The sequence below is a fragment of the Domibacillus sp. A3M-37 genome, assembly GCF_024213455.1.
In the GTDB taxonomy this organism is placed as follows: domain Bacteria; phylum Bacillota; class Bacilli; order Bacillales; family Domibacillaceae; genus Domibacillus; species Domibacillus tundrae.
Genome location: NZ_JANAVL010000005.1, coordinates 1 through 57,671, shown reverse-complemented (window position 1 = coordinate 57,671; position 57,671 = coordinate 1). Strand labels below are relative to the sequence as shown.

Sequence of the window (57,671 nt, the reverse complement as noted above, 5' to 3'; positions counted from 1 at the left end):
CCGCAATTTTATCTTCACACGACGCTTTTTTGCAGCTGCTTCAATCCAAACAACATTTACTCGATGAAGAACGCAACTTATCATTGGCCCATTGTACCGATGAAGAATTTTTGGAATATTTTTTTGCGATAGGGATTTTAAAAGAAAACCGGACCTTTTCCCCTCATACGATAAAAGCATATCGGAGTGATGCGAAAACATTGCTTTCGTATCTCGCTGCCCACTCTCTCACATTCCGAAATATCGGCTTTCCGGAAGTAAAAGCTTATAATCGCTTAATCATTGAATCATACAAGCCAAAAAGTGCACTTCGCAAACTGGAATTCTTTCGCCGTTTTCTCGAATTTGGCTTTAATACTCACTTTTATGGAACACGGCTGTCTGTCTGGATTCAAAAGCCACTTATCCAAAAAGGACACGTGTCACATTCAAGCGAAAACCGGACTGAAATGCGAGAGTTGTCTTCTAATGAAGCAAAACATATTATCGATTGCTTCGCAAAAACTGTCAAAACAGATAAAAATGACAAACAATTGAAAGCGCGCAATCGGCTGATCGGCTTTTTATTGTTAACACTCGGCATTCGAGCATCCGAGCTCATTCAATTAAACTGGGGAAGCTTTCGGCGCAATCGGCGGGGAGATTTGCTTGTAGACGTAGTCGGAAAAGGCGGCAAAGAGCGGACACTGCCGGTTATGAACGAAACAGAGTCTCTTTTATTTAACTATCGAAACATTTGCGGTGACTTCGAGGATCTTGACCCGCATTCAAGCGAGCCATTGTTTTATGCTATGTATAACAAAGTGGATCCACTTACAGATAAAAAAAGGTTATCATATGCAGCTCTTTATAAAATTGTGAAAGAAGCTGTTCAGCTTGCAGGCAGCAATTCCGCTGTGAGCCCACACTGGTTTCGACACACTTTTGTGACATCACTCCTTGAACAGGACGTGCCTCTTGCCGTTGTAAAAGATCTTGCTGGACATGCAGATATTTCCACCACTAATTTATACTTGGAGCGAATTCAGGAAGACCGGATGCATGATCATTTAAAAAATATTCGTTTTTAACCGTGCTTGAGATTCGCATTCTCGTGCATCGAGAATGCGAAAATCGGATCATAGTCCACTTCGATGCATGCATAATTTTCTTGTTTTCCTACATACAAAAGCCGGCGAAAATTCGCCGGCTTTTGTATGTAGTCTATTTATTAATTTCTCTTCGAACGGTCGGCGCAATTTCTACAGCCAATAATTCGATTATCTCCGAATGTGTAAAGACCAACTTCAAACTGGCGGCTCCCTTTGTCGATTACTTATTCAATTCTTTATAAAGAATAATCCCTTGAGAACAAATATGAAAATCCATGCGGAGAATGTCATGTACAGGATGATTATCATCTATGCCGTTTTGAAACAGATACTGCTGTGCTCTTGAATATAATAAGGCCGCAAGTTCGTCAGCATCTGTTATTCCTACTGCTGTTTCCATGAAAATATCCAGCCATTCTATCACCATGTCAATGGCTGTTTCCGGATCTTCCGTCATTCCGTAGTGGCCAAAGTAAATTCGTTCCGGGTTAAACGACATCATTTTTTGGATGGATTTTTTCATTTCATCCGGGTTAAATTGATTCGGTGATGTCGTTGGCAAATAAAACGAAAACCCTTCATCAGTGAGCTGCGCATATTGGATACCTGCCGTGTCACCAGTGAAAATTCCATTGGATTTTTTATCATAAATTGAAAAGTGATGATTGGCATGTCCAGGCGTGTGAACAAATGTCAGTTCCCGTCCGTCAAGGTCCAATTTCCCGCCATCCTCCATCTCGATAATTCGTTCTTTAGGAATCGGCACAATCGGATCAAACAAGTCTTCAAACTGATCGCCGTACACCATTTTTGCACTTGCAACAAGCCGGCTCGGATCTGCTAAGTGACGTGAGCCTTTTGGGTGGACAACTAGTTTTGCATTTGGACAAGACTGTAAAAACAAACCCGCACCGCCTGAATGATCAAGATGGATATGAGTAACAATGACATACTCAATTTCCTCCGGTGATATTCCAAGCTCTTTTAACCCGCGAAGTAAATAAGGGACAGATGGGCTTGCACTCGTTTCAATAATCGCTTTTTTCGATTCATGAAAAACATACGAACTAGTCCGTCTCGATAACCCCAAATCATGCAAATCAATCAATGACAAATCAAATCCTAGTGAAACCGCTGACATTTCAACACCTCTATTTTTAGAAAATAAACGAACTGCCCGAAAGCAGTTCGTTGGGTCCGCACGATGTGAATCACGAAGGCGTTGCGGCAGGACGCCACGCTTTTAGCCTTTGATTCTTTATGTTATTATTTTCCCGCAGAAACCGGTACTTCTGTTACCCAGCCAAACGGATCTTCAAGAGCACCTTTTTGAATGCCAGTAATTGTATCATAAATTCGTTTCGATAACTCTCCCGTTTTCCCACCGTTCAATACCATTTGTTCGTCACCCCAGAAAAACTCACCGATCGGCGAAATAACAGCAGCGGTGCCTGTACCAAATGCTTCTTCCAATTTTCCGTCACGGTGTGCCTGTGCAATTTCTTCCATTGAAATACGGCGCTCGGAAACGGGAACATTCCAGTGCTTCAATAATTGAATGACCGAGTCACGGGTAACACCATGTAAAATGCTTCCGTTCAGTGCAGGCGTAACAACTTCACCGTTGATTTTAAAGAAGACATTCATGCTGCCAACTTCTTCAATATATTTTTTCTCTACTCCATCGAGCCAAAGTACCTGGGAATATTCTTTTCCAGTCGCAAGCTCCTGCGCTTTTAAGCTGGATGCATAATTGCCGCCTGTTTTTGCTTCGCCGGTGCCGCCTTTTACCGCGCGGACAAATTCATTTTCCACTAAAATTTTAACCGGTGCAATGCCTTCTTTGTAGTAAAGCCCCACCGGTGACATAATAATCATAAACGTATAGTTTTTTGCAGGCGCTACACCAAGGAACGGTTCTGTCGCAATAATAAACGGACGAATGTATAATGATGTGCCTTCAGCAGTTGGAATCCATTCCTGGTCAACCTTGATCAGCTGCTTTAATCCTTCGATGACAAAGTCACCATCAATCTGCGGAATGCAGAGGCGGTCGTTTGAGCGGTTTAGACGTTCCATATTTTTTTCCGGACGGAATAAAAATACGCGGCCTTCTTCCGTTAAATAAGCTTTCATCCCTTCGAATACCGTCTGTCCGTAATGGAACACCATAGCCGACGGATCGAGGGTAATCGGCTGATACGGAGTGATGCGCGCATCATGCCATCCTTTGCCTTCCGTATAATCCATCATAAACATATGATCGGTAAAAACACGGCCAAACCCGAGATTTGCCTGATCGGGTTTTTCTCTTTTTTTGTCAGCTAATTGTACGGTCAATTCTTGTGTCATCTTCCAGGACTCCTCATTTGTAAAAATTAGTCAGCGCATCGCTGATGTATGTACTTCTTCTATCATACATTTTTTTTGAATATTTTCACACTGTAAAATCAAAATTTTTCACCATCTATTTTGGCTCCTCATTATGAATACGGATAAGACGCTGTCTTTAGAAGCAAAAGGAAGACATTCTTTTCCCATCTGCATTCTCCTGCAGTTCCTCATATTTCACTGGCATTTTATTGTAAAAAGAAAAATCGATATTTAAATCACAAAGAAGAAATTTCTTTTTTGAAATATTTTCAACAATCTTGTTACTATTTTTAGCATGATGATTCTACCGAAATTCTAGGAGGCAAGTTCTGTGTCTTTTGTTATTTACATAGCAATCAATTCAGCCAATTGTTGGCGTTATTCTTCTAAAGAAAATAGCTGAGCAAAAGAAAATTTTGGATGCTCATCAAGGAGACAATTTTCCGGATTCGTATGTTCATATTGGCAAAAAAATGGCGTCATTTAATGGTATTACTCACCTTGCAGCTGTCCTGTTGATTATTTTAATGGTGACAAAGTCTTTTTAATATCGTTTTTGTACATACATAATTCTTTTTTTATAGGCCATAGTTTTAACTATGGTTAGCGTGTAGACAAATTAAATTTTTTAAGTGAAAGAATACATAGAAATGTCCCGGACGATTGTGAAAGAATTGCCGTATATAAAGACCCGCTCTCCATCGCTGCTTTTCTAAACACCTGGTGAAGCCGTTCGGGCGAAGACTCCTGCGGGATGCACAGTGAGTCGGAAGACCCTGCAGGCGGACGCCGAGGAGGCTTCCGCACTGCCCTAAAGTGCGCGAAGTCCGGACAGCTTCACCTATCGTCTTCAAGTAAAAAAGCGGGACAGCTTCCCTAAAAGATGTCTGTTGCTTTTGTATATGGTTATTTTAATTTGAATTATGCACATTGTTAAAATAGTAAAATTGAATTTTGTGGTTTTTATTCTAATCGTTGAACCCACCCATCCCACTCCAATAAAATGGTGTTTTAAGGAATTAATTCGTGTCTATACCATGCACATTTGAAAAAACCTGCCAAGAAAAGAATCGAATAACTGCTGATCAAAAGCCCTGCAAAAGTGTGTGTGCATTATAAATTGTCACAAATACCTCTTCCTCACCCTGCCTGGCTTTTTTAAATCGTGTAAATCTACTATAATAAAAGAAAAAATCTGGAGCTGTTTGCATGAATATTGATGAATTAAAATCCGTTTTTTTACACAGAACCCCGGATATACTGGGCGGTGAAAATCTGTCTAAATTTTCATTGCTGCTTCCTCTCGTTCAAAAAGAAGATGGACTTCATGTTTTATTTGAAGTCCGTTCTCTGTTTATGCGGCGGCAGCCAGGTGAAATTTGTTTTCCCGGCGGTAAAATTGACCTTGACGATCCAGATCCTGAATTTGCGGCAATTCGGGAAGCACACGAGGAACTTGGGGTTCCAGCGGAGAATATTGATCTTCTCTTCCCTCTTGACTTTATGCTCTCCCCGTTCGGTACGATTATTTACACCTACGCAGGAATGATTAATTTGTCCGAAATGAATTTAAACAAGGCGGAAGTCGATGAAATATTTACAGTGCCACTTGATTTTTTATTAAAAGCAGTTCCGGACATTCATTACATTCAGCTGCGACCTGAGCCGGACGAAAATTTTCCATTTCATTTAATTAGCCAGGGAAAAGAGTACAACTGGCAAACAAAATCAATGGAAGAATATTTTTATTTTTATGAAAACCGAATCATTTGGGGATTAACCGCCCGGATTCTTAAGCATTTTCTTGATGTGATCCGGGAGCACCCACCTGTACTTGACAAATAGTCAGAATATACGATAATAAAGAAGAATATTGATAAAATGATGGGATCAGTAAATGACATGTATCCGGATCAGAGAAGGGGTTCATCGGCTGAAAAACTCCTGCGGAAAACATCATTGAACCTGCCCTAGTAAACATTGCTTATGAAAACATAAGCCGGTTTTTCCCCGTTACGGATGTAAAGTGGGCGCAGTTTCGCGTCAAAAAAGGTGGTACCACGGAAAGCATACCCGTCCTTTATGGACGATTCGGTGTGCTTTTTTTTATTGAAAAGGAATGAAGACTCATGAAAAAACAACGTATTGTCGTGAAAATCGGCAGCAGTTCGTTAACAGATCACAGCGGAAATATTGTTGAAGAAAAAATTGCTGACCACACGTCGGCTATTTCGGCGATGAAACAAGCGGGACATGAAGTCATTGTTGTCTCATCGGGTGCAGTGGCTGCCGGCTTTCGGGCACTCGGTTATCCATCCCGCCCGAAAGTGATGGCTGCCCGCCAGGCATCTGCCGCCGTTGGGCAAAGCTTATTAATTCAGCGATACATTTCGCACCTGTCACCAAAGGGCATTACAGCTGCTCAAATACTTTTGACGAAAGGCGACTTTTACTCAAAAGGACGGTTTCAAAATTTTTATACATCGATGACCGAACTTTTAAATCGCGGTGCCGTGCCGATTATTAATGAAAATGACTCTATTTCAATTGAAGAATTGACGTATGGAGACAACGATATGCTGTCAGCACTCGTCAGCGGCTTTTTGCAGGCGGATGGACTGGTCATTTTAACTGATATTAATGGGCTTTATGACAACAACCCGAAAACAAATCCGGATGCGAAGCGGTTTAATTTCGTCCCTGCTATTTCAAGCGAGATGCTCCAAGCAGCCGGTGGAAGCGGGTCGTCAGTCGGAACCGGCGGCATGAAATCCAAACTATTAGCAGCGGATAAAGCACAATCTCTTGGTGTTTCTGTTTTTATCGGCAATGGCACTGGTGAACGCAAGCTGCTGGACATCGTCGAAGGAAAAGGCGATGGAACGTACATCGGATCACCGATGCAACAGCATATGCAGCGAAAAAAGCAATGGCTTGCCCACCATGCTAAACCATCTGGAACCATTACGATTGATACTGGGGCGGAAACCGCCGTCCTAAAGGGTCGGAAAAGCCTCCTTCCTGTTGGAATTATAGCTATCGACGGTTTATTCGATGCACTAGATGTAGTGGATGTGCGCAATAAAAACGGCAATCTCCTTGGCCGCGGCCAAGTATTTTATTCATCTATCGACCTTGAAAAAGTGAAAGGACTGCCAGGCCCTGAAGCAAAAGCGTATTCAATTAACGAACGGGCTGAAGTGATTCATCGTGACAACTGGGTCACATTAAAAAATGAAGGCTAGGAGTGGGGAAAATGAGTGAACTTTTACAAAAAGCCACGCTTTTAAAACAAGCATCTTTTGACATGGCGATGAAATCAACGAAAGAGAAAAATGACGCACTTCTGCTTATTGCAGATGCTTTAATCGATCAGACAACTGCTATTTTAGCTGCTAATGAGCAAGATATGGATGCGGGGCGCGAAGCCGGTTTCACCGATTCACTGCTCGATCGGCTGCAACTGACTGAAGACCGCATTGCAGCGATTGCAGACTCAGTCCGTCAGCTGACGAAATTAGACGATCCGATTGGGGAAGTCGTGGAATCATGGACAACGGAACACGGCCTGAATATTGAAACGATTCGTGTTCCGCTTGGCGTTGTCGGCATGGTCTATGAAGCACGCCCAAATGTAACTGTTGATGCTGCGACACTTTGTTTGAAAGCAGGCAATGCAGTATTGTTGCGTGGAAGCACATCTGCCCTCCATTCCAATAAAGCGCTGACTGCTGTTATGAAGCAGGCACTTGATCAATCACCAATTCCAACTGACGCGCTCCAGCTTTTGGAGGATACAAGCCGAGCGACCGCATCAGAAATGTTTAAGCTAAATGATTATTTAGACGTGCTCATTCCACGCGGGGGCGCCGGATTAATTCAATCTGTTATCGAGCAGTCTACAGTTCCTGTTCTTGAAACAGGCGTTGGCAATTGCCATATTTTCATCGATGAATCGGCCGAAAAAGAGATGGCTATAAACATTGCATTAAATGCAAAAACACACCGTCCATCTGTGTGCAATGCAGCAGAAAGCCTTTTGATCCACCGTGATTGGCCCTACCAGCAGGAATTAATGTCCGTCCTTCAGACTGCGGGTGTAGAAGTGCGTGGAGATGAAGAATTAACCCGTGAGTATAATAATGTCATTCCTGCTTCTGAAGAAGACTGGGGACAGGAATACTTAGCAATGACACTTTCTGCTAAGCTCGTTGGAGATACGCGGGAAGCCGTTTCTCATATTAACCGCTACGGTACAAAGCATTCCGAAGCGATCGTAACAGAAAACGATGAGCATGCGGATTTATTTTTCCGTGGGATTGATGCCGCCGTTTTATACCGAAACGCCTCCACACGATTTACAGATGGAGAACAATTTGGTTACGGCGCTGAAATTGGTATTAGTACACAAAAGCTCCATGCGCGTGGTCCAATGGGATTAAAAGCGATTACAACCGTGAAATCACTCGTCCGCGGTTCCGGGCAAATACGGCATTAAAAAAGCGCGCGGGAATTATTTCCCGCGCGCTTTTTTACATAAATGCTTTGTGAATGTAGCTGCTTTCTTTTAAGATAAAACCATCCTGGATAAGCGATTCCCAAAGCTCACGATCAACCGCGTAAGGCGACTGTGCCTGCAGCTGTCTTAATGTTTGTTTATTTAAAACAAAAGAGTAAGAAAAACCATCGATAATAAAAAAACCAAATACATCCTCTGATTGCTTTTCCCAGTTGAATAAAAGCATGGTGTTAACGCCCCAATCAACCAGCTGTTTCTCCATGCAGTTAATAACATGAAAAAAGAAGCTTTCCTGATCCATTACTTTGGCCAAATAACCGCGCAGCATTCCAGATGTATTCATATATCGCATCCCCCTATTGCCCATTAAATCGCATAGTTTTTTCTTCCCTTTTCTTACTCTTTTAAACGAAAAAAAGCGCATCAGAACACGATACGCTTTCTGATTTGTTATTTTACATCATTAATAACGAGTTGTTCCCCGTTTTCTACATAAACGAATGTTACACTATCGCCTGTTTCCATCGCTTCAAGTTTGGCCATCGTCTCACTGCCGGCTTCTACCTGATACGCGTTTGGTACGCCGTCTACTTCAATTTCAACTGTATGGGGATCAGCCAGACCATTGAATGTACCAGTTGCTTCTGTTCCTTCAACCGATGATTCTTCTGTTTCATTTTCAATGCTCTCTTGTACATCATCCGTGCCTTCTTCAACTGTTTCACCAATGTCGGCCGCCTCTTCTTCGACTGCATCTGCCGCTTCTCCAAGGCTGTCCTGTGCATCTTGTGTGGCTTCATCTACTTCTTCAGCAGCATTTTCTGTTGATTCAGATGCACTGCCTGCTGCATCTTCAGCCGCTTGTTCTGCTTTTTGTGTTTCCTCTGTTTCTGCCGGTACTGTTGTTTCCTCTACTGTATCTTCTTCAGGTGCCGCATTTTCAGAATCTGCTGAACAGCCGGCAAGCAATCCTCCAGCAAGTAGTGCAGCACCCATCAAGCCTATTATCTTCTTCATTATGTACTTCCTCCTTACATGTTGTTACCACACATCATACTTGTTTTTTCTTTTGAAGAAAAGCAATATGGTAATAAAGGGGAAGAAATGAACGCTTTTCGCTATTTCGATGGTCCTGCCAGTCAAGGTGGATCCGGTCGATATGTTTTTTTAAATGGCACAAAGATGGAATCAATCTGTCTTTGAATTCCGAACGGGTTTAGGCTCATCAGTATACGTGGTTTATCATTATACAGCCACATGCTTTTGCGTTCAGTTCGGCGAATCAAGACACTTCCTCTTCTTCTTTTGCCCATTCAAGCACCTCTTTCGCATAATAAAATTATAATTTTACTTCTTTTTATATCATACGAATTGAATATGAATAATATGTGAATATTTTCTAAAGAATTGTAAATTCATCTTTCTTTTTTCATTTCCTTGAAAAAGCGGTATAATTACTTGTTGAAAGATAAAGAGGTGTTTCAAATGAAAAATATGATTTCGCCTGCGTTTGATCCGTGGGAAAGCTACATAGATATCGATCAGTCCGGTTCTGCCCGGCTGTCCAATATTGAATTTACGACGACGACACTCTGTAATATGCGATGCGAACATTGCGCGGTCGGTTATACGCTGCAAACGAGAGATCCCGACGCACTTCCCCTATCGCTGTTATTATCGCGCCTGGATGAAATTCCTTTTCTGCGTTCATTGAGCATTACAGGCGGCGAACCAATGCTGTCAAAAAAATCGGTTCAACAATATGTACGGCCGCTTTTACAGTATGCACACGATCGAGGTATCTACACGCAAATGAATTCTAATTTAACGATTGACGCCGGGCGTTATGAAGACATCGCTCCTTATCTTGATGTACTTCATATTTCTCACAATTGGGGTACCATTGATGATTTTGTTGAAGCAGGATTTGCCAATATGGAACGAAAGCCGTCCTACAGTCAGAGAGAAAAATTATTTGACCGGATGATTGAAAACAGCCGGATCTTATCTGAGACGGATGTTTTAGTGTCGGCAGAGACTATGTTAAATAAGCGGACACTTCCCCACCTTGCGCATATTCATCAGCAAATTGTCAATGAAATGAAATGCGGCCGCCACGAAGTTCATCCGATGTATCCAAGTGATTTCGCCAGTGCACTTGAATCGTTAACTCTGGATGAAACACGCAGTGCGATCCATCATTTGCTTGACGTACGCAATCCGAATGTGTGGATGCTCTTTGGGACGCTGCCGTTTTTTGCCTGCAGCCCGGATGAACGGGATCGTGAGCTTGTCTTCCGCCTGCAAAATGAACCGCTCGTAACTGTCCGCAATGATCCTGATGGCCGTTCACGTTTAAATGTGAATATTTTTTCCGGTGATGTGATTGTGACGGATTTTGCCGATGCCCCGTCTCTTGGCAATATTCAAACCAATACCCTTCAGGAATCCTTTGATGTCTGGACTAATTCCGTGCTGGCGAAGGAAATTGACTGTCATTGTTCTTCCGTTCGGTGCCTTGGTCCGAATTTGCTCGTTAAAAAGGCGTATTATCCCGATGTGGACTTTACAAAACGAAAAGCTTTTACAGAAAGAAAGGAATTTCAGCGATGAAAAAAGAAACAGCAATTTTCGCCGGCGGCTGCTTTTGGTGTATGGTCAAGCCGTTTGATCAGTGGGAAGGCATTGAATTGGTCGTCTCCGGTTATACAGGTGGTCATGTCGAAAATCCAACGTACGAACAAGTAAAAACCGGCAGCACCGGCCATAAAGAAGCGGTCGAAATCACGTATGACGCAGATGTTTTTTCATACGATCAAATCCTTGAAATTTATTGGCAGCAAATTGACCCGACGGATGATGAAGGGCAATTTCAGGATCGCGGTGATTCATACCGAGCTGTTATTTTTTATCTAACAGCTGAGCAGAAAGAAGCGGCAGAGCGTTCAAAAAAGAAGCTTGCGGACAGTGGGTTATTTAAGAAAATGATCGTTACCCCGATTTTGCCGGCAGGCCGCTTTTATCCGGCAGAAGATTATCATCAGAATTTTTATCAAACTCATAAGGAAGAATATGAATCAGACCGTCACCAGTCGGGGCGTGATCAATTTTTCCATGAGCATTGGACAGCTCATGAAGCGAAGCATTAAATCAGATGGAGTCGCCAGCTGGATTAAAGACCAAATTGCCCTCGGCAAATGGTCGCTCGGCATGAAAATCCCAAGCCAGCGCGTTTTAGCCGAAGATTTATCCGTTAACCGTAGTACGGTTATTGCCGCACTTGAACAACTAAAAGCGGACGGCATCATTGAAGGCGTCATGGGAAAAGGAACGATTGTCGCTAATAACACATGGTCTCTTCTCGCTTCACTGCCTCCTGACAATAAGCCGGCATCTCAAACAGCACATACTGGCATTATCGATTTAAGCAAAGGTGAGCTTGCGGAAGATGTGTTTCCAGAAAACTATTTAAATGATATACTCAGCCGGGTGTCAGGAAAAATCAACTCTCTCGGCTATGAAGATCGAGGTGGATATGAACCGCTTCGTGAAGCGATTGCCGGCTATATGACTCGTCAAGGAACGCCCGTTACTCCATCGTCCATATTAATTGTTTCTGGCGCAATGCAAGGGTTTCAATTAATCGCATCCGGCCTGCTCGAACACCATTCATCGATTTTACTTGAGGAGCCTTCTTATTTGTATTCTATCCATACATTTCAGTCGCTTGGCATGTCTCTAAAAGGCATTCAAATGGATCATGAAGGACTGCGGCCGGAATTACTGCAATCTGCTTGGACATCCGGTCAAAAAGGGGCGCTTTATACGATTCCATGTTTCCACAATCCGACCGGTATTTTAATGAGCGAAGCGAGAAGGAAAGAAATTCTGTCTTATTGCAGCTCAAATAGGCTGCCAATTATTGAGGATGACATATATCGTGATTTATGGCTTGACGCGCCGCCGCCGCCTTCTCTTAAATCGATGGACAGCTCGGGAAATGTCCTTTATATTGGCAGTTTGTCGAAAACGTTAAGCCCTGGTCTTCGTATTGGCTGGATTGCCGGAACTGATTCAGTCATTGAGCGATTATCCAATGTAAAAATGCAGGCGGATTATGGAACAAGTTCTCTCTCGCAGCGTGTGGCTGCTGAATGGCTTGGCGAAGGACTTTACGAACATCATCTTGAATACGTCCGAAAAGAATTGCTGAAACGACGTCAGGCAGCCTCCGCTTCATTACAACGACACTTGTCAGATTTGGCAGAATGGACGATACCAAGCGGTGGATTTTTCATTTGGCTTCGCCTGAATCAAAACATTTCATTAAAAGAATTATATACAGAAGCATTAAATGAAGGTATTTTATTTCATCCGGGCAGTATTTATACAGAAGGAACGTCACGCGCGATCCGATTATCTTTTGGGTATGCCCCCCCTGATCAATTTGAAGAAGGCATTAAACGGATGAAGAAATGGATTATTGCATTATCTAAATGAAAATAGGAGGAAACAAAACATGATAATTACAGACCATACACTTGAGAAAACGGATGACCCGTTTGGCATTTTAGAAGGAAGTCGGTATGAGTACCATCTTTTTGCAGCGGTTGAAGAGGAAGATGAATTATATTCACCGGAAGGTTTTTACATCCGTGTACTATATGTAGTAACGGAATCGGAACATAAAATAGCCAGCTTGTTTTTGCATAACCGCGCAGATGATACGGTTCTGGATTTTGAACTTGAAGATGATGAAGTAAAACTTGTTCGTGAATATTGCGCGGCCCATTTAAAATAAGCATGTGTAAACCCCGTCTGCATTGTTTTGCTGACGGGGTTTTTAAACTGCATCCTCACTGGCTGTTTCCGTAACAATCAGTCCTTTCTCTTCTATATTTAAATGGCTTTTTGGATATACAATTGAATTTGATCTTCTGTTAAGTTGTGCATAAAGCGATAAAACGGAATACTCTTCATTCCAAAGCCCTCACACATTTGCTTATAATATTCATAAGCTTCCCGATACATTTCCATTTTGCTCACCCTTTCTGTTATATAACAATTTTTATTTTGTGTTATTAATATATAACACAGTAAATGAGTTGTCAAATGTTTTCAAATAAAAAGCAGAAAAAATTCTTTTTTTACTGAACGATAATTTGGTCCTCATCTTCCGGATCAACCGCTTGATCGATAAATACTTTCGTCCGGATATACCATTTATGTGTATCATCTGTTTTGGGTCCTTTTTCAGGAAGTTTTAGTGAAAATGGGATGGAGTCCGCCTCTCCTGCTTTTATGTTTCTGTTTAATTCAATATTCACTTCTTCAATGTGTTTATCATGCCAGGTAAAATCACTGTCTTCTTTTACCTTTTCATATTGTAAATAAAGCAGCACTTGAATTTTTTCGATCGGTTCATCTGCCAGGCCGCCTTCAATAAGAATTCGCCCATTTACTGTTTCACCTAGTGCGGCTGTTTGATTTTCTAAAACCGTATCTACTTTTACACTATCGATTCCAATACTTGAAAAAATTTCTTTCCACATGAATAAATCTCCCCCATTCTTTTTATTTTTATTCCCTTATTTTTATTATTTTAATACGGTTTTTAAAAATTATTATTTGAATTTAACACATAATGTATTAATAAAAAAATGCCGTAAAAACGGCATTAAAATTCTTTTTTCCAGACAGGGTAAAAAAACTTAGTTCCTTTTTTATTGGCCGGAAGCAATTTCATGTCAGCTAATAAATGGGAAATGTAACTCAAAAGAAGAACGGCAAGAAGCCCGTCGAGTGGGTAAGCCCGTGTAATTTCAGCAGCGACAAAATAAAAAAGCGCGATGCCAACGATCGAATGCGTCCACGTCCGGTGTGAAACGAGTGAAGCAAATAAAATGAAAAATCCTATGTACATGATCCAGGCTTCATTTATGTACCAGCCTGCGTATACAACCAGCGCTCCTGTTAAGAAAAGCATCATTCTTTGTTTAATGAATAATCTCGGCAAAAGCAGCAATCCGACGCTGACGATAAATCCGGCCGCCTGCTTTACACCGAAAAGCATAAAATAGCTGTAAAGAGCAAGCAGCAAACCTGCTGCAGCAAAAAATAAAATAAGCCATTTTTTTTCAACGGTAATCTTATTAGCGAGTTTCCCATTTACATCAAGGTCTGGCACTAAAGCAGCAACTGCCCCTGTACAAGCAAAAAGTGCTGTGTCAATCAGCGGCGACTGCATCCAGACCGCCACACCGACACCTGTGGCTGCGCCAATAACCATGTGTGAAGATCCTTTCAATGTTCTCTCATCCTTTCTCATGCAAAAAGCCGCCCGATGTGAGGCGGCTGTATATCTTTATGAATGTTCAATTACATGCAGGACCCAATCTTGTACTGCTTCAATGTGTTCCGCTGAAATCTCCATTTCGCATAAAACAGCGCCTTTACCGATAATTTTCAACACGGGTACAATTGCCGGTTTTTTTGGGTTATATGAGTATACAACAGTATCCACATGTTTGAGTGGTATACGCGTATGCGTCACCATTCCTGTACTTTTTAAATACCCATCTTCAATTTTAACACTATTTTTCTTCCAGCAATATGATGAATCCGTCACAACTGCTTCTGCTTGACCCTCTGTAAAGATTGCCACCATGATTGATAACCCCTTTTTTGTTCACCGTAACTACTATAAAATAACAGCTTCTCTTTCATTTGTAAACAGCAATTTTAAGTTTACATAATTAAATTATTGTTTACTTTAAAATTCAAAAAAAAAAAAACGGAGCTTTGTCCGTTTTAAATGACTTTTGCTTTAATGTATACATTTGGGTTTTGCGCTTTCACGGATTTAACGAGGCGATCCGGATCACGCAATATAAAAAAGTAAGATACATTGGAGCGTGTATAAACCGCTATCCGTTCTTTTTTTACATACGGACGGACAATATATTTTTCAAAAAAGGACGCATTCTCTGATATTTCATCCATTTCAAATACTTCAACGATTTCGTTCATTGGAATAAATGTCTCCAGGTTGCCTGTTTTTATAACGAGTACTCCATCTTCCACTTTATGACCGGATAATAACCGGCTCACCAGTACTGTTCCGACAATAACAATAATCGCTGCTGCAATATAGATCATAATCATCCTCCTGAGCGCTCTTTATTCATTTCTTTGCCATCACTTATTTTACTCATTTTTTTTGAAAAAACACCTATTTCCAGCTTGGAAATGTAGTGTTTTTGTAGCCAAATGCCCGCATATGTATTAATAACGTTTTCAAAGTATACGTTTTCAAAATAAGAGCTTCAAAAATGAAAAACAGGTGAAGCATTAGCTTCACCTGTTATGGTTTCAGTCAGAATTAGTTTTTTTCTACGTTAGCAGCTTGTGGGCCACGTGGTCCTTCAACCACTTCAAATTTCACGGTTTGGCCTTCTTCAAGTGATTTGTAGCCTTCACCTTGAATAGCTGAGAAATGAACGAATACATCGTCCTGTCCTTCAACTTCGATAAAACCGAAGCCTTTTTCTGCATTAAACCATTTTACTTTACCTTCTAGCATGTTATGTCCTCCTCGCGCTTGATGCGCAAATCTTTTCTTGCTGTTTGCTGTTATTTCAAGATGAAACACTGGACGTGATTCCTTTTGAAACGAGCGAACAACTATCTTTACTATAGCATCTTTTTTTTTTGCGTGCAACCGCAACCTTTCAATTTTTCTCAATTCCCAATGTTCTTACAATGTGCACAAGGTGTGCCGGAATGTCCCATTTTATTGTACGATCCGGATAGATCCACACCCTAATAATATCCAATTTATCAAGACCGGTCTCGAGTTTTGAGACCACCCATTTCATACGGTCAAGGCCTGGATTCGCCATAATAAACAGGCTTGGGTTTGCGGCTTCTCCCTGTACACGAATCAATTTTTCAATTTGATCCCCCGTGTTTCCGCGAAGCTGGTTATTATCATATACCATACCTTCCTGCTGTCGTTTCCCACGTGACCCTTTGCATTTTATATAAGCGTTCCATTCCTGTTTGGCTGCGACAAGGTCATGCCCGCCGGCTGCTGCTTCCAATTGCACAGTCCAGCCGTGTGTGATTAAATAATCTATCACTGCTTTTATTACTTCTTCTTGTGTTAAGACAAATTCATCCGGTACTTTTAGTCGGTCAAGGCTGATCGGCACGTATTTTCCCTCCCGTTCTTCTTTCTATAATACATTCCACTCTAAAGACTTGTTTCCCTGCCTAGCGCAAGACTTTCCGGACAGTATTCACACGGTCTTTATATGGAGGATAAAGCAAATTTGACTGAGGCGATGATTTTTTACGCAAAATGCTTTTTTTATGTGAAAAAAGATCAAAACTTGCTTTTCCATGGTACGCATTCATCCCAGAAGCCCCAACACCGCCAAATGGCAAATATGGACTTGATACATGAATAAGTGTGTCATTAATGCATGCTCCGCCAAACTGGATAGACGAGATAACTTTTTCTTCCATTGATTTTTCTTTTGTGAAAACGTAGAGAGCAAGCGGTTTCGGAAACTTTTTCACCCGCTTAATTGCCTGATCCAGTTCCGTATAAGAGAGAACGGGCAAAATCGGACCAAAAATTTCCTCTTCCATTAATGCGTCATCCCATTCCGCTTCAACGATCGTTGGCGCAATAAATAAATCTTCCCGATCCATTTCGCTGCCTTTTAAAACGGTGCCTGCTGTTTTAGAAAGCATTGTTTGCAGCCGGTCAAATTGCCGTTCATTCACAATACGCCCAAAATCCGGGCTGTTCTGTGGATCTTTTCCATAAAAATCAAATACAGCGAGTCTTAATTCTTTTAAAAAGGATTCTTTCACATTTTGATGGATAAGAACGTAATCTGGAGCAATACATGTCTGGCCAGCATTGGAAAATTTACCCCAGGCAATGCGCCGGGCTGCATTTCTCAAATCGGCGGAATAATCGATAAACGCGGGGCTTTTGCCGCCAAGTTCTAATGTTACGGGAATAAGCTGCTTTGCGGCGGCGCCCATGACTACTTTCGCCGTTGCCGCACTTCCGGTAAAAAAGATATAATCGAATGGTGCATTGAGCAAGGCTGTTACGGTTTCTTTACCGCCTTCCTGCACCCCGATAAATGCTGAATCAAACGTTTCTTCAAGGAGCGCTTTTAAGACAGCTGATGTATGTGGAGTGCTTTCTGACGGCTTAACAATCGCTGTGTTTCCTGCCGCAATGGCACCGATGAGCGGTTCTGCGACAAGCTGGAATGGGTAATTAAATGGACCAATAATGAGGATACTGCCATACGGTTCTGGCACAATATAGCTTTCAGCCGGCTGTTGATGAATAGGCGTTTTCACTTTCTCAGCAGCAGCCCATTCCCGCAAATGTCGAATCATGAAACGAATGCTTTCATACAAAAATCCAATTTCGGTTGTATACGCTTCAAATTTATTTTTTCGTAAATCGAGGTGTAATGCTTCCATTATCTCATCTTCACGTTTTTTAATTGCTTGTTTTAATTCCTTCAGACGATTTATTCGCCAGTCAACGCTGCGGGTGGCTCCCGAATCAAAAAAAGCCTGCTGTGCCTGTATCATTTCAGCAACGTTCATGCCCATCATCTCCGCTATGTATTTTCTTTATTTTAACAGCCTCTCTTTAGAGCGTCAAAAATGGCTTTCCTATTCATCGCTAAATGCGTTATGATGACAAGCAGAGGTGACGTTCGTGAAAGTAGTGTTTTGGACAGCTGGTGCTTGTCTTCAGGCAGCGGCTATGTCGATTTTTTTATTTCCGCATGCAATTTCATCCGGTGGGGCGGCCGGCATTAGTATTATGATGAATCATCTATTCCATACGCCTTATGCCGCATCGATTTGGGGTGTTAACGTTGTGATGATCGTGCTGGCGTTTAAATGGCTCGGTCTGAAAACAGCCGCTGGCACCATGTATTGTGTGACGATTGCAGCGATGGTTATTAACTGTTTAACGCCTTTTTTTCCGGTTCCCCTAGGAACAATCTGGACAGACCTTCCTGCCGGTGCCCTTCTTTTCGGCATTGGGCTTGGCATGTTGTTCAAATCGGGCGCTTCTTCCGGCGGTATGGACATCGCCGCTCTTATTCTGTCAAAATGGCGCAATTGGCCGCCGGGCCGGTCTCTTTTTTATATAAATACAACGATCTTAATTGCGACTGGCCTCGTTGTCGATGTAAAAACAATTCTTTATGCAATTGTTTGTCAATGGATCGCGTCGCGTGTCATTGATTTTATTCAGTTATTTTCCATTGAGTCAATACGCAAAAAGCCGCTTCCGAAGCAATAACTTCTAGAAGCGGCTTTTCTTATTTGTTCATCGCAGTTTTGAGCGTCTCGATATTTTGTTCCATAATCGACATATAATCTTCCCCAGCTTCTATATCCTCTTCTGTTAACGTAGCTAAGTTGTGAAGGCGAAGGGATTCAGCTCCGATTTCCTTTTGGATCACTTCTGCAATTTTCGGTGTAATGTTCTGCTCAAAAATCACGTAGCGGATGCCATGTTCCGTCGCAGTATCTGCCAGTTCTTTTAACTCTTTTTGTGACGGTTCATCCGTCGGTGATAGACCGGCTACACTAAGCTGTTCAATACCGTATGACTCTTCCCAATAGCCGTAGGCCGCATGAGAAACGAGAATTTCTTTCTGCACTGCTCCATCCGCCATTGTGTGAAAATCTTCATCCAGCTGTTCAAGTTCCTTGGCAAGCGCCTCGTAATTTTCATTGTAAAGCGCTTCTTCATCAGAATTAAGCGCCACCAGCTCTTCCTTTACCACTTCGGCCATTTGCTCAGCCAGTGTCGGATCAATCCAAATATGAGGGTCTACTCCGCCGTGATCATGGCCGTCATCCTCTGCTTCATGATCATGTTCGTCCTCTGTATGCTCTTCTTCCCCAGCACTATGTTCATGGCCCGCTTCAATATCTACGTGCTCACCGACGTTAACAATTACGACATCTTCAGCTGAAAGGGTTTCTTCTACTTTTTCTGCAAATGGCTCCAGGTTAAGACCGTTGTACAAAAACAAGTCGGCAGCCGCAATATCAAGCATAGTTTTGGATGTAGGCTCATATGTATGCTCATCTGCACCTGCCGGCAGCATGCTTTCTACTTCTACCGTGCCTCCGCCGATTCGTTCTGTAAAGTATTGGAGCGGATAAATAGTTGTATAAACTGTCAATACTTCATCAGTTGATTCATTTGTTTCATTGGATGTTTCACTGTTTTCATTTCCGCACGCAGCAAGCGCCAATAAAAGGCTCGCAGCTGCCAATGTCCACTTTTTCACGTATATTCCCTCCAAAAGTAAGTGTGTCTTTTATAATATAGTAATCATTCCGATTTGTAAACAGTAACTGTTCCGATTTAAACAAGCATTCACCATTTGGTGAATGCTTGTTGATTATTTCGTTAAAATAATTGGTTCTTCCCTTGTGACTACTACTGTATGCTCAATTTGTGCCACACGGCTGCCATCTGGTGTTTTAAACGTCCAACCGTCACCTGATTCTTTAATCATATCTGCTTTTTCTGAAACAAACGGTTCAAATGCGATCACCATTCCTTCTTTCAAAAGAGCATTGTCCCACGGGTCAAAATAATTTAAAATATGGTCTGGCGCTTCATGAAGCGATTTACCGATGCCATGTCCCGTCAAGTTTTTAATCACTGCAAATCCGTTACGGCGTGCTTCATTAGCCACTGCTTTGCCAATTTGATTTTGCTTCGCTCCTGCTTTAATTTTCAGCAAACCACGTTCAAAAGCCTGTTCAGCCGCTTCACACAGCTTCGTTAAAACAACGTCTCCTTCGCCGACAACAAACGAAATGCCGGTATCCGCAAAGTAGCCATCCAATGAGCCCGAAACGTCAATATTGACAATGTCTCCTTCTTGAATGACGCGGCTGCCAGGAATGCCATGAGCGACTTCATCATTGACGCTGATACACGTAAAACCTGGGAAATCATATTCCCCTTTTGGGCCGGATACCGCTCCATGTTCCGCAAACAAGCGGCCGCCAAGCTCATCAATTTCTTTTGTCGTAATGCCGGGCTTCGTAAAGCTGCGCATTTCATCCCGAATAACCGCGACAATTTTTCCGATCTTTCTTAACGCTTGAAGTTCTTCATCTGTTTTTACAATCATTATGTCCATTCCTTCACTTTTAATTTTCCATTACTCATTATAGCAGAATGTTAAGATTGTGTTGAAATTATGTGTTTTCTATGTTTGATCCGGCCCTGGGGTGTTAAACTAAATAGTATACGCGGACAACGCTGTCCCGATCGAAGGAGTGATTCCGATGACAAAATGTGTCATATTTGATTTTGATGGCACCATCTCTGATTCTATTCAAGTGTTTATAAAGGCATACAACGATTTCGCCGAAAAAGAAGGCTACAATCAAGTTGCCCATGAGGAACTTGATGATTTAAAGAAAATGAGCATTCCTGAGCGCTGCCGCCATTTAAATTTCCCAATGCGCAGCATCCCATTTGCTGCTCCGAAGCTGTACCGTTCCGTGCGCGAATCAAAAGCCTCTCTTCCGCTCTTCCCCGGCATTAAACAAATGCTTGATGAATTAAGCAGCCGTGGTATTCACATTGCGATTATTTCATCTAATGCAATAGATATCATCGATCACTGCTTAAAATCGAATGGGATTGATTATATTCACGACATTTTATCGTCCAAATATATTTTCAGCAAAGACAAAATGATCAAAAAGCTGTTAAAACAATACGATTATTCACATGAAGAGGTTTTTTATGTCGGCGACGAGCAGCGCGACATTGATGCTTGCATGAAAACAGGGCTTCGTGCTGTCTGGGCCTCATGGGGGTACGATCACGAATCTCTTATCTCAGGTGAAACCTCGAAAGCAGCTGTACCGGATGACGTTGTCGATTTTGCCTTAAGAGCATAGATGAATCCCCCGCTTGCGCCTTCACCTGCAAACGGGAGATTTTCACTTTAAAAGACAAAAAAGTGCGGATGTAGAATCCGCACTTTTTTAGTGCACTGAACTGGGGACATCCTGATGCTTTTTTCCTCTCGCCCAGCGAATACAAATCATAAGCGTGACGACAATAATAATCGCCCCAAAAATATATGGAAGCCCCATGTTGATATCAAATAACATGCCTGCAAGCGCGGGACCGATCATATTTCCAATACTCATGTATGCATTATTCATGCCGGCAGCAAAGCCCTGCTCATTGCCGGCCATTTTCGAAATAGTCGTGTTGATGGACGGACGCAGTAAGGAAGCCGCGGTAAAGAATACTGCCGAAATAAGCAATACTGATATAAAACCAGTCGCAAACAAAATACTAATCATCGATAGAGCCGCAACAACAAGCATTGTATTCATAATCCGTACTTCCCCAAAACGCTCTAACACTCGATCGAGCACAAAGGCCTGCACGATGACACCAACTAAACCGCCCACAACCATCAAAATGGAAATATCCGATGGGCTGAAGCCGAATTTTTGATCTGTAAACAAACTAATTGTTGATTGGTAGTTCGCAAGCCCGAATGACAAGGTGAACATCATAACGAGCAAAATAAAATAAGGCTTTTTCGTGGAAAGAGCCAGCTGCTTTACAAGCGATTCCCTTTGTTTTGATAATGCTTTTGCTCCTTCTTTTACCGGTTCTTTCAAAAAGAAAACGGAAAGGACCGCTGCCATTGCCGCAACTGTTCCAGCAATGACAAAAGGAGACCGCAGGCCGAATGCAGCTAAAAACCCGCCAACGCCTGGTCCAACAACGAAGCCGAAAGACATTGCTGCCCCAAGGCGGCCCATTCCTTTTGCGCGCGTTTCCACTGTCGTAATATCCGCCACAAACGCCATCATCGATGGAATCATAAATGCCCCACCAATACCACTGATCATACGTGATACATATAAAAGCGCTAAATGGTTAGAAAATGCGAATAAAAATTGAGCAAGTGAAAATAAAACAAGACCGAAAATGATCGATTTTTTCCGGCCATACCGGTCTGATAAATCACCAGCAAGCGGTGAAAATAAAAACTGGGCAAACGCAAACGTCGCAATAAGAAATCCGAATGTTTTTCCGCCTGCCCCAAACTGATGAATGATCGTCGGCATAATCGGGATAACAAGCCCAATTCCGGTCATGACGATAAACATGTTCATCATTAAAATTAACAGCGGAAATTGCTGTATCTGTTGTCTCGACATGTAAAGCCTTCTTTCTTTTATAAATGAATCGTTTCAGGCATTTTTTGCACAGCCTGTTCTAGCTCTTCTGCGAGTGGTTTCATGGATGGTATGCTTTTCAAGTTAAACAGCATCCCATTTAAAATCGCTGTCCGTGGTTTTACATCAAGTAATTCTTTTTCCAAAATCGTAATCGAATCCAGCACAAAAGCCGATGCTTTTTCCTGAACAGCCATTTCCTTGAGCTTCTTAATAAAGTGAAGAGGATGAATACCCGGCGCACATTGCGGCTCTTCTCTTTTATCTAAATGAGAACTGAAAATCGGCTCCGGTTTTTCATCGAGCATCCACTTGGAAGAAGCATCCAGGTGCTTAAATAAATAATGGGCCAGCTGGTCAAAATCTTGCCGTGATTCTCTTTCGATAATTTCTCTTAGGTATGAAATCATTAATCCCTTTAAAGAAACAGTCAAATCAGCCGCATAAGGAGCAATCTCCTCTCCATACATGGTTATAATCCGCTTTTCAGTCTGCTTTATTAAATGAAAATTTTCCCTGCGGACGAATTCATTTAAAGACGGATCTTCAAGTCCGCGAATTTCTTTCAGCTGCATCATAAAAAATTCCTGAAACGCACAATAGTGCCGCGTACGAATCGCGATCTCTCGGATAAAGTCTTCTTGAAGGCTGTCCGATTCGTCTTTAGCGGCTGCGATTTGATCATGAAGCATCTGGTAATAATACGTAAAAATATCGGAAAGCAATTCTTCCTTTGACTTAAAATACGTATATAAACTGCCTTTTGACAAGCCGCATACATCGGCAATTTGCTGCATCGATGTTTGGTGGAAGCTCGTTTTTGAAAACAACTTCATAGCCGTCAGCAAAATTTTTCTCTTTTTCTCTTTCATTTCCGACACCAACCGAACAGTTTTTTATTTGACCATGCAGTCAATCATAGCATATGGCTGTTTAGAACGCACGAAAAATGTTTCGTCTGTCGAAATAACGATAAAAAAATACGCCCGGACATTTGTCTGGACGCAAGTTTATAGCTTGTTGGATTTTAGCAAGTCACGAATTTCAGTTAACAACTCTTCTTCTTTTGTTAATGAAGGAGGAGTTTCTTCCTCTTTTTTCTCTCGCGTATATATTTTATTAAGCAGTTTAATAAATAGAAAAATAGAAACATAAGCTATTTTTCATGAGGGGAGTCTTTTTTTCCATTTACTCGACGGTTCCACTTTTGTTCGGATTTAAACAGCTTGATAAACAACGTGATGAAAAAAACAGGAACTGCGTAAATAAACATATACAGCAATCCGGCTATCCATTGCATGCTCTCGCCTCCTCAGCTTGATGTTACCTTCGTCTTTCTCATTATATAAGTTGTTTTGTTTTTTTTATACTAATTTGAATTTTGCACATAATGTATTAAAAAAAGCTTCACGTCATTTCGATCGTGAAGCTTTTTTCCTATTCTGCTTCTTTTTCAGTAATAAGAAGCATTTGAACCGCTCCTTGTTCTTTTTCGTCGACAATAAAAGAACCATTCGAGTAGCGGTCTACTTTCTTTAATGAATTCACATTTACTTTTACATCAGCGCCTTTTTTCATGCGCACGTAATAATCACGGCTCTCATCCAGACGCGCTGCACCAACGATGCGATGCGGATTTGCTTTTAATTCCCGTAATAATACGACACCCCGCTTAGCACGTGACGCTTGTTCAAACTGGCCAAATCCGCCACGTTTCGCAGATCCGCGATTTGTCACCGCAATGAACTGAGCATCTTCAGCATCGTTTGATACAATGACCGCGACTGTGTAATCATCTTCTTTTAAACTGTTGCCTTTTACCCCAGCGGCACGTGGTCCGACAACCGGCACTTCTTCTTCCGCAAACCGCAGCCCATAGCCATAATGCGTAATCATAAGAACGTGGCCGCTGCCGTCTGTCATAGCCGCTGCACACACCTCATCGTTCCCTTTTACGTTCATAGCGGTTAACGGACGTGAATAACGCTGCACGTTAAATTGTGCAAGCTCGGTTCGTTTGATCATTCCGCTTTTCGTCGCCAGCAAAATAAATTGCTTTGTTGAAAAGTCACGGACTGAAAACGCTGCGATAATCGATTCATCTTTAAATCCGCTGACAATGCCTGATGCGTGCTGTCCAGCGTCTTTCCAGCGAATGTCCGGCAATTCATGCACGGGCAAATATAAATAGCTGCCTTTATTCGTAAACACGAGCAGTACATCTGTCGTGTTCATTTCCTGCTTAAAAGTGAGCCCGTCAGACTCTTTCATCGCGGGCAGGCCGCCGGATGCCGAATACGAGCGCAAACCGGTCCGCTTAATATATCCTTCACGCGTTACCGAAACGAGAACATCTTCACTTGGTATCATTGCTTTTTGGTCAATTTTAATTTCCTGAATCTCTGCTTCGATGACTGTTCGACGCTCCGTCGCATACGTTTTTTTCATGTCTTTCAACTCATGTTTGATGACAGATTCAAGTTTTTTCGCACTTTCTAAAATCGCCTGCAGCTGCCCAATCGTTTTTTCAAGCTCGGCAGATTCTTTTTCAAGCGCCGTTATATCCGTATTCGTCAAACGGTAAAGCTGTAACGTGACGATCGCTTCTGCTTGTTCTTCAGTAAATTCAAACTGCTCTACCAGCCGATTTTTCGCGTCCTGTTTGTCTTTTGATGAACGAATACAGGCAATAACTTCGTCTAAAATCGATAAAGCTTTCATAAGCCCTGCCACAATGTGGTGCCGGGCTTTTGCTTTTTCAAGGTCATAAGCAGATCGGTTTGTCACTACTTCCTTCCGATGTTCAATGTATGCATCAAGCAAACGGTGCAGCCCCATTAAAACCGGCCGCTTATTGTAAATAGCGACCATATTAAAATTGTAGGCTACCTGTAAGTCTGTCGCTTTATATAAATAATTTAAAATAAGTCCAGCATCCGCTTCTTTTTTCAAATCAATGACCACACGAAGACCGGTCCGGTCTGTTTCATCGCGTACCTCAGCAATGCTGTCCAGTTTTCGGTCGACACGTAAATCATCCATTTTCTTTACGAGCGATGCTTTATTAATTTCATATGGAATTTCTGTAATAACAATACGCTGGCGTCCGCCACGCACTTCTTCGATCTCTGCCTTGCCGCGAATGACAATTTTCCCTTTTCCTGTCTTATACGCTTTTTCAATACCGTCAATTCCTTGAATAATACCACCCGTCGGAAAGTCAGGACCAGACAGAACCGTCATTAAGTCTTCAACCGTACATTCCGGCTTTTCCATTCGCATGATTACGGCGTCAATGACTTCATCGAGCCGATGAGGTGGAATTTCAGTCGCATAACCCGCTGAGATTCCTGTTGACCCATTCACAAGTAAATTCGGGAACCTGGCCGGCAAGACGACCGGCTCGTTTGTCGTTTCATCAAAGTTCGGAATAAAATCGACCGTTCTTTTTTCAATATCCGTTAATAATTCGCCGGCAATGGCGGACAGTCTTGTTTCTGTATACCGCATGGCTGCTGGCGGATCGCCGTCGACCGATCCGTTATTGCCATGCATTTCAATAAGCGGTGTCCGCAATTTCCAGTTCTGGCTTAACCGGACCATCGCATCATAAACAGATGAATCACCGTGAGGATGGTAATTACCGATGACGTTCCCGACGGTTTTTGCCGCTTTTCGAAACGGCTTTTGATGCGTATTGCCTTCTGTATGCATTGAAAATAAAATACGGCGCTGCACCGGCTTTAATCCATCTCGTGCATCCGGAAGCGCCCGTTCTTGAATAATGTATTTACTATACCGGCCAAATCGGTCGCCCATGACGTCCTCAAGCGGCAATTCTTGAATATGTTCCTTTTCCACTGCTTATTCCTCCCTGCTGCCGGACAACTGCTCGTTTTCTAAGAGCACTGCTTCTTCTTCTAATCCGAACGCAACGTTCGATTCAATCCACTTTCTGCGCGGTTCAACTTTATCCCCCATTAGAACAGTTACCCGCCGCTCTGCGCGCGCTGCATCGTCAATCGTGACACGGATCAGTGTTCTCATTTCCGGGTCCATCGTTGTTTCCCATAATTGTTCTGCGTTCATTTCACCTAATCCTTTATAGCGCTGAATTGTCGTGCCTTTGCCCATTTTTTTCAGCAAAGCATCCAGCTCACGCTCTGTCCAAACATACTCGGCCACTTCTTTTTTTCCTGTTCCTTTTGATACTTTGAAAAGCGGCGGCATAGCAATATATACTTTACCGCTGTCAATAAGCGGCTTCATATAGCGATAGAAAAAGGTAAGAAGCAAAACTTGAATATGGGCTCCATCCGTATCAGCATCAGTCATAATAATGACTTTGTCATAATTAGCGTCACCCACAACACAATCCGGCCCTACACCCGCGCCGATCGCATGAATAATTGTATTGATTTCTTCATTTTTAAAAATATCGGCAAGCTTGGCTTTTTCTGTATTGATCACTTTTCCACGAAGTGGTAAAATTGCCTGGAATTTCCGGTCGCGTCCCTGCTTTGCCGAGCCGCCGGCTGAATCACCTTCGACAAGATACAGTTCATTTCGTTCCGGGTTGCGTGACTGGGCTGGTGTCAATTTTCCCGACAAAATGGATTCTCCTTTTTTGCGCTTTTTGCCGTTACGGGCGTCTTCCCGCGCTTTACGGGCCGCTTCACGAGCCTGTGCAGCCTTTACCGCTTTTTTTATGAGCAGCGCGCTTACATCCGGGTTTTCCTCCAGAAGATAAAGCAATTTTTCTGAGATGACTTGGTCTACAGCTGATCGGGCTTCTGCTGTTCCAAGTTTTCCTTTTGTCTGTCCCTCAAACTGCAAAAGGTTTTCTGGCACACGAACAGAGACAATGGCCGTTAATCCTTCCCGAATATCGGTTCCTTCCAAGTTTTTATCTTTCTCTTTTAACAAACTGCTTTTACGCGCATATTCATTGAATGTGCGCGTCATTGCTGCTCGCGCGCCGGCTTCATGTGTACCGCCATCTTTTGTGCGGACGTTATTGACAAACGATAGTATGTTTTCGGAAAAACCATCGTTAAACTGAAACGCAAATTCCGCTTCAATTTCATTTTGAATGCCTTCAAACGAAGCAACCGGATGAAGCGTATCTTTTTCTTCATTTAAATATTTAACGAATTCTTCTATGCCGTTTTCAAAAAAGAATTCTTCTTTTTGTTCGCGGTCTTTTCGTTTATCTTCAAGTGTAATTTTTAACCCTTTTAATAAAAAAGCCGATTCTCTCAGCCGCTCACTGAGCGTATCGAACTGAAAAACAGTCGTCGAGAAAATCGTTTCATCCGGCTTAAAATAGATTTGCGTACCGGTCGATTTTGCTTTTCCTTTTTTCTCAAGCGTCGTGACCGGCTTGCCGCCATGTTCAAAATGCTGCTCGTACTGAAAGCCATCGCGCCAAATCGTCACTGTTAACGATTGGGACAGGGCATTCACAACAGAAGCCCCAACCCCGTGCAAGCCACCGCTCGTTTTATAGCCGCCCTGTCCGAACTTTCCGCCGGCGTGAAGAACCGTCATAATTACTTCTGCTGTTGGTTTGCCTGTTCGATGTATTCCGGTAGGCATGCCCCGTCCGTAGTCACGAACACTAATTGAATTATCCTTATGAATCGTGACATTGATCTCGGTTCCGTGTCCGCCGAGCGCTTCATCAACCGAGTTGTCAACGATTTCATACACTAAATGGTGAAGCCCACGACCGTCTGTTGATCCTATATACATCCCCGGACGTTTTCGAACAGCTTCAAGCCCTTCGAGAACCTGGATGGAGTCATCATTATACACTGATTTTTTTGTTTCATCCGCCATGAACTAAGTCCCCTCTCTTTCCAACACCCGCACATAAAACGTATGTTCCTAACTATCATATCATAAAAGTCGAGTGTTCTCCAATACGTTTGTCGATTCCGTTTTAAAGCGTACGTTACTTTCCCGTGAGAATCAACCGAAATAATTTTCCCGCCATTCTTATCCCCGTGGTAAAATGAATGAGAACGTCATGCACATGATTATACAATACAAAAAGGGAGAATGAGAAATTGATTCCAGCACTTATTTTAATCATCGCGTACCTTTTAGGTTCGATTCCATCCGGCCTGATTGCAGGAAAAGCATTTTTCGGCATTGATATCCGCGAGCATGGAAGCGGTAACTTAGGTGCGACTAATTCGTTTCGTGTACTCGGCAAAAAAGCCGGTTCGTTCGTGACAGCAGCTGATATTTTAAAAGGAACCGCCGCTACTTTAATCCCAATTTTACTTCATTGGCAAGGGTTCGTTACGGGTGTCCACCCGCTTTTAGCAGGTCTTTTTGCGGTCATCGGTCACATATTTCCATTATTTGCCGGATTTAGAGGAGGAAAAGCGGTCGCCACTTCTGCAGGTGTATTACTTGCCTACAGTCCTTTATTTTTCCTGCTTTTAGCTGCGATTTTTGTGAGCGTTCTTTTGATTACAAAGTACGTCTCCGTAGCGTCTGTTTCCGCAGCCGTCGCGGCGTTTATTTACGCTGTTATTCATACGATTTATACAAAGGATTTCCCTTTTTTGGCTGTCGTTGTCGCATTATCCTTTTTTGTGATTTACCGTCATCGTGCTAATATTATCCGTTTGCGTAATGGGACGGAACCAAAAGTGTCTTCCGGCAAAAACAAATAGAAAAGCCGGTTTAACGGTCACCCGTTAAACCGGCTTTTTTAATGAGGCCGTCTTCTCCAACAAATAAGCACACCGGTCCTTCTTCATGATAAAAGGTGAGCTGCTTCATACCAAATTGAACGTTTACTTCAGGATGTACTTTCAAAAATTCAATTCTCCCGATTGCCTGGATGTCAAACTTTGTTTTAACCCCACTTTCGGACCCGGCTTCTTTTACTTTAATAAACGTGCCAGCATAAACAGAACCGCCTTTTACATAAGGCGGAAGTGTAAAAAAGAGTTTATACAAATGCATGGATAATCCGCTCCATTCCTCATCAATCAAATTATGGCAGCGGGCTGTTTTTTGAATAAATTGTTTAATTCCACTCATCATTGGTGCATTTTTTTTGCCGGTTATGAGCCGAAATACATCCCACGTCTGTGACACTTCAAGCTTCCTGATTTTTGCTTCGTTAAGTAAAAGTCGTCAAAATACATATTGCCGCTCTTTAAATTCACATCTCCATCATGCTCATATTGTTTTAACAAGTCTATCTTTACCCGATTGCCGCGTTTCTGGACATGTGGCCGGCCAGACATTAAGGAAATAACTTCTCCTTGACCAAGCATTCGCACTCCTTTTCCCGCGCGAATGACGATTCCTTTTACGGGTTTCGGGAGACGTTGTTCTCCTTTAACAGTGATGCCAGGTGTTCCAGGAACCGCTTGTGTTATTTTTGCAATGGGTACTCCTTCTCCGACAGTTGGAATAAAACTGGACTCCCGATAATCTACTGAGCCGTCCGCTAATTCTTTCGGTTCAGCTTCACATGAATGCTTGCTCTTTTCGGCTCACTTACCGTTTTCTCTTCTGCCGTCAATAATTGATTATTTAAAACAGACAGGTCCGGCCTATCTTTTTTTGTCACTTGTACAACAGCTTCTTTTTTTGCAAGCCCCAGAAAATGGTTCCGCCATTTTCAAGAATCATAATGTTCACATCCGTTACAGAAGTATTCATCATGTTGAGTGCTTTATGAATCGCTTCTTGTCCGGTATTCCCTTTTACAACAATTGTTTGATCCATGGGAAGACCTTCTTTCCTCACATTGTTGTGAACTATTTTGAGTAAGCCCGTTTCCATGCTACACTATGAAAAAAAGAATGGAGTGATCCGGTGTGAAAATCGATATCACCAGCCAAGCAAAAAAATGGTTCAAAGAAGAAATGCAGGTGGAAAAAGGTGATTCCGTCCGCTTTTACGTACGGTACGGCGGGTCAAGTCCGCTTCATGAAGGTTTTTCGCTTGGTGTGGCAAAAGACGAGCCGGTTGAACCGGCTGTCACCGCCGTGCATGACGGCATCACGTACTTCGTGGAAGAAAAAGATGTCTGGTATTTTGACAACCACCACCTAAAGGTAGGATTTAATGCTGCGCTGCAAGAACCTGATTATGACTACATAAAAGAAACAGGGGCTACTCAAGATTAAATCGCTCAATATGATGAAAAAGCTTTTCATGCTTTAAAATGAAAAGCTGCTTCTCACCAAGCAAATCAAAATGAGGCCGGGATGGATTGCGCATATCAATCCATTCCGGCTTTAAATCATATTGCCGGCCCCAGCTTATTAATTTTTCCACATCAAGGCAACCCGCTTTTGTGACCGTCCGGCAATGCGGAAAACGGTCGTCCTGCCAATAATGCGTTAAAAAAGAAATCTCGCCCATGGCCACTTCTTTCTTCCACTTTTCAACGTCCGCCCGCTTTAGTCCAAATGCCATTATTGATCCTGTTTTTCTTTCTCATATACAGCGTGCCATTCCGGAAATTCTTTTTTAAATTTCACCAGCCGGAATGTTTCTTTATTGACCACTGTATGTACGCTTGAACCGATTACACATACGTCGCCTTTTTCATTAACAATTTCATACGCATATGTCGTACGAATGCCGCTGTGTGATTGAATCCATGTGCGGATGGTTGCCGTTTCCCCATACCGAAACGGGCGTTTATAGGACAGCTGAATATCCGTTACCGGCGAAACAAATCCCGCTTTTTCCATATCCGCGTAATGAAAACCTAAATCTTTAATCAACCCAGTCCTGCCGATTTCAAACCAGACAACATACTGGCCGTGATACACAACCTGCATCGCATCTGTTTCTGCATAGCGGACTTCTACTTGTGTTTCAGAAATAAACAAAACAAAAACTCCTTTAATTGAGCGAATTCTACTTCTATTTTACCATGATTGTTCCTTACGTTTATGTATTTTGTAATTTAGGGTACATATAAAAGATGACCACAAGGAGGAATAGTCGTTGATTACCTATTTAAAGCAGGAAAAAGAAAACATGATTGAACTTTTGGAGAAGCTGGTCAATATAGACAGTAACTCTTACGATAAACAAGGCGTCGATAATATTGGCGTGGCTCTACAAAGGGAATTTGAAGAGATCGGGATGTCCGTTGCTGTTCACCGCGAAACAGAATATGGAAACCATTTAAGCATCACTTCCCCACATGCCAAACACCCCAGCATTTTAATTATCGCCCATATAGATACTGTTTTTCCGGACGGAGAAGCAGAAAACCGGCCATTTGAAATCATTAGCGGCAAAGCTTACGGTCCTGGTGTGAATGATGAAAAAGCAAGTCATGTTCAAGTTCTTTACGCAATGAAAGCACTTAAAGAAATTGATTCATTTGCTTTTCATAATGTGCATATTCTTTTTAACAGCGATGAAGAAATTGGCTCTCCTTCTTCTAAAGCATTAATTAAAGAAGCTGCAGTTGGGAAGAAATACAGCTTGGTCGTTGAATGCGGGCGTCCAAACGAGGGGGTGGTCACCTCCCGCAAAGGGGTTGGCCGGTTCACGATGCGGGTGTCTGGCAAAAGTGCCCATGCGGGTGTAGAGCCGGAAATTGGACGAAGTGCCATTGAAGAAATCGCGCATAAAATTATTAAATTGCAGCAGTTAAATGATCATGAAAATGGCCTTTCTGTTAATGTTGGGTTAATTAAAGGCGGGACGTCCGCCAATACCGTGTCACCAGAAGCGGAAGCGGTTATTGATGTCCGTGTGAATAATAAGCAGCAGGCAGACGAAGTGGTGAAGGATATATACGCCATTGCCGAAGAAGACACAGTTCATGGGACCGATACGGAAGTGGAAGGAAGAATTGCCCGCCCGCCAATGGAAGAAACGGAAGAATCCAAACAGCTCCTTAAAGAAGTAAAAGATATAGGCAAACAAGCAGGGTTAATGATCCATGGAGAATCTACCGGTGGTGCATCTGATGCCTCATTTACGGCAGCAGAAGGCATTCCAACTATTGATGGAATGGGACCAGTTGGAGAATTTTCACACAGCGAAACAAACGAATATACCGTTGTTGATTCGCTCATTGAACGGACCGCTTTACTCGCAAAAACAATTGAAAGGCTATCTCAGCTTAAAACGGAGGACAACTAGATGACAATGGATCATATTTGGAAAAACCAGAAAAACGATTTACACGAACAGCGTGCCCGTGGAAAAAAGGGCATGACCGCAAGTGCGACAGAAGAATCGTCAGCCATTGGCGCTGATATTTTATCAAAAGGCGGAAATGCGATGGACGCACTTGCGGCCATGCAATTTGCGCTTGCTGTAGCAGAGCCTTTCAATACCGGGCTCGCAGCCAGTGGTTTTATTATGTACTATGACGCAAAGAAAAAGAAAACATTCGTCGTAAATGGGCATTCGAAAGCACCGAAAAAAGCCCATAAAAATGTTTTTGTCGATGAGCATCAAGATGTCATTCCTTTTTTGGAGCGCTCAACCCCGGGTACAGCTGTTGCGGTACCTGGGATTTTAAAAGGAGTAGAAAAAGCATTGGCTGAGTTTGGCACGATGTCTTGGTCTGATGTAATGGAGCCTGCTGTACAGCTTTCTGAAAAAGGCGTGCGTGTGAATTTAACATGGAATACAGGCTTAGAGCGGTTTAGCGACCGGCTGGGCAAGGAAGCAAAAACATTCTTTTTTCCGGATAGTGTTCCTCTTACAGAAGGAGAAATTGTCGTTAATAAAGAGCTGACAAAAACACTTAAACTTTTGCAGGAAAAAGGAGCGGACGTATTTTATCGTGGAGAAATTGCTGATAAAATAGTCGAAATCGTTCAATCATTTGATGGATTTATGGAAAAAGAAGATTTGTTTTCATATGAAGCAACGGTATCAGAAGCAATTAGCGGAACTTATAAAGATTATACAGTGGCTGTTCCTGCACCTCCAAATGGCGGCGGCTTTGCTCTTCTTTATATGCTGAAGCTGCTTGAAAAAGTGGATATTGCTCAATATGACATTCATTCATGGGAAAAATATTATCTTTTTGCAGAAGTGATGCGGATTATGACGGCCGATAAACTTGCTTTTATGGGTGATCCCGCATTTTATGACATCCCATTAAATGGGCTTTTAACGAAAAAATATTTAGATGACAGAGTAAAACTCATAAATTTTGAATTTAGAAATGCTGACATTACAGAAGGCAACCCGTGGGAATATGATGACAAACAGCCTCATCATAAAAATGCCGGCACGACCGATCCGGGTCCGGATACGACCCACTTTATTGCGGTTGACGAAGAAGGCAATATCGCTGCCTGCACGTCTTCGTTAGAGCACTTTTTCGGCTCTGGTATTATGGTGCCAGGCTGCGGGTTTTTATTAAACAATGATATGACCGATTTTGACCCGGATCCGGCCGGGATTAATTCAGTTGAATCAGGTAAATACCCTGTGAGCATGAAAACACCGACCATTGTTTTTAAAGACGGTGCACCTGTTTTAACACTCGGATCACCAGGCGGACCGACCATCCCCACCTCTGTTTTGCAAACAATGATTCATATTTTAGATTATGGAATGGATGTTAAAGACGCTATCGAAGAGCCTCGGATTTATAATGGCACCGGGCCGCTTATTTGGCCGGAAGCTGGCATTCCGGAATCAGCTAAACAGAGACTTGAGAAAATGAATTTTCAATTTGACTCCATTGCTCTCTCAATTGGCAACGTGCAGGCTGTTTTAATCCATCCGGATACTGGAGAACTGTTTGGCGGCAGTGATTCTTCCCGTCCCGGTATTCCTATTGCACCGGATACTAAATAATAAATAAAAAAAGATTTCCGGCAAAAAGCCGGAAATCTTTTTTTATGATTCTCCCCACTTATTATAATAAATTAACTGGTCCAGTTCCTTTCTTTTTCTCCATTTTGCCGTTTCTAAAATAGGCTCTTTCGGATATAGATCTGTGTATCCTATTGAGATTAATGCAACTGGATCAACATGATGAGGGATTCCTAATATGTCCCTTATATCTGCTTTCTTATAAAAGCTGACCCACCCCATCGCTAATCCTTCTGCACAGGAAGCAAGCCACATATTTTGAATGGCGCATGCGGTCGACATCATATCTGTTTCCGGTATCGAATTTCGCCCTAATACATGTGATCCGCCTCTTGACGGATCGGACGTAACGCAAATCGATAATGGCGCTTCTTTTAATCCTTCAATTTTTAATTTCAAAAATGCGGATGACCGCTCATCATCTTCATAATGGATCGCCAGTGCTCTCCGTTCTTTATCTGCTGCCCAGGCCAGCTTTTGTTTTATGTTATCTTCATTGATCAAAATAAAATTCCACGGCTGCATAAATCCAACAGATGGCGCATGGTGAGCTGCTTCCAGTATTCTTTTTACAGCTGACTCACCCACTGGATTGGGCATAAAAGTCCGTACATCCCTTCTTGAAAATATAACTTTATAAATTGCCTGCTTCTCTTCATTTGTAAACATATAAGCCTCCTCTACTCCCGTCCCGATATTTGAGCTGAATCAAATGTAGCCATCTCCTTCAGCATTAAAACAGCAGATTGGAGAATCGGAAAAGCAACAGCAGCTCCCGATCCTTCCCCTAACCTCATTTGGAGATCGAGAAGTGGTTTTTTCTCTAATAATTCCATTATTATCTTATGACCGGGCTCAACTGAACAATGTCCCATAATCATATAATCTGTCACGTTACTGGAAATCTTTTTGGCTGCTAATGCAGCAGTCGCAGCAATAAAGCCATCTATAAGAATAGGGGTCCTATTTGCTGCAGAAGCGAGCATTGCACCCGCCATCGCGGCTATCTCCAAACCGCCCACTTTAGATAAAATATCAATAGGATCATCTGCTTTCGGCTTTCTTTTTTCAAGAGCTTGTTTAATGATCATTTGTTTATACTTGATTTTTTCCTTTTCAATGCCGGTCCCCATACCAACAAGTTTTTCTACACTAATGCCGCTGATTGCCGCTGTTACTGCACTGCTTGCTGCTGTATTGCCAATACCCATTTCTCCAGGGATAAGACATTTAACACCATCGCTGATCATTTTTGATGCTTGTTCATATCCAGCTTCTAGTGCTTTCATTGCTTCATCACGGCTCATTGCGTTTTCATTATAAAAATTAGCTGTTCCATACCGAACTTTTTTCATCTTTAGCTGTTCATGCTCTATATCACTGGCTACTCCAATATCTACCACACACATCTCTGCACGAATAGACCTGCTGAAAACATTGATCGCGGCTCCGCCATTCAAAAAATTCCGTACCATTTGTACAGTAACCTCTTGTGGATAAGCAGAAATTCCTTCACATGTAATCCCGTGATCCGCAGCAAATATAATCACCCCTGGAGGTGAAATAACAGGAAATGCTTCTCCAGTCATTTTTGATAGTTCAACAGCTAGTTCTTCCAGCCTGCCAAGACTGCCTTGAGGTTTTGTAAGTGAATTTATGTATTTTTGAACTTCTTCACCGATTTTTTCATCTCTTTTCGGTATATGTACAGCCAGCAAACTCTCTTCTGTCAATGTAAAAACATCCCTTCCCCTATATACATAAATATAAAAAAACCTTAACTCGTGAAGTTAAGGTTTGCAAATAAGCCCTTTATCAATAAAAGAGAAAAAGCGTTTTTCAATCCTTTTCTTCCCACCGAAGAATTTAGAAGTATCTATTTATAAGCAGGTTTCCTGGCTTAAGCATGTTTAAACAAAATGCTTTTACAGTAGCGGGGGCTGCTCCGGATTTCTACCGGATTCCCTATTATCTCTCAACAATTTTGTTTCGAGCACTCATAAATAATTATTCATTTATATGTATCATTAAACTACAATCATATTTGAATAGCAACTGCATCACGAAAAAAAGCCGGTTCCCTTTATCAGGAACCGGCTTCATTCACTTTATTAGTTATTTGCGTTTACACTTTGCAATTTGCCGCGAAGGACCATTTGCAAAATACCACCGTGGCGGTAGTAGTCAACGTCAACTTCAGAATCGAAACGAACGAGCGCATCAAATTCTGTTTTCTTGCCATCTTTAGCTGTTGCTGTTACTTTTACAATTTCACGTGGTTTTACGTTATCAGTAATGGCTACTTCAAATGTTTCTTCACCTGTTAAACCAAGTGTTGTTGCATTATCACCTAACTTGAATTGAAGCGGGAGCACGCCCATCATAACAAGATTTGAACGGTGAATACGCTCATAGCTCTCCGCGATGACTGTTTTAACGCCAAGGAGATTTGTTCCTTTGGCCGCCCAGTCACGTGAAGAACCCATTCCGTAGTCTTTACCTGCAAGCACAACAAGGCCAGTACCCTGCTCTTGATACTTCATGCATGCATCATAAATCGGCATTACTTCGCCTGTAGGCCAAAATGTTGTCAATCCGCCTTCTGTACCTGGTGCGATTTGGTTACGGATCCGGATGTTGGCGAACGTACCACGCATCATTACTTCATGATTCCCACGGCGGGAGCCATACGAGTTAAAATTACGAGGCTCAACGCCTTTTTCACGCAAGTATTTTCCTGCCGGTGTATCTTTGCCGATTGCACCTGCTGGTGAAATATGGTCCGTTGTGACGGAATCACCGAATTTACCCATTACGCGAAGTCCCGCAAGTGCCTGGATCGGTTCCGGGTTTGTAGAAAGATTTTCAAAGAATGTCGGATTTGCAATGTAAGTAGAATCCGCATCCCAGCTATAAAGCGCTTCGTTGCTCGTTTGAATTTGATTCCATTTTTCATTGCTGTTAAATACTTGACCATATTCTTTGCGGAACAATTCAGGCGTTACTGTGCGTTTAACCGCTTCTTTTACTTCTTTTGTTCCTGGCCAGATATCTTTAAAGAAAACATCCTGTCCATCTTTTCCTTTGCCGATTGGATCGTTTTGAAGATCTACGTTTACGTTCCCTGCAAGTGCGTATGCGACAACAAGCGGCGGTGACGCAAGGTAGTTTCCTTTGACAAGCGGATGAATACGGCCTTCAAAGTTACGGTTACCTGAAAGAACAGATGTAACAAGAAGATCAGAATCAATAATCGCTTTTTCAATTTCTTCTTTCATTGGGCCTGAGTTCCCAATACATGTTGTACAGCCATAGCCAACAACATTGAAACCGATTTTTTCCATATAAGGAAGAAGACCTGAATCGCGAAGGTAGCCTGTGACAACTTTTGAGCCTGGTGCTAATGATGTTTTCACGAACTTCGGCACTTCAAGACCAAGTTCAACCGCTTTTTTGGCAACAAGGCCAGCTGCAAGAAGAACATATGGATTCGATGTATTTGTACAAGATGTGATCGCCGCAATGCCGATTGCACCTGTTTTCATTTCAGCTGTTGCACCATCATTAAATTTAACAGTTGTTGTTCTGTCAAGCTCATCTGCTGTTAATCCGAAGCCATGATTGCCTTGAGGCGCACTGACCGCTGTTTGAAATGACTTTTGCATTTGAGAGAGTGGAATCAAGTCTTGTGGACGTTTCGGCCCGGACAAGTTCGGCTCAATTTCAGCAAGGTTCAGTTCAACCACTTCTGTGTAAATAGGATCTTCATTTGCCGGCGTGAAGAACATATCGTTTTCTTTCAAGTATTGTTCAACAACTTGAATATGACCTTCATCACGGCCTGTTAAGCGCATGTAATCAAGTGCTTCCGAATCAACCGGGAAGAATCCGCAAGTTGCGCCATATTCAGGTGCCATATTCGCAATTGTTGCACGGTCTGCAAGCGGAAGTGATGCAACCCCTGCACCAAAGAACTCAACGAATTTACCAACTACGCCTGTCTGACGAAGGACTTGTGTTACTTTTAGAGCAAGATCAGTCGCTGTGGCGCCGTCTGGAAGTTCGCCTATTAGTTTAACACCGACCACTTCAGGAATTGGGAAGTATGAAGGCTGTCCAAGCATACCTGCTTCCGCTTCAATACCGCCAACGCCCCAGCCAAGTACACCGATGCCGTTAATCATTGTTGTATGGGAATCTGTTCCGACAAGTGTATCCGGATATGCATCAAATTCGCCATTTTCTGTTTCAATCGCGTGGACAACATTTGCCAGATACTCCAGGTTTACTTGGTGAACAATCCCCGTTGCCGGCGGAACCGCCCGATAATTGTCAAATGCTTTTTGTGCCCAGCTTAAAAATTCGTAACGCTCTGCATTGCGTTCAAATTCAAGCTCCATGTTACGCTCCAGCGCTTCCGGTGTGCCGTAAGCATCTACTTGAACAGAGTGGTCAATAACGAGGTCAACCGGGATTTCAGGGTTAATGACTTGTGGATCGCCGCCGATATCAGCCATCGCTTTACGAAGAGAAGCTAAGTCAACGACAACTGGAACTCCTGTAAAGTCTTGCAAAATAACGCGTGAAGGCTTGAATGGAACTTCTGCTTCCGCATCAGCATCCGCGCCCCATTTCGCCAAGTTTTCAACATGCTCTTTTTTAATCACATAACCGTCAAATTGACGGAGTACAGATTCAAGTAATACTTTAATCGAATATGGCAGGCGTGAAACATTCGCCGTACCCGCTTCTTCGAGTGCCGCCAGACGGTAGTAATTGTAGCGCTTACCATTCAGGTCAAAACTTGCGCGGGCGTTAAAGACATCATTAGTCGCCATTTCGGTTCCCCCTCTTAAGTTGAATATGTAGTGTAAGGCAGTCGGAAAATTAGTTTTTTTATTTGTTCTAATTTTTCACACCTTTTATCTTATTACATTCATAGATATAAGTAAATAACAAGAACTTTATCACTGTCCATAAGAAAAACGAATCACTTAAAAAAAGATTTTTTGCTGCGGACAGCCAGAATATCACCCATCCAGCCTTTTTGCTTTAGAAAAACATAAAGAGCAAATGTACATGCTCCGATCAACGCGCCTGAAAATAAATAGCCGTATTTCCATTCCAGTTCCGGCATATGCTTGAAATTCATTCCCCAGATCGCACCGAGAGCCATAACTGGTGTGAATAAAGTCGTGATGACCGTGAGTGTTTTCATAATTTCGTTCCCACGGTGTGTCGACACAACATTTTCAAGATCTAAAAGCGCATCTATTTCTTCTTCATATTCACGTATAAGCGTCCTTGAACGCTCTATTCGCCTCTTAGTCCGTTTATATTGTTTTCCTTCCATCACTTCGTCGCCAAATGCTTCTTCCACTGCCATCCGAATTTCCATCATTGGAATGATGAGGTTTTTCCAAATCAGCAGTTCGTGATCTGTATTAGCCGCCCGATCTAAAATACTCGTGTTGTTTCTTTCTTTTATCTCCCACAATAAATCCCGTAGCTTCACTTCAAATTTATCGATTTCTATTAAAAAATGCGTCATGATCTCCCCAATTAACACAAGGAATCCTTCTACCGATGTTTCAGAATGATGCATTTTTTCTTTCATCACTTTCACGTTTGCAAAATCAAGCCTCGATAAGTCTAAATTGGCTGTGACCATTTCATTTCGTGTCAAATAAAAATGGAAAACATGCCGATTATTTTTTTCGTCTGCATTCTGTAAATAAACAAGTGAGCCCCAAAGCACTTCTTCACCGGGCGTCCCTGTATACATTTCGAGAGAATTGGTTTTATCCGTCTTCACATCTTCAATCCATTTTTTGCATGTATGATGCTTTTTCGCGAGCTCTTTCGCCTGTTCATCATTTTTTATATCGAACTCTTTCCATGTCCATTGTGAAGAGTGGAATGAATGTTCCATCGTGCCCACTTCCTCTCTTAATCAGTTTATCCTTAACATATCATTATTACCCTCACTTATCGTCTTTAAACCACTTTCTTTTTTCATCCAGCTATGTTTTGAATAGGAAAACCACGGGTAAACTATTCTCAAGCAAGCGCCCTTTGTGGCAGCTATGAAGGAGGATTTTTTCATGTATAACAACAATGTAAATAAAAAACAAAAAAACGGCGGACTTGGCTACCTTCTCGTTGGCGCCAGCGCGGCTGCATGGTGGCTGTCTAAAGAAGAAAATCGGACAAAATTTGACGGCTGGATGACGCAGGCAAAGAAAAAGCTGAATGGAGAGTCTCAGCCATCGGCCGAAAATTTCCCCGTTCATAAAGCCGGCAATCCTCATCCAGATGATATTGCTGATAACAAGATGGTCGAAGAAGGCGCCCAGTTCGCTGTCGACTATTACAATAAAAAAGAACAGTGATCTGTAGATTGAAATAAACCTACTTTTAAAACTTTGATATATTAGAGTTCTCGAAGTTTAAAACTATTTTCTGCTTTGTAGTTTCCTGTATTCTCCCCATTATTTTGGGAGACCATATGGGAGACACTTAATTTCAGGATAGACGCTCTACAAAAAGAGTCCTTACACGGACTCTTTTGCTTTTTCCTCTCTTATATACAGCGTTCTTGGTTTCCCCCTTTTCCCATTCAACATATCCTAATTCTTTTAACCGATCCAAGTGCTCTTTTACAGTCAATCTAATATATAAGTTTAAAATATTACATTAAATTTTCGCAGCTAGACAATAATAGGCGTTCTTCTTTTTATTTAAAGCGATGACGCCCATTTCATTGCTCCTTTCCATTCTATCTTCTGAAATCGCTTGTTCATAAGCGATTTTTTATTTTTTTAGAATAGTTACATATGCCGCTTCAAAAAGCCTGATAGCCTCATACGTTATTGTATAACACGGAAAAGGAGGTTTAAAGTTATGTCAAGAAATCATGATGAGGATGACTACAAAAAGCCAAGACGTAAGCAGAGTGAGAACAACAATGAACACGACGATTCAGATGTTCTGCAGGAAGGTATTCAGAAATCAGTCATCGAACAAGAATCCGACGAGCTAGTGTGGATTAAAGATTCATGCAATATTGAGGTTCAAACAACAGATACGCAGGCAGCTGTCTCCCTTCAAGTAGGCTTGCAGCTAGCCATTGCGCTAATTATCAGCATCACCATTGGCGATTCGGATGAAGGCCAAACTGTAGCGCAAGAGCTGTTCCAGAAATTTGATTCTGAGCAAACGAATAAACAGAAAATTCTTATTGAAAATTCAAAAGATGTCACAGTCACAACGACTGACACCGACTTGGCCGTCAACATCCAGGCACTCCTACAAGTGCTGGTTGCGCTAGTTATTAAACTAGACATTTTGTAACTAAAATCCCAAAACCGAAAGAGGTGAATAACATGAGTGAAAAAAAGTGGAGAGCATTGGATCATTGTGACGACAACAGTAACCAAAATGATGCAGATGTTTTGCAAGAAGGCGATCAGGCTGTTTCAAGTGAGCAGAAATCTTTTGAGTGGATTATCGTTAAAGATTCTGAAGATGTTGAGGTCCGTACAACAGATACGCAGGCAGCGGTTTCTTTACAGCTCGGAATCCAGGTAGCCATTGCCACCGTCATCAGCATCACTCTCGGTGATTCGGATCAAAGCAAAGGCGTCGTTCAAGACCTAAAGCAATTCATGAAGACAAAACAGCAAAACACTCAAAAAACGGTCATCGAAGGATCAAAGCATGTAAAGGTGACTACAACTGACACCGACTTGGCCGTAAATATCCAGGCATTACTTCAAATTCTCCTCGCTATTGTGGTCAAATTAGATGTTCTGTAATAGGTAGACTAATTCAGAAAGAGAGGGGAAACAGATGGATAATACAGGTAAGGAACTAGTTGAACAATTACGCAAGATGAACGAGCAATCCATGAAGGAGTTGCTGAGAGATTCTCGTCAGAAGCGCAGCAAAGCGAAATTTAAACAAAATCTTAAAGAAAACCAAGCTAGAGCATTAGAAGAGTTAAAAAAGCAGTATACACCAACGGCGGATTCAACCAACTCATCTCTGAACAAAATACTAGGCAAGTTATTTGATTAATTTATAAGAGAATCAATACGTAACATTTACCTTTTACGTAAAGCAGCTGATCCCATGAGGAAAGAAAAGATCATTATGGTGTGCCCTTTAGTAATGAAGAGATGCGGTGCCTGGCCGAAACTCGACGAACGAATTATTGATAAAAGAACATTTAAGAAAATATTGAAGAAGTATTTGTGACTGGCTACGGCCGGTCTTTTTATTATCCATTTAGTAATGATAAATTGGCGGCTACCCTCTCCTTCTATCTCTCTAAACGTATATAATGAATTGTATAACCTTGGAAAGGAAAATATTATGAAGATACTTCAATGGAACATCCCACTATAAGTTGTTCTTTATCGCTGTCGATTAGCTTTCCTTTAGTTATAAACTGTAACGGCCCATAGATGGAATCATACTGTTGTTGAGTTTGTACAAATGATTTTATAACGCTCCATTTTTTCATTTTAGAATCAAACTGATAAATCTTCAGCAAAGTCTGATCTGTGTAGTTATGTAAACCGCCTTCATATTTCTTCAATCTATTTACCTCCACATAAAATTTAACCAGGACTATAATAACAAAATCAAAAAAACATAAAGAAACAACTTTATCAATACAGGCAATTATTCTTACTCTCTTTTATAATTTTAATTTTTCTATTTTATACCGGCTATTTAAATAGTATAATTTACCTGATTAAAGTTAGGAGAGTGGAGTAATGCAGTATAAAAAGCTAGTTAGAATTTCCTTAACCATCATTTTATTTTTACAATTGGCGGTTCAATTTAACCCTGCTCATTCAGAGGCAGCCTCTTCAAAGTTGGGTTACGTTAGCATTAGTAGTGGTGTTCTTAACGTTAGAAGCGGACCTGGAAATAATTATAAAGTGATTGGTTCACTAAAAAATAATGCTTCTGTTTCGGTTTACTCTCAATCTAAGAACGGCTGGTCGCAAATTGGCTATAAAAAAGGAAAAGCTTATGTGTCTTCTCAGTACCTACGGATGTATAGTTACCTACAAGATAAAACAAAGATTTATACATATGAATATGAACAAGAATCTTTTACTACATATTATGTAGGTAAATATTATGGCTGGGATAAATGGCTTCATTCAAATAACGATCCTTACTTTTTATATGAAGATAACACCGGGCTATATAACACTTGGCTCTCATCTGATACTTCCACTGATATTACCTATCCTTTAAAAGTCGGAAACAAGTGGAAAGACTGGGACCACTTACCGATGTCTAGAATAAAGGATATCAATGGTACATTAACCACACGAGCAGGAACGTTCAAAAATGTGGTAACGGTGAAAAGAGATGACGGCTATATCACGTACTTTGCTCCAAATGTGGGGCTCATAAAGTCAGTTTATAATGGAAAAACTGAGAAGGAGTTAGTTCGTTTAGCTAGAAAATAATAAAGTTATGACATTGACCTCATTATTTGATGAGGTCTCAGATTGTAGACAAAGTCAACAGTCGCTTTTCAGTGAAAGGTAAATGATAGGTTCTTTCAAACATTACTAAAATTAATTTAGGTGTTAGAGACAAAAAAATTTCTACACCCTTGGATGCAACTCCATTGTGACAGAATAGAATTGCGAGTAATATTTTAACGGCCGGGGACTTTTTCTCGGCTTTTTTGCATATTTCTTTTTTTACCGCATATAAATTTATTGTTGGTAAGTTTTTTATAGTTCTTCCTAATACACAGTCAGGGAAACCTGGCTTTTTTTATTTGCATAATTTTTTCTGAAATGAGCATACTTTCTAATGTTCGACTTTTCAACCGTCTCTAAAAACCCTTTTTCATTTTTTGCCGGGGATCTCCTCGGCTTTTTTACTTTGTTTGTATAAAACTTTCTGAACTTGTCCATTCTATTGATAGTGAGGAAACCCCATCCTCTCATGCAATATCCGAGTAACACAGAACAGTCAGAGCCCCCTTTGGCTGTTTTTTTATGCAAATCCCCACCGCTTCTTCGCCATTTCTTCTGGTGTCCACTGCTGTTCAATTACTATTCCACTGTATGCCATTTTAGTTTTCGTCCCGTCAGTTCTTCAAACCATTTCTTGTCACCTGTTAATAACGCCAGATCGATCAGCGTCTCCTTGTCCCGGTGCTTGTCCCAAAAATCGCCGATGGGCTCCAGCTGCTCTTCTGTGAAGATGCCGGGTGATGGTTTTCTTAAATGGTATTTACCATCCGTAATCCAAATTACTTTCGTCAATTCAACCCTGTAGCCGTAAAATCCGCTTTGGACGATATTGCTCACATATCCAACGGCTGTCATACCGCCAATTTTTACTGTTTTCCACTCTCCCTCTCTCAACAAGGCTGCCACCCCTTTAAAATAGTTTCATTTGTTCAAAAAAATCGGTTCTTTAGGTTTATCCAATGGTTTTATACATATCTATGTGTATTCCAGATCCATAAGCAATGACAAAGTACGTTTTTCCGATTATTTTCTTTGAATGATCCCAGCACCAAATGAGTTTTGCAGAGTGAATTTTGTTTCTTTCGATTTCAACCGTTCGTTTTGGCGGCTCCGGTCGCCATTTTTGGCGCTTCGTTTACTTCCGCTACCCAAAGTTCTTCTTTTCAAAACAGCCCGTATGCGCACCTTTCTGCGGAAATCTGAATGCATACACATAATCGGTACCGGCCGGAAAAAGAAAGAATGTCTCACCCGCCGGCAGGATCTCTGCATCAAGGCATGTTCCTTGAAGCACGCTCCTCCCTTCTTGCGGCTATTTTTGAATGTACATTAATACCCTTATTAGTACTAATAAGGGTATTAATGACCAATGATTTGTTTGGACGAACTATGTATGCACTTAATGTAAATAAAAGAAATATTCTTTCAGCTTGAAAAAGAGCAATACACTACAAATGATACGGGTTCTTCTGCTCCGATTCTCACCTTCACGTCCACGAATGTTTAATTCCTTCTTCAGTCATCTGACACACCAAAATCGTCCCTTTTTTCATTTTGGGAGAAAAGTGCTGCAAGGGACCGTCTAACTCCCAGCCTTCATCCACAAAGGATTTGTATTGCCACGCATTTACTCAGCCAATAAAATTGGTATCACCAAATTCCATAAAAAACTTCATTTTATCTTCCCCAGTTTTCACGTTTTTTTATCTTCTCCACCAAATTACACCTTTTAATAGAGATCGTTGAAAAGATAAGCGGCTCCCAACATTATATATTTTATTATAAAAAAACCCTCCTGCGTGTTTAAAAAACAAACACATAAGAGGGTTCAAATTCATTATTGCAATTCTTCTTTTGATACAACGAACTTAATTTCTCCTTCATTCATCGAGAAGGACGGCTCATAATAGATTTCATACGAGTCCGATTCCGGTACGTCAAACGCTACTTTGCCAGCGTATTGTTTGCCGACTTTCACTTCATTGCTGAAGCTCGTATCATCGTAGCTGTAATATTGCTCATGCATATTGCCTTCAGCGTCTGAAATAGTAAATTCGGTATTATCGACATAAGCATTTTCTTCCGAGTTGTTTTTCACTGCGACTTCTAACGTGATAACCTTACCTTTTTGAGGCTCACCGTATTCTGCTGCATCTGTAAACTTAGCTGACTTAATTGTGATTTCTACACCATCAATGCTGACGTTATCGCCGACCTTATACGTTTCTTCAAACACGTCATTCGCTTCTTGTTCTTCGGTTTCTGCATTTGCTAATGCTTCTTTTGTTTCTGTTGGAATGTCCGCTTTAAACTCACTTCTCAGGTCTTCAAAAGCGGTTCTGTATTCAGCCTCTTCCGCAAACGGGCCGTATGCCATGACAAATTTCCCGTTAATTAAGGCAGCGATTGATTCTTCTAATCCTCCTTCCTGATCCGTTGAGTGAACAAGAACCAGTGTGGCTTCTTCGCCCTCTTCTTTTTTATGTATGGATTCAATGACTCTCAGATCATTAAAATCGTCAGAACCTTCCTCATCGGCACCAAAAGAAAATAACAGAGCCGTGTCTGCATAGACTTTTTCACTGACAAATTGTTCTTTTGCTTTTGCGTCTGTCCCTTTCATATACACCTGATAAAATTCAAGCGCCAGCTTTTCATCTTCGTTCAGGTTCTTTTTGGCCTTGTAGTTTTCTTCGGTTTTCTCGGAAGTGGCGTCATCCGATACTTTTTCAATGTCTGCTTCCCCACAAGCCGCCAGTCCAAAAGAAAGTGCTCCGGCAAGAAGCCATTTTATTGCCCATTTCATTCAAAAATTCCCCCTCTAAACTAAAAACCCTTTTAAATACTATCATCAACAAATTTACATATCTACAAGTTAAACCTATTAATATGCACCATTTATGGTAATAAAAGGAGTTAGTGGTTACCTATTCTTTTTTATCCAAAACAAAACCCTCTTACTGTCATGCGTAAGAGGGATAAAGACCATATAACGATCCTTATTCACTTCTGTTTACAAAAATTAAAATTATGTTAGCTTCCGCCGTCTTGTCCTTGTTTCCCGGCTTCTTCCGCTGCTTTTAATAACGTCTCTTCTATTTTGGCTTTATACAAAGGACTTGATAACGTCTCATTGATCACGTCCTGAAGATGCTTTCTGAATTCCTGGCTTTTCATGGCTTCCTGCATCGTTTTTTGCATCTCAGGGTCTTGTAAAACGTCTGTCAGCATTTTCTGATAGTCCGGATCTGCCATTAAGCCTTTCAGTACTTTTTCGTGTTCTTTTTGCATGCTTTTTGCATAGCTTTCCACAAATTTCGGGTCCTCAAAGGCCTTTTTCCAAAACTCTTTCCCTTGATCAGATGTTAAGGTCGTTTGAATGGTTTTTGTTACAGCCTGTTCGTCCATGACAAGGGCCTGCTTGATCTCTTTATCCTTTAATACTTCCTGGAGCGCTTTTTTTCCATCATCTGTTTTTAATATATCAATGACCATTTTTTTTGTTTCGTCATAATTGGCTTGACCTCCTGCTTGACCTTCGGCGGCACAGCCAGCAATCAGTACACTCATGAATGACAATGTCAGCACCATGAGGAGCGAGTTTCTCTTCATGTTCATCCAGCTCCTTTCTATTTACAATTTGCTATTTATATTTTGAATAAGTGAGGAGAATTTATACAGGGAAAATTACAGGCTTGGTGCAAAAACCTTTATCCCAACAAAAAAAACCTTATTGTGTGATGGATTTCAACGCAATACAAGGGATTTAATGGCGATATCTAAGTCATGATTTTATGTGGATGCGTTACCTTAAACGCTGGATAACTGCATCTTCACACTCTTATTTTTACATCTCTTGATAACTGAGTCTTGTGCCTATAAAAAAACACCTCTAAGTTGTTTTTAGGCAATTCATTACCGTTTTCAACTTAAAGGTGTTTTTATTTGTCTCACTTTACAGAGTGAGTCCCATTTTTCTCAGCGAGCATTTAATTGAGTTCAACGTGACTTTCCATGCTTTTAAGGCTGTACTTCCTTAACCGTTACTTCACTTGTGTATTTCGCGCTGTCTGTTGCGGTAATATAAAGTTTCGTTCCGGCTGGCTGTGCAGAAATGCTGAGCTTAAATTCTCCGTTTTTATTTGATTTACCGGATTTAAGGACTTTTCCTGCCGCATTTTTAATCGTTACCGTAACTTGAGGCTCTGTTTTCCCCGTAACGGTTTTTTGCTTAGAAGTGATATCATCTACCTCTGGCGCATCTGGTGGCGTAACGTCAGACACCACCACTTTTGTTTCCTTGCTTACATTTTCCGCTTGGTCAGCTGCTGTGACCAAAATCGAAGTGCCCGCTTTTGGATTGATGATGTCCACATTGAACACACCTTGCTCATTCGCTTCTCCTGTATAGGGTTCGGTACCCACTTTAACGGTCACAGCCGCATATGCTTCTGTTTTGCCGGTTACAGTGTCACTTTGGTCATTAACAGGGTTCACTGTTGGTGCAGAAGGTGCAATACCGTCCAAAACGGTTACCTCTGTTGAGTCACTTTCGTTTCCTGCCGCATCCTTTACCGTTACAAGAAGGACACTTTCTTTAGCCGGTATCTTCACACTCAAAGAAAATTTACCATTCTTGTCTGATTTCCCGGTTTTAAGGATCTTATCATCGTGCATGATCGTTACGGTCATACCCGGTTCTGTCGTTCCTGTTACTGCTTTTTGAAGCTCTTTTACCGGATCTACCACTGGCGCTTCCGGCGCTGTGCCGTCAGACACCATCACTTTTGTTTCTTTGCTTGCATTGCCTGCTTCGTCTTCTGCTGTGACCAAAATCGAAGTGCCCGCTTTTGGATTGATGATGTCCACATTAAACACACCTTGCTCATTCGCTTCTCCTGTATAGGGTTCGGTACCCACTTTAACGGTCACAGCCGCATATGCTTCTGTTTTGCCGGTTACAGTGTCACTTTGGTCATTAACAGGGTTCACTGTTGGTGCAGAAGGTGCAATACCGTCCAAAACGGTTGCCTCTGTTGAGTCACTTTCGTTTCCTGCCGCATCCTTTACCGTTACAAGAAGGACACTTTCTTTAGCCGGTATCTTCACACTCAAAGAAAATTTACCATTCTTGTCTGATTTCCCGGTTTTAAGGATCTTATCATCGTGCATGATCGTTACGGTCATACCCGGTTCTGTCGTTCCCGTTACTGCTTTTTGAAGCTCTTTTACCGGATCTACCACTGGCGCTTCCGGCGCTGTGCCGTCAGACACCATCACTTTTGTTTCTTTGCTTGCATTGCCGGCTTCGTCTTCTGCTGTAACATAAATTGAAGTGCCCGCTTTTTGTTTGGCGATTTTAATGCTGAAGTTTCCTTCATCATCGGCCATGCCGCTTCCCATTTCCGTTCCTGTTTCTGCTTTTATTGTAATGGCCGCATCTGCTTCAACTTTGCCGGTTACTGTGTCACTTTGATCGTTAACAGCGTCCACTGTCGGTGCAGAAGGAGCCACACCGTCTAAAACAGTCACCTTTGCTGCTTCACTTTCATTCCCATCCTCATCTTTTACTGTTACAAGAAGGATGCTTCCTTTAGCTGGCATCTTCACACTAAGAGAAAACTTTCCTGTTTTGTCCGATTTTCCGGATTTCAGGACTTTTTCATTGTGGGTGACGGTCACGGTCATACCCGGTTCTGTCGTTCCCGTTACCGCTTTTTGAAGCTCTTTTACAGGATCTACTACTGGTGCCTCCGGTGCTGTGCCGTCAGCTACCACCACTTTTGTTTCTTTGCTTACATTGCCGGCCGCGTCTTCTGCCGTAACATAAATCGTAGTGCCTGCTTTTTGCTTGGCGATTTCAATGCTGAAGTTTCCTTCATCATCGGCCGTGCCGCTTCCCATTTCCGTTCCTGTTTCTGCTTTTACCGTCACGGCTGCACCTGCTTCAGTTTTGCCGGTTACCGTGTCACTTTGGTCACTCACCGGATAAACGACTGGCGCTTCTGGTGGCGTGCCATCTTGAACGTTAACTTCCATTTTTTCTGTTTCATTTCCGTCTGCATCTTTGACCACTACCGTTAATACCGTGCCCAATTTCTGCTTCGGAATCTTCACAGAAAATTCCCCATCCGAATTTGACTTTCCAGTGCCAATCATTTTTGATTGATTGGAAATCTCGATTGTCATTTTTGGATCCGTGCTGCCTGTGACTGCTGTGCTGCTGTCATTCACTGAATCTATATGCAGCGTTGTCGGAGAAGGAACATCCACGTCCACTTTGATATTTTTCTCTATAGCCATTGATTCATTTTTAATTTCGATAGAATCATCAAGCGGTACAAATAGAGATTCTAAAGAATCATCATAAGGATATGCTGAGATACCATAAAAATCATAGTTACCGATTGGAAGACGAATTTTAAAAGATCCATTTCTTTCAATTGGAACCACTATCCACATCTGACTTTTCTTATTCTGAATATGCAAATCAAAACTCTCATACGTTTCAAGAATTTTTTCAAGCATTTTTGGATCAGATAATTCAACTTTTCCAGTTACCGTTACAGGTGGAATTACAACATCTAAATCTAATGGTTCTGCTCCAACCGTGAATTCTTTATCAAAAATATTAACGTATTCATTCAGGTCATGAGCACTTATACCTGTGATTTTATATTCCCCAGGCTTTAGGTAAAAACTGAATTCTCCTTTTTCATTAAAATTAAACTCATCAAAAAAATAGTATTTATTGTCCTTGTCCTGGCTGTTCATTTTATAAACGATAATTGAACCATATCCTATGTTCTCGGAAGAGTTTTTCACTGAAACTTTTCCTTTTACATTCGCTTCTTCTACAACAATCGTTTCATTAATTGGTTCATTGCTCATAATAAAATCTTTATTAACTTTAAACTCTTCTTCGGCACCCGTTGTTTTATTACGAACAACAACTGAATAAATAGAATAGTTATTTTGGGCAAGCCGGGCGCTGAACTTGCCGTCTTCAACCTTTAAATTGCGGTGGTAATGATGACGGACTCCAACCTCTTGAGCAAGAGTTACCATGACATCCACTTTTAAAAAATCCATTTCTCCCTTGAATTGAACGGTTCCCGTAAAATTCACTTTAGGAACAACAATGTTTAAACTCATATCTTTGCTAGCGTCTGTTACTTCAATTGTAGAGTTTAATAAAACCCTTTCTTTTTCTGTATCAAGAGAAATAACTCGATACTCTCCAACTGGCAGACGAGTTTGGAATTTCCCGGATTCGTCTACTTGAATAGAGTAATATCGGTCATCATCAGAGTGAAGTTCCAATTCTCCACTGCCAAGGCTGTACGGCTTTCCGCCTTCATCACTAAGAGATCCGGTTACATTATTTTTTTCAACGGTAACAGTTACGCTTTTCTTTTCACCTTTTTTTATGCTAAATTCCTGATCAAGCGGGAATGATAAACGTTCGTCTGATTCATTTTTTTGTATGGACAATTGAATAAACTCGTAAGTTCCTGGAACTAACCTTCCATTGAAAGTCCCGTCTTTGTTAACAGACAAATAAACATAATTGTCTTCATCGTCTTTTAAGCTTAAATAACTGTAATCATAATTCGCTAAATCAGCTAAATCAAAACCATTTTCAAACTGGATTTGACCATTTACATTTTCAGCAGGAATTCGCACCTCTAAACTTGTTGTTTCATTTTCATCAATAATAGTAAACTCCTGATTTAACTGAACAGACTCATGATTATCATGTTCCCAAAAGTTAACCCTTTCGATTACATAATTTCCTTTTAAAAGGAAAGCTGAAAAGGAACCATCTTCAGAAAATTCCAAAGTATAATAGTCTCTTGTGTTTTTATTTCGAATATCGATTGAGCCTGAACCCAGTTTATTAAGCGTACCTTCTTCTGCCACATTCCCTTTAAGGTTTAGTGTTTGCAGCGTAATCGTTTTAAAAACTGGAGAAGTCTGATTCGCACTTATCGAAACGGACTCATCTAGACTGTATGTGATTCTTTTATTTGTAGATAAGTCAAAAGTTGCGCTTTCAATCTTATATTCTCCTGCCGGCATATGAACGGAGAACTTACCTTCAGAATCTAAACGAATAGTTTCAGAAGTATTTCCCTTGGAAACGGTAAGCGCGGCATATTCAATGTCAGTGTTAGTAATTTCGTCTGGAAGAACTACTTCTCCTTCCAACGCTAATGCCGGAACAGATACATCAATGGATGTGTTTCCATTCTCATCTGTTATTTCAAATTCTGTTTTGTTGATGAATTTTAAATCAACATCATAAATATCAAGATCATACACTTGATATTTCCCTTTAGGCAGCCTTCCGGAAAAATTTCCTTCTTCGTCAATAGTAACTGAGTAATGTTCGTCGCTCTCTACGTCTTTGATTCTCATATAACCCTCACCTAAATTGTAAGAGCTTGAATTACCCACTGCTAACTTTCCTGAAAAATTATCCGATTTAATGATCAATTCTTTCGGAGTTTTATCTCCGTTAATTTCAAAGGATTCATTCACATAATATGTTTTGTTCTTATGTGTTTCATAATCATAAACACGTACGGATTGCAAAATATAGTTACCCTTTGGAAGACGCAGATTGAAAAGACCTTCCTTATCAGGCTGAACATAAAAATAGTCATTATTGCCTTTGATTGTAAGGGATACAGACGAATTTTCAAAGTCAACCTTATTATCTGCAAACTTCAGCTGGCCGATAAAGCTGACCGGTGGAATCGTTACATGTAAATCCTCAACTTTGTTATCGTTAACTTCAAATTCCTGATTTAATTCAATATAAGAATCGTCTTCTAATCTAATATCTGTAATTCTGTATTTCCCGTTAGGCACCGTTGTTTTGAATGTACCGTCTTCGTGGATCACTGCCCTAAAATAATCAGATTCTCCGTCATCTGAAACAGACATTATTGATATTTGACCAGAATTGATATGGTTAAGTGTCTCACTCTCTTTTACATTTCCGGACACATTATACTCGTTAATAATAATATCTTTTGTCGTAACTTCGTTTTCTAGTATTTCAATTTTTTCATTTAAGCCGAAACTTTCCCAATCATAGGTTTCTTTATTTTGTATAGTTAACTCTCTGATTTTGTAATTTCCTGGATTTAACTTTTTGCTAAAAGTTCCATCCTCTAAAATTTTAGTAGTGGAAAATGTGTTATTATTGGTATTTTCTATTTGTAAGTACAGCTCTTCATCGCTTGTTAAGATCCTGCCATTTTTAAAAATCACTTTCCCTTTAAAGCTTGGCGATGGAATTTTGATATCAAGTATGTTTTCTTGGTTATCTTTAATTTCAAATTCATAATTAATGGTATTCACATCTAGATCTTCATTACCTTCAAAATCCATATAATTAATTATATAGATTCCAGCCGGCAAAGTGTCGACAAATTCCCCTTTGGAATCGACACGTAAATCATAATATCTAGAGCCCTCTTTATTTTTTACATTTATCCACCCGTTTACAAACAGTTTATTCGTTCCTTCTTCAAAAACCTTACCTTTTATGTTATCAACAAATATATTGATATTTAATGAAAAAGGAACAGTGGCTTCGTTTGAGATTGTGAAGGTCTGCGTGCTGTAAAAAGTTTTAGAATCTTCCCCATCCCAATGATAGATTGCATACACTTCGTATGTTCCTTCAGTAAGGCTTGCACTAAAAGTCCCATCAGTTCTTACATTAATTCCTATGTATTCGTCTGTTGTTTTGTTAATAACATTAACTGAAGTGCTATACTCTGAAATTGTCTGGCTGTCAGAAAAAGAAATTGTGCCAGTCAAATTTTGCGCTTCATTTCCTTCTGATCCTGTTTCATCTGTGAGAGCACTCACCATTTTCTCCTCAACCGATGATGGCTCTGGTACATTTTTGTTCTTTTGTGCCTCTGCCCCTTCTACAACTAAAGTATTAGGTGTTGAACTGGTATTGTCTTGCGCAAATGCTACATTTGGCAATAATAAAAATAATGATAAGCTAATACTTACTAATTTTTTCATTGTTTTCCTCCCAACGATATTTTTAACCCATTACGATAATACCATTATTTTTTTATTTATCTATATTTTTTTATGGTTTTAACAATTTTTCAATCCTTTCACTAATTCTACGTCCATTTCCCATATCATTTTCTTTCTACTTCGCTGTCCTTTTTTAGTACTTCAGTCTACTGCTTCAGCTGCCGTTCTTGCCTGCAGTTTCGTTGTTTCATTTTCACATTCAGGCCCATACTGCTTTACTCTCATGCTGTTCGAACCGCTGTATTCGCCCACATTTGAACCATCGCTTCCTTCTTTTAAGCCTCCTGGGTTTCGAACCCTTCATCATTTCTACGGGTACACCGGCTAACCGCATCTTCACAGCTTTTATTGTTTTCTCTGCTGGATAACAGACTCTTGCTTCCATACCTAAAGACCTCCAAGTTGTTTTTAGGTGATTATTACCTCTCCCTAACTTAAAGGTGTGTTTTTGTTTTAACCCATGAGACCAGTCCTGACTATTTTCAATGTATAAAAAGGATTTAAGGAGAAATTCAGCTTATAGTTTTATTTTACTATTTCATTTAAAAGCTCAGTTTCTATTCTGGCGTTAGACTTCACTCAGCTTGAAAACATTTGTAGGCCACTTATGTACCTGCTCAATGGGATGACGATGAAGTAAAAGTGTAATCTTTAGTTTATATAGACAAAATATTCTAAACAATGGACCGCATTGATTTTTTTATGGGATGACAACAAATCAAGCATTTCGAACATCTTATCTATTTCTTTTACGGCCTTGCTTTGGTATTTATTAAGGCTTGTATCTTTCGGATGGCTGGATTCTAAAAAGACCGTTCCTGCTGCTTCATGTGAATAGAGTCGGACATATAAATTTGTATATAAGCTGCCCAGCGAATGTATAACGTATAAAAATGGAGGTTCCAATTCCGCTATGGTTAATGCTTCACGCAGCGTTTCAACAATCGTGATCCCATCGTGGGGTTCTGTCGGTTTGTCGCTGCCCGCAACACCAAAACGATTATAGGAAAAGACAGAGGGCAATTCCGAAATTTCCGGCAGTATTCTCATCGCCCCCTGCTTCGAATTAAAACCTCTCCGCTTCAGCTGCTTCCTCTTCCCAGTCATCGGATCTTTGTATTTACCTGTCTTCGCATCTTTTTTATTACTGTCATCGCCATCCTTGTTTTCTACAAGAACAGGGCTGCGTGTCTGTGTAAAAATATCTTTTTATTTTTTTTGTAATATGTTTTAATGAGATCTATCTTATAAAAAAAATAGAAGTTGATGTAAAAGAGATGCTTGCTTTAGGAAAGCGCTTTTATTCGCTTTCAAGTGAGATGGAGGTTTATACAACTTTCCTTTTCCCTCCTATGAATGCCCGAACATAAACCGTTTTTTTATATTGAAGTCGAAATAGATACATAACGCTAGTCGGTTGTAGAGGAGAGATTGCATGGATAGCATCACACATACGCTCTTTGGCTTGAGCTTATATGGCGCAGCGGACAAAGAGGAAAAAACGAAAGAATACAAACGGGCTCTGCTGTTTACCGCTGTAGCGGGAAGCCTAATTCCAGACATCGATGTGGTCTCCAAGCTGTGGGATACGGAAGGACTGTATCAAATGTGGCATCGGGGCATCACGCATTCCTATTTCGTGGCGCCAATTTGGGCATTGATCCTCTACTTGGCCTGTGTATGGATCTGGAAAACAAAGAACAAAAAGTTGTTTTTTATCGGTCTTCTTTCTGTGTTCATCCATAACACCAGTGACATCTTGAATGCATGGGGAACGGGCATACTTGAGCCGCTCTCGCAAGCCAGGGTGACGTTCGGCGTCATTCCGATTGTTAATTTGGTTTTTTGGCTTATCATGCTGTCCGGATTCCTCGCAGTGAAAACGCATAAAAAGTCCTCGCACCGTGTTTTCAGGTGGGTTTGGGGACTTATGGCGTTCCATGTATTGTTGCAGTCAGTAGTCGGCTACAACCTCTATCAAACGGTGAAGCAAGAATATGAGCAGGTTGCCCTATCGGCTGACTTTGTTCCGTTTCAGTTTAAAGCCATTGGAAAAAACGACGGGAACGTAGACATCATTCAGTTTGATATTTGGCAAAAAGAGAGCGGTGTTACGTCGCTTTCTTCTGATGACCAGGCGAACTTGGCTCCTTTGTTTGCCCAGAACCCACAAGCTAAAACCCTCGTTCAATGGTCTCCCTTTGTTGTGGTGGTCAATGATGAGCAGCGACTAGGCGTCTATGATCCTCGGTTTTACCGAAATGGCGAATCATTTTTGTATGAGTATATTGAAAAATAATGTCTATCATTCTTCTCACGTTTTCTTTTCTCAAGGCTCTTTTCGTGTAATCAACAAATAAATGACGTTTAACCTTTATTCATTATTGATTGTCCCGATTTTTGTGTTGCCTGTTAAATTGTTTGCAGCGTTTTTAGTTGCTAGTCTAGCTTTTTCACGGATCAATTTCATGGTCGTCATTTCAATTTGGGAAACAATGTTTTTCATGTAATTAATCTTCAAAAATATACGCTGGGTTTTCACACTTTTTAATACCACCTGCTCTCGTTTTTAATACTGCCAGTAATCCAACAATGATTAATTTGAGATCATTAACAGAATTGCTTTTATCCCCTAGAGTCATATCTTCAGCAAACATCTCAAGACCGTTTATCTGACTTAAAGAATTTTTAAATTCTGTAATTTCTTGATGAGTAATATGGTATTTCAACCTATGGGCGTATTTATTTCTAAAATCATTAAAATCTAGAAGTGCATCAAAATGTTTTTGTTCAATCAGATTTAATGAGAGTGCTAAAAAAATTTTCCTTCTAAAACTCTCTCTATATAATTCTAATACATCTGGATTCGGTATAAACCCTTCAAGTAAGTTATCTAATTCATTTTCGATGTAAAGGTGCCCTCTCAAAATGATATATAACTTGTCGTTTTTATACTCTAATTCTTTTGAAAAGGAATCCATATCAGGTTTTCTTTCCACAGTATCACTCCTTTTATATAAAATATACATGGATTGTTTTTCTGCCTGCACTGCCAACACAAACTAGTTCAAGAAGCATCCCTTGTAAGGATACTCATTTCTTAACTTTGCTTTTAGTCCAATTTAATTTTCCAACATACTCTTTAGTTAAACCCTTCAAACGTTTAAATAGCCTTTCTTTAGGTAGTAATCAATAATGATTATACAAGGCTTCTTTGGAGCATGGATTGCTCTTTTTTGTTTAACTAAAAAATAGTCTGTCCCTAACTCAAAACCATATTCAATCATTCGAGTAACTTGATTTCGAGGTCACTCTCAGCAACCACGTAAATCAGCCAAATCTGCTCAAATAGTGGACATTTGTCAACCTAAATTTATTTCTCCAAGAATTCCTTTAATTTTGAACATACATACCATGAGCATTACAAATACCTTCACCTGTTACCCGCAGCATTTCTATCAAATGTACACGGGAAGCTAATCCAGTTTATCAGCGAATTCCAGGAAATTATTTCTCTCCATTTAAATACTCCAACCAAGGACGATGTGGCAAATGTGGCAAAACTGCTGATCCAGACAGAAGAAAAAGTAGATGATCTGAACGACAGAATAGATGATTTGGCAGCGGTGGTAGAAAAACTCAGGATAGGAACGGATAAAAGGCCGGCCTCCAGCCATTCCTCATCGGCTCGGCATGCAAAGGGTAAAAGAAAATCAGAAGCCCAATATAATAAGAAGAAAGTAAACCTTGGAGAACTTCTGAGCCCTGCCCCGGACCCCAAGTCCTTTAATCTTCCGGATTCTGATTCTGCCTTTGGAGATGAGATTTTTTTAAAACTTCTCCAGGATGTGAAGCTGAAAAGGAGAAAGAGAAGATGAAAGAGCGGCCAGACTTTGATCAGGAAAAAGAATGGCAGCGCTGGAAAGGTTTTTTCAGTATTTGGACTGC

The 57,671-nt window shown here is 41.2% G+C and carries 58 protein-coding genes, 2 pseudogenes, 1 riboswitch and 1 other annotated feature (1 of these 62 running past the window's edge); of the genes and pseudogenes, 21 read left to right on the top strand and 39 right to left on the bottom strand.

Features of this window, described 5'->3' with window-relative positions:
- Window positions 1-1,070, top strand: partial view of a tyrosine-type recombinase/integrase gene (locus NLX67_RS10000; protein WP_254311623.1) — the 3' portion only. Its footprint begins 10 nt before the window's first position; the window shows 1,070 of its 1,080 coding nt (coding positions 11-1,080); its start codon lies off the left edge, out of view; it ends in the stop codon at window positions 1,068-1,070.
- A gap of 241 nt (window positions 1,071-1,311) precedes the next feature.
- Here NLX67_RS10000 and NLX67_RS09995 read toward each other — a convergent pair whose 3' ends face one another.
- Together NLX67_RS09995 and NLX67_RS09990 are read right to left on the bottom strand one after the other, a co-directional pair.
- Complete coding sequence (locus NLX67_RS09995) at window positions 1,312-2,232, bottom strand: MBL fold metallo-hydrolase (RefSeq protein ID WP_254311622.1); 921 nt, start codon at window positions 2,230-2,232, stop codon at window positions 1,312-1,314.
- A gap of 125 nt (window positions 2,233-2,357) precedes the next feature.
- A complete protein-coding gene (locus tag NLX67_RS09990; protein ID WP_254311621.1) occupies window positions 2,358-3,443 on the bottom strand; it encodes a branched-chain amino acid aminotransferase in 1,086 nt (361 codons plus the stop codon).
- Window positions 3,444-4,673: 1,230 nt separating this feature from the next.
- On the opposite strand from NLX67_RS09990, the gene NLX67_RS09985 reads away from it, so the two are divergent.
- From NLX67_RS09985 to NLX67_RS09975, 3 genes are all read left to right on the top strand, one after another.
- The gene (locus NLX67_RS09985; protein WP_254311620.1) at window positions 4,674-5,309 is read left to right on the top strand and encodes an NUDIX hydrolase; all 636 of its coding nucleotides are present in this window, start codon (window positions 4,674-4,676) and stop codon (window positions 5,307-5,309) included.
- Between the two features lie 31 nt (window positions 5,310-5,340).
- Window positions 5,341-5,548, top strand: a binding site (T-box leader).
- A gap of 45 nt (window positions 5,549-5,593) precedes the next feature.
- Window positions 5,594-6,709: a glutamate 5-kinase gene (gene proB / locus NLX67_RS09980; RefSeq protein ID WP_254311619.1), complete on the top strand. Its 1,116-nt coding sequence runs from the start codon at window positions 5,594-5,596 to the stop codon at window positions 6,707-6,709.
- An 11-nt stretch (window positions 6,710-6,720) separates the two neighbouring features.
- Window positions 6,721-7,962 carry a glutamate-5-semialdehyde dehydrogenase gene (locus NLX67_RS09975; RefSeq protein ID WP_254311618.1) on the top strand — a complete coding sequence of 414 codons (1,242 nt, stop codon included), beginning with the start codon at window positions 6,721-6,723 and terminating at the stop codon, window positions 7,960-7,962.
- Window positions 7,963-7,996: 34 nt separating this feature from the next.
- Here NLX67_RS09975 and NLX67_RS09970 read toward each other — a convergent pair whose 3' ends face one another.
- Window positions 7,997-8,326 carry a hypothetical protein gene (locus tag NLX67_RS09970; RefSeq protein ID WP_254311617.1) on the bottom strand — a complete coding sequence of 110 codons (330 nt, stop codon included), beginning with the start codon at window positions 8,324-8,326 and terminating at the stop codon, window positions 7,997-7,999.
- Window positions 8,327-8,433: 107 nt separating this feature from the next.
- The gene (locus NLX67_RS09965) at window positions 8,434-9,000 is read right to left on the bottom strand and encodes a hypothetical protein (protein WP_254311616.1); all 567 of its coding nucleotides are present in this window, start codon (window positions 8,998-9,000) and stop codon (window positions 8,434-8,436) included.
- Window positions 9,001-9,468: 468 nt separating this feature from the next.
- On the opposite strand from NLX67_RS09965, the gene yfkAB reads away from it, so the two are divergent.
- From yfkAB to NLX67_RS09945, 4 genes are read left to right on the top strand one after another with little or no spacing between them, the layout of a single operon-like run.
- Window positions 9,469-10,596 carry a radical SAM/CxCxxxxC motif protein YfkAB gene (gene yfkAB, locus NLX67_RS09960; protein ID WP_254311615.1) on the top strand — a complete coding sequence of 376 codons (1,128 nt, stop codon included), beginning with the start codon at window positions 9,469-9,471 and terminating at the stop codon, window positions 10,594-10,596.
- On the top strand, window positions 10,593-11,132 hold the full coding sequence (gene msrA, locus NLX67_RS09955) for a peptide-methionine (S)-S-oxide reductase MsrA (RefSeq protein ID WP_046181031.1): 540 nt from the start codon (window positions 10,593-10,595) through the stop codon (window positions 11,130-11,132). Before yfkAB ends, msrA begins: the two co-directional genes overlap by 4 nt.
- Window positions 11,098-12,483 carry an aminotransferase-like domain-containing protein gene (locus NLX67_RS09950; protein ID WP_254311614.1) on the top strand — a complete coding sequence of 462 codons (1,386 nt, stop codon included), beginning with the start codon at window positions 11,098-11,100 and terminating at the stop codon, window positions 12,481-12,483. Before msrA ends, NLX67_RS09950 begins: the two co-directional genes overlap by 35 nt.
- A 19-nt stretch (window positions 12,484-12,502) precedes the next feature.
- Window positions 12,503-12,784 (top strand): DUF6509 family protein, encoded by a 282-nt coding sequence (locus NLX67_RS09945; protein ID WP_046181029.1) that lies wholly within the window; start codon window positions 12,503-12,505, stop codon window positions 12,782-12,784.
- Between the two features lie 98 nt (window positions 12,785-12,882).
- Here the strand turns inward: NLX67_RS09945 and NLX67_RS09940 are convergent, their stop codons facing one another.
- The 8 genes from NLX67_RS09940 to NLX67_RS09905 all read right to left on the bottom strand — a co-directional run bounded on the left by NLX67_RS09940 (window position 12,883) and on the right by NLX67_RS09905 (window position 17,628).
- Window positions 12,883-13,020 (bottom strand): hypothetical protein, encoded by a 138-nt coding sequence (locus NLX67_RS09940; protein ID WP_254311613.1) that lies wholly within the window; start codon window positions 13,018-13,020, stop codon window positions 12,883-12,885.
- Between the two features lie 110 nt (window positions 13,021-13,130).
- Window positions 13,131-13,535, bottom strand: coding sequence for a sporulation protein (locus NLX67_RS09935; protein WP_254311612.1), 405 nt, complete (start codon window positions 13,533-13,535; stop codon window positions 13,131-13,133).
- A 125-nt stretch (window positions 13,536-13,660) separates the two neighbouring features.
- On the bottom strand, window positions 13,661-14,311 hold the full coding sequence (locus tag NLX67_RS09930) for a metal-dependent hydrolase (protein ID WP_254311611.1): 651 nt from the start codon (window positions 14,309-14,311) through the stop codon (window positions 13,661-13,663).
- Window positions 14,312-14,347: 36 nt separating this feature from the next.
- Window positions 14,348-14,650, bottom strand: a complete 303-nt coding sequence (locus tag NLX67_RS09925) for a hypothetical protein (RefSeq protein WP_254311610.1) — start codon at window positions 14,648-14,650, stop codon at window positions 14,348-14,350.
- A 143-nt stretch (window positions 14,651-14,793) separates the two neighbouring features.
- Entirely contained in the window at window positions 14,794-15,141 is a 348-nt protein-coding gene (locus tag NLX67_RS09920; protein ID WP_254311609.1) for a hypothetical protein, read from the bottom strand.
- A 223-nt stretch (window positions 15,142-15,364) separates the two neighbouring features.
- Complete coding sequence (cspD, locus tag NLX67_RS09915; RefSeq protein WP_046181024.1) at window positions 15,365-15,565, bottom strand: cold-shock protein CspD; 201 nt, start codon at window positions 15,563-15,565, stop codon at window positions 15,365-15,367.
- 148 nt (window positions 15,566-15,713) lie between these two features.
- Window positions 15,714-16,196: a hypothetical protein gene (locus tag NLX67_RS09910; protein WP_254311608.1), complete on the bottom strand. Its 483-nt coding sequence runs from the start codon at window positions 16,194-16,196 to the stop codon at window positions 15,714-15,716.
- Window positions 16,197-16,257: 61 nt separating this feature from the next.
- Entirely contained in the window at window positions 16,258-17,628 is a 1,371-nt protein-coding gene (locus tag NLX67_RS09905; RefSeq protein WP_254311607.1) for an aldehyde dehydrogenase, read from the bottom strand.
- Window positions 17,629-17,743: 115 nt separating this feature from the next.
- Between NLX67_RS09905 and NLX67_RS09900 the strand changes: the two genes are divergently transcribed.
- A complete protein-coding gene (locus NLX67_RS09900; RefSeq protein WP_245618132.1) occupies window positions 17,744-18,340 on the top strand; it encodes a YitT family protein in 597 nt (198 codons plus the stop codon).
- A 19-nt stretch (window positions 18,341-18,359) separates the two neighbouring features.
- On the opposite strand, the gene NLX67_RS09895 is transcribed toward NLX67_RS09900, so the two are convergent.
- Complete coding sequence (locus NLX67_RS09895) at window positions 18,360-19,343, bottom strand: metal ABC transporter solute-binding protein, Zn/Mn family (RefSeq protein ID WP_254311606.1); 984 nt, start codon at window positions 19,341-19,343, stop codon at window positions 18,360-18,362.
- A 114-nt stretch (window positions 19,344-19,457) separates the two neighbouring features.
- A complete protein-coding gene (gene map, locus NLX67_RS09890) occupies window positions 19,458-20,201 on the bottom strand; it encodes a type I methionyl aminopeptidase (RefSeq protein ID WP_046181019.1) in 744 nt (247 codons plus the stop codon).
- 157 nt (window positions 20,202-20,358) lie between these two features.
- Here map and NLX67_RS09885 point away from each other — a divergent pair, with 157 nt between their 5' ends.
- Complete coding sequence (locus NLX67_RS09885; RefSeq protein ID WP_046181018.1) at window positions 20,359-20,982, top strand: HAD hydrolase-like protein; 624 nt, start codon at window positions 20,359-20,361, stop codon at window positions 20,980-20,982.
- Between the two features lie 87 nt (window positions 20,983-21,069).
- Here NLX67_RS09885 and NLX67_RS09880 read toward each other — a convergent pair whose 3' ends face one another.
- From NLX67_RS09880 to parE, 6 genes and pseudogenes are all read right to left on the bottom strand, one after another.
- Window positions 21,070-22,269, bottom strand: a complete 1,200-nt coding sequence (locus NLX67_RS09880; protein ID WP_254311605.1) for an MFS transporter — start codon at window positions 22,267-22,269, stop codon at window positions 21,070-21,072.
- Window positions 22,270-22,286: 17 nt separating this feature from the next.
- Window positions 22,287-23,159, bottom strand: coding sequence for a TetR/AcrR family transcriptional regulator (locus tag NLX67_RS09875; RefSeq protein WP_254311604.1), 873 nt, complete (start codon window positions 23,157-23,159; stop codon window positions 22,287-22,289).
- A 138-nt stretch (window positions 23,160-23,297) separates the two neighbouring features.
- Window positions 23,298-23,435, bottom strand: a pseudogene (locus NLX67_RS09870) (large conductance mechanosensitive channel protein MscL); the annotation flags it as partial.
- An 8-nt stretch (window positions 23,436-23,443) separates the two neighbouring features.
- Window positions 23,444-23,587 carry a hypothetical protein gene (locus NLX67_RS09865; protein ID WP_156154087.1) on the bottom strand — a complete coding sequence of 48 codons (144 nt, stop codon included), beginning with the start codon at window positions 23,585-23,587 and terminating at the stop codon, window positions 23,444-23,446.
- Between the two features lie 137 nt (window positions 23,588-23,724).
- On the bottom strand, window positions 23,725-26,148 hold the full coding sequence (gene parC / locus NLX67_RS09860) for a DNA topoisomerase IV subunit A (protein WP_309143122.1): 2,424 nt from the start codon (window positions 26,146-26,148) through the stop codon (window positions 23,725-23,727).
- 3 nt (window positions 26,149-26,151) lie between these two features.
- Window positions 26,152-28,128 (bottom strand): DNA topoisomerase IV subunit B, encoded by a 1,977-nt coding sequence (gene parE / locus NLX67_RS09855; protein ID WP_046181015.1) that lies wholly within the window; start codon window positions 28,126-28,128, stop codon window positions 26,152-26,154.
- Window positions 28,129-28,358: 230 nt separating this feature from the next.
- On the opposite strand from parE, the gene plsY reads away from it, so the two are divergent.
- The gene (plsY, locus tag NLX67_RS09850; protein WP_046181014.1) at window positions 28,359-28,976 is read left to right on the top strand and encodes a glycerol-3-phosphate 1-O-acyltransferase PlsY; all 618 of its coding nucleotides are present in this window, start codon (window positions 28,359-28,361) and stop codon (window positions 28,974-28,976) included.
- A gap of 10 nt (window positions 28,977-28,986) precedes the next feature.
- On the opposite strand, the gene NLX67_RS09845 is transcribed toward plsY, so the two are convergent.
- The 4 genes from NLX67_RS09845 to NLX67_RS09840 are packed head-to-tail and all read right to left on the bottom strand — an operon-like array spanning window position 28,987 to window position 30,045.
- On the bottom strand, window positions 28,987-29,406 hold the full coding sequence (locus tag NLX67_RS09845) for a hypothetical protein (RefSeq protein ID WP_254311603.1): 420 nt from the start codon (window positions 29,404-29,406) through the stop codon (window positions 28,987-28,989).
- Complete coding sequence (locus tag NLX67_RS23205) at window positions 29,373-29,729, bottom strand: flagellar assembly protein A (RefSeq protein ID WP_375143369.1); 357 nt, start codon at window positions 29,727-29,729, stop codon at window positions 29,373-29,375. The genes NLX67_RS09845 and NLX67_RS23205 overlap by 34 nt, the downstream gene beginning before the upstream one ends.
- Window positions 29,730-29,764: 35 nt before the next feature.
- Window positions 29,765-29,887, bottom strand: a complete 123-nt coding sequence (locus tag NLX67_RS22780) for a hypothetical protein (protein ID WP_256519754.1) — start codon at window positions 29,885-29,887, stop codon at window positions 29,765-29,767.
- Window positions 29,884-30,045 (bottom strand): Jag N-terminal domain-containing protein, encoded by a 162-nt coding sequence (locus tag NLX67_RS09840; protein ID WP_254311602.1) that lies wholly within the window; start codon window positions 30,043-30,045, stop codon window positions 29,884-29,886. Before NLX67_RS09840 ends, NLX67_RS22780 begins: the two co-directional genes overlap by 4 nt.
- A 92-nt stretch (window positions 30,046-30,137) precedes the next feature.
- Between NLX67_RS09840 and NLX67_RS09835 the strand changes: the two genes are divergently transcribed.
- Window positions 30,138-30,449 (top strand): HesB/YadR/YfhF family protein, encoded by a 312-nt coding sequence (locus NLX67_RS09835; protein ID WP_254311601.1) that lies wholly within the window; start codon window positions 30,138-30,140, stop codon window positions 30,447-30,449.
- Here NLX67_RS09835 and NLX67_RS09830 read toward each other — a convergent pair.
- Both NLX67_RS09830 and NLX67_RS09825 read right to left on the bottom strand, forming a co-directional pair.
- Complete coding sequence (locus NLX67_RS09830; RefSeq protein ID WP_046181010.1) at window positions 30,436-30,741, bottom strand: hypothetical protein; 306 nt, start codon at window positions 30,739-30,741, stop codon at window positions 30,436-30,438. The two genes, NLX67_RS09835 and NLX67_RS09830, sit on opposite strands and share 14 nt — an antisense overlap.
- Entirely contained in the window at window positions 30,741-31,163 is a 423-nt protein-coding gene (locus NLX67_RS09825; RefSeq protein WP_254311600.1) for an acyl-CoA thioesterase, read from the bottom strand. Before NLX67_RS09825 ends, NLX67_RS09830 begins: the two co-directional genes overlap by 1 nt.
- A 118-nt stretch (window positions 31,164-31,281) precedes the next feature.
- Between NLX67_RS09825 and NLX67_RS09820 the strand changes: the two genes are divergently transcribed.
- Both NLX67_RS09820 and ggt read left to right on the top strand, forming a co-directional pair.
- Window positions 31,282-32,436 (top strand): M20 family metallopeptidase, encoded by a 1,155-nt coding sequence (locus tag NLX67_RS09820; RefSeq protein ID WP_254311599.1) that lies wholly within the window; start codon window positions 31,282-31,284, stop codon window positions 32,434-32,436.
- Window positions 32,437-34,116: a gamma-glutamyltransferase gene (gene ggt / locus NLX67_RS09815; RefSeq protein ID WP_254311598.1), complete on the top strand. Its 1,680-nt coding sequence runs from the start codon at window positions 32,437-32,439 to the stop codon at window positions 34,114-34,116. It abuts the gene before it with no gap.
- Window positions 34,117-34,158: 42 nt separating this feature from the next.
- Here ggt and bluB read toward each other — a convergent pair whose 3' ends face one another.
- The 4 genes from bluB to NLX67_RS09795 all read right to left on the bottom strand — a co-directional run bounded on the left by bluB (window position 34,159) and on the right by NLX67_RS09795 (window position 40,066).
- The gene (gene bluB / locus NLX67_RS09810) at window positions 34,159-34,803 is read right to left on the bottom strand and encodes a 5,6-dimethylbenzimidazole synthase (RefSeq protein ID WP_254311597.1); all 645 of its coding nucleotides are present in this window, start codon (window positions 34,801-34,803) and stop codon (window positions 34,159-34,161) included.
- An 11-nt stretch (window positions 34,804-34,814) separates the two neighbouring features.
- Complete coding sequence (gene cobT / locus NLX67_RS09805) at window positions 34,815-35,849, bottom strand: nicotinate-nucleotide--dimethylbenzimidazole phosphoribosyltransferase (RefSeq protein WP_254311748.1); 1,035 nt, start codon at window positions 35,847-35,849, stop codon at window positions 34,815-34,817.
- A gap of 153 nt (window positions 35,850-36,002) precedes the next feature.
- Window positions 36,003-36,150, bottom strand: a riboswitch (cobalamin riboswitch).
- Window positions 36,151-36,245: 95 nt separating this feature from the next.
- Window positions 36,246-38,972: an aconitate hydratase AcnA gene (acnA, locus tag NLX67_RS09800; protein WP_046181006.1), complete on the bottom strand. Its 2,727-nt coding sequence runs from the start codon at window positions 38,970-38,972 to the stop codon at window positions 36,246-36,248.
- Between the two features lie 152 nt (window positions 38,973-39,124).
- Window positions 39,125-40,066, bottom strand: a complete 942-nt coding sequence (locus tag NLX67_RS09795) for a magnesium transporter CorA family protein (protein ID WP_254311596.1) — start codon at window positions 40,064-40,066, stop codon at window positions 39,125-39,127.
- Between the two features lie 172 nt (window positions 40,067-40,238).
- Here NLX67_RS09795 and NLX67_RS09790 point away from each other — a divergent pair, with 172 nt between their 5' ends.
- From NLX67_RS09790 to NLX67_RS09775, 4 genes are all read left to right on the top strand, one after another.
- Window positions 40,239-40,526: a hypothetical protein gene (locus NLX67_RS09790; protein ID WP_254311595.1), complete on the top strand. Its 288-nt coding sequence runs from the start codon at window positions 40,239-40,241 to the stop codon at window positions 40,524-40,526.
- Window positions 40,527-41,037: 511 nt separating this feature from the next.
- Complete coding sequence (locus NLX67_RS09785) at window positions 41,038-41,487, top strand: spore coat protein (protein WP_046181003.1); 450 nt, start codon at window positions 41,038-41,040, stop codon at window positions 41,485-41,487.
- 32 nt (window positions 41,488-41,519) lie between these two features.
- Window positions 41,520-41,951: a spore coat protein gene (locus NLX67_RS09780; protein ID WP_046181002.1), complete on the top strand. Its 432-nt coding sequence runs from the start codon at window positions 41,520-41,522 to the stop codon at window positions 41,949-41,951.
- A gap of 34 nt (window positions 41,952-41,985) precedes the next feature.
- Entirely contained in the window at window positions 41,986-42,213 is a 228-nt protein-coding gene (locus NLX67_RS09775; protein WP_254311594.1) for a hypothetical protein, read from the top strand.
- Between the two features lie 295 nt (window positions 42,214-42,508).
- Here the strand turns inward: NLX67_RS09775 and NLX67_RS09770 are convergent, their stop codons facing one another.
- Complete coding sequence (locus NLX67_RS09770) at window positions 42,509-42,736, bottom strand: hypothetical protein (RefSeq protein ID WP_254311593.1); 228 nt, start codon at window positions 42,734-42,736, stop codon at window positions 42,509-42,511.
- Between the two features lie 181 nt (window positions 42,737-42,917).
- Here NLX67_RS09770 and NLX67_RS09765 point away from each other — a divergent pair, with 181 nt between their 5' ends.
- Window positions 42,918-43,628: an SH3 domain-containing protein gene (locus tag NLX67_RS09765; RefSeq protein ID WP_254311592.1), complete on the top strand. Its 711-nt coding sequence runs from the start codon at window positions 42,918-42,920 to the stop codon at window positions 43,626-43,628.
- A gap of 600 nt (window positions 43,629-44,228) precedes the next feature.
- Here the strand turns inward: NLX67_RS09765 and NLX67_RS09760 are convergent.
- From NLX67_RS09760 to NLX67_RS09740, 6 genes and pseudogenes are all read right to left on the bottom strand, one after another.
- Window positions 44,229-44,546 (bottom strand): IDEAL domain-containing protein, encoded by a 318-nt coding sequence (locus NLX67_RS09760; RefSeq protein ID WP_254311591.1) that lies wholly within the window; start codon window positions 44,544-44,546, stop codon window positions 44,229-44,231.
- Between the two features lie 567 nt (window positions 44,547-45,113).
- Window positions 45,114-45,313, bottom strand: a pseudogene (locus NLX67_RS23020) (hypothetical protein); the annotation flags it as partial.
- Between the two features lie 173 nt (window positions 45,314-45,486).
- Window positions 45,487-46,455, bottom strand: a complete 969-nt coding sequence (locus NLX67_RS09755) for a DUF4352 domain-containing protein (protein WP_052728602.1) — start codon at window positions 46,453-46,455, stop codon at window positions 45,487-45,489.
- A 227-nt stretch (window positions 46,456-46,682) separates the two neighbouring features.
- The gene (gene gerD, locus NLX67_RS09750) at window positions 46,683-47,261 is read right to left on the bottom strand and encodes a spore germination lipoprotein GerD (RefSeq protein WP_254311590.1); all 579 of its coding nucleotides are present in this window, start codon (window positions 47,259-47,261) and stop codon (window positions 46,683-46,685) included.
- Window positions 47,262-47,669: 408 nt separating this feature from the next.
- Window positions 47,670-53,702 carry an Ig-like domain-containing protein gene (locus NLX67_RS09745; RefSeq protein WP_254311589.1) on the bottom strand — a complete coding sequence of 2,011 codons (6,033 nt, stop codon included), beginning with the start codon at window positions 53,700-53,702 and terminating at the stop codon, window positions 47,670-47,672.
- Window positions 53,703-54,374: 672 nt separating this feature from the next.
- The gene (locus NLX67_RS09740; protein WP_256519753.1) at window positions 54,375-54,830 is read right to left on the bottom strand and encodes an Arm DNA-binding domain-containing protein; all 456 of its coding nucleotides are present in this window, start codon (window positions 54,828-54,830) and stop codon (window positions 54,375-54,377) included.
- Between the two features lie 328 nt (window positions 54,831-55,158).
- On the opposite strand from NLX67_RS09740, the gene NLX67_RS09735 reads away from it, so the two are divergent.
- A complete protein-coding gene (locus tag NLX67_RS09735; protein ID WP_254311587.1) occupies window positions 55,159-56,022 on the top strand; it encodes a metal-dependent hydrolase in 864 nt (287 codons plus the stop codon).
- A gap of 75 nt (window positions 56,023-56,097) precedes the next feature.
- Here the strand turns inward: NLX67_RS09735 and NLX67_RS22775 are convergent, their stop codons facing one another.
- Together NLX67_RS22775 and NLX67_RS09730 are read right to left on the bottom strand one after the other, a co-directional pair.
- Window positions 56,098-56,229 carry a hypothetical protein gene (locus NLX67_RS22775; protein WP_256519752.1) on the bottom strand — a complete coding sequence of 44 codons (132 nt, stop codon included), beginning with the start codon at window positions 56,227-56,229 and terminating at the stop codon, window positions 56,098-56,100.
- Window positions 56,230-56,233: 4 nt separating this feature from the next.
- Window positions 56,234-56,722 carry a PH domain-containing protein gene (locus tag NLX67_RS09730; RefSeq protein WP_254311586.1) on the bottom strand — a complete coding sequence of 163 codons (489 nt, stop codon included), beginning with the start codon at window positions 56,720-56,722 and terminating at the stop codon, window positions 56,234-56,236.
- 555 nt (window positions 56,723-57,277) lie between these two features.
- Between NLX67_RS09730 and NLX67_RS09725 the strand changes: the two genes are divergently transcribed.
- Window positions 57,278-57,601: a hypothetical protein gene (locus tag NLX67_RS09725; protein ID WP_254311585.1), complete on the top strand. Its 324-nt coding sequence runs from the start codon at window positions 57,278-57,280 to the stop codon at window positions 57,599-57,601.
- The last annotated feature ends 70 nt before the right edge of the window (window positions 57,602-57,671 follow it).

Coding starts and splice junctions, on each gene's coding strand:
- NLX67_RS09995 (WP_254311622.1), bottom strand. CDS start 2,232: ATGTCAGCGGTTTCACTAGGATTTGATTTGTCATTGATTGATTTGCAT.
- NLX67_RS09990 (WP_254311621.1), bottom strand. CDS start 3,443: ATGACACAAGAATTGACCGTACAATTAGCTGACAAAAAAAGAGAAAAA.
- NLX67_RS09985 (WP_254311620.1), top strand. CDS start 4,674: ATGAATATTGATGAATTAAAATCCGTTTTTTTACACAGAACCCCGGAT.
- proB (WP_254311619.1), top strand. CDS start 5,594: ATGAAAAAACAACGTATTGTCGTGAAAATCGGCAGCAGTTCGTTAACA.
- NLX67_RS09975 (WP_254311618.1), top strand. CDS start 6,721: ATGAGTGAACTTTTACAAAAAGCCACGCTTTTAAAACAAGCATCTTTT.
- NLX67_RS09970 (WP_254311617.1), bottom strand. CDS start 8,326: ATGAATACATCTGGAATGCTGCGCGGTTATTTGGCCAAAGTAATGGAT.
- NLX67_RS09965 (WP_254311616.1), bottom strand. CDS start 9,000: ATGAAGAAGATAATAGGCTTGATGGGTGCTGCACTACTTGCTGGAGGA.
- yfkAB (WP_254311615.1), top strand. CDS start 9,469: ATGAAAAATATGATTTCGCCTGCGTTTGATCCGTGGGAAAGCTACATA.
- msrA (WP_046181031.1), top strand. CDS start 10,593: ATGAAAAAAGAAACAGCAATTTTCGCCGGCGGCTGCTTTTGGTGTATG.
- NLX67_RS09950 (WP_254311614.1), top strand. CDS start 11,098: ATGAGCATTGGACAGCTCATGAAGCGAAGCATTAAATCAGATGGAGTC.
- NLX67_RS09945 (WP_046181029.1), top strand. CDS start 12,503: ATGATAATTACAGACCATACACTTGAGAAAACGGATGACCCGTTTGGC.
- NLX67_RS09940 (WP_254311613.1), bottom strand. CDS start 13,020: ATGGAAATGTATCGGGAAGCTTATGAATATTATAAGCAAATGTGTGAG.
- NLX67_RS09935 (WP_254311612.1), bottom strand. CDS start 13,535: ATGTGGAAAGAAATTTTTTCAAGTATTGGAATCGATAGTGTAAAAGTA.
- NLX67_RS09930 (WP_254311611.1), bottom strand. CDS start 14,311: ATGAGAAAGGATGAGAGAACATTGAAAGGATCTTCACACATGGTTATT.
- NLX67_RS09925 (WP_254311610.1), bottom strand. CDS start 14,650: ATGGTGGCAATCTTTACAGAGGGTCAAGCAGAAGCAGTTGTGACGGAT.
- NLX67_RS09920 (WP_254311609.1), bottom strand. CDS start 15,141: ATGATCTATATTGCAGCAGCGATTATTGTTATTGTCGGAACAGTACTG.
- cspD (WP_046181024.1), bottom strand. CDS start 15,565: ATGCTAGAAGGTAAAGTAAAATGGTTTAATGCAGAAAAAGGCTTCGGT.
- NLX67_RS09905 (WP_254311607.1), bottom strand. CDS start 17,628: ATGAACGTTGCTGAAATGATACAGGCACAGCAGGCTTTTTTTGATTCG.
- map (WP_046181019.1), bottom strand. CDS start 20,201: ATGATTGTAAAAACAGATGAAGAACTTCAAGCGTTAAGAAAGATCGGA.
- NLX67_RS09885 (WP_046181018.1), top strand. CDS start 20,359: ATGACAAAATGTGTCATATTTGATTTTGATGGCACCATCTCTGATTCT.
- NLX67_RS09880 (WP_254311605.1), bottom strand. CDS start 22,269: ATGTCGAGACAACAGATACAGCAATTTCCGCTGTTAATTTTAATGATG.
- NLX67_RS09875 (WP_254311604.1), bottom strand. CDS start 23,159: ATGAAAGAGAAAAAGAGAAAAATTTTGCTGACGGCTATGAAGTTGTTT.
- NLX67_RS09865 (WP_156154087.1), bottom strand. CDS start 23,587: ATGCAATGGATAGCCGGATTGCTGTATATGTTTATTTACGCAGTTCCT.
- parE (WP_046181015.1), bottom strand. CDS start 28,128: ATGGCGGATGAAACAAAAAAATCAGTGTATAATGATGACTCCATCCAG.
- NLX67_RS09840 (WP_254311602.1), bottom strand. CDS start 30,045: ATGGATCAAACAATTGTTGTAAAAGGGAATACCGGACAAGAAGCGATT.
- NLX67_RS09830 (WP_046181010.1), bottom strand. CDS start 30,741: ATGGCATTTGGACTAAAGCGGGCGGACGTTGAAAAGTGGAAGAAAGAA.
- ggt (WP_254311598.1), top strand. CDS start 32,437: ATGACAATGGATCATATTTGGAAAAACCAGAAAAACGATTTACACGAA.
- bluB (WP_254311597.1), bottom strand. CDS start 34,803: ATGTTTACAAATGAAGAGAAGCAGGCAATTTATAAAGTTATATTTTCA.
- acnA (WP_046181006.1), bottom strand. CDS start 38,972: ATGGCGACTAATGATGTCTTTAACGCCCGCGCAAGTTTTGACCTGAAT.
- NLX67_RS09795 (WP_254311596.1), bottom strand. CDS start 40,066: ATGGAACATTCATTCCACTCTTCACAATGGACATGGAAAGAGTTCGAT.
- NLX67_RS09790 (WP_254311595.1), top strand. CDS start 40,239: ATGTATAACAACAATGTAAATAAAAAACAAAAAAACGGCGGACTTGGC.
- NLX67_RS09785 (WP_046181003.1), top strand. CDS start 41,038: ATGTCAAGAAATCATGATGAGGATGACTACAAAAAGCCAAGACGTAAG.
- NLX67_RS09780 (WP_046181002.1), top strand. CDS start 41,520: ATGAGTGAAAAAAAGTGGAGAGCATTGGATCATTGTGACGACAACAGT.
- NLX67_RS09775 (WP_254311594.1), top strand. CDS start 41,986: ATGGATAATACAGGTAAGGAACTAGTTGAACAATTACGCAAGATGAAC.
- NLX67_RS09765 (WP_254311592.1), top strand. CDS start 42,918: ATGCAGTATAAAAAGCTAGTTAGAATTTCCTTAACCATCATTTTATTT.
- NLX67_RS09755 (WP_052728602.1), bottom strand. CDS start 46,455: ATGAAATGGGCAATAAAATGGCTTCTTGCCGGAGCACTTTCTTTTGGA.
- gerD (WP_254311590.1), bottom strand. CDS start 47,261: ATGAAGAGAAACTCGCTCCTCATGGTGCTGACATTGTCATTCATGAGT.
- NLX67_RS09745 (WP_254311589.1), bottom strand. CDS start 53,702: ATGAAAAAATTAGTAAGTATTAGCTTATCATTATTTTTATTATTGCCA.
- NLX67_RS09740 (WP_256519753.1), bottom strand. CDS start 54,830: ATGACTGGGAAGAGGAAGCAGCTGAAGCGGAGAGGTTTTAATTCGAAG.
- NLX67_RS09735 (WP_254311587.1), top strand. CDS start 55,159: ATGGATAGCATCACACATACGCTCTTTGGCTTGAGCTTATATGGCGCA.
- NLX67_RS22775 (WP_256519752.1), bottom strand. CDS start 56,229: ATGAAAAACATTGTTTCCCAAATTGAAATGACGACCATGAAATTGATC.